Origin of the sequence: Segatella copri, assembly GCF_009494835.1 — a bacterium.
Taxonomy (GTDB): Bacteria; Bacteroidota; Bacteroidia; order Bacteroidales; family Bacteroidaceae; genus Prevotella; species Prevotella copri_F.
Genome location: NZ_VZBE01000060.1, coordinates 1 through 57,671 on the forward strand (window position 1 = coordinate 1; position 57,671 = coordinate 57,671).

Consider the following 57,671-nt stretch of genomic DNA (forward strand, 5'->3'; position numbering starts at 1 on the left):
TAGGGCTTGTTAGGGACTTGCACCCATTAGAATAAGCTCATGCCGAGCATACCATATAAAAGCCTTGAGAATCAACTGATTCTCAAGGCTTTTTCTTTATTTATCCTACTGGAATAATCTTATATCTTACTGGAATAAAAAAATATCTCTCGGAGATATTTTTTTATCTTTCGGAGATATTCTTCTATCTTTCGGAGAAAATAATTTATCCTACAGTATCTCTATTCTTATCTAACCAGTTTTCTAATTTTCCTAAAACTAAACGATGTGCTCATGAGTACAATGATAACGCCAATCAGCCAGTAAAACCAATCACGATAACTGATCATGAAAACCAGGAACAACATTAAAAGCAGAATCAGAAGTTGAAAGATACAGAATCTGAAACCAAGAGCGGATAAACGATAACCATAAACGGCTCTGCTGAAAATCAAGACGGCAATGGTCTCTATGGCATAAGCCACAGCAATGCCTCCCCCTACTCCTCTCAATCCATCTAACTGATAACCAGCTATTTCACAGATTATCAGCAAGATAACACAAAAACTTTCCTGAATGAGAAAAAGTCTGGAATCTCCCCTTGACAGCGGGAGATATTCTATTGGAAGATAAACCGCCTTGAACAACATGGCAACAGCAGCAAGCTGAGTCATCTGGAGCATCCCCATAAACTGGGCATTGTATAATATCGGAATAATGAGAGGCAGACCTAAAATGATAGCTGCAACGATAGGCCCCAGCAACAGGACATTCATCTCAAGCTGGCGGTTCACACAGAGATTGCGTTCTTTTACAGACTCCTCGTTTTTTCTGGAACCCGAAATGCCGGAGAGACGGGGATAAAAATCCTGATCCATGACCGAGAACACCATTCCCGCATAAACAAAGACAATCGTTATACCGGCATTGAAAAGTCCGACAACTTCCAGATCGCCTTGTTGGTTCAAAAAGGCACGAATCAGAAATTCGCATCCGCTATTCATCAAACCCGAAAGTACAAATGCCCCGCCAAGTCGCAAAAGTGGGAAACCTGCAACTAGCGTCATTTTTCGCATATTTACGCCCCACCGTACAACTCGTCGGGAATATCGAAAATTCAGAGCCCATTGCATAAATGCCAAAATGAACAGAACGGGCAGAATACCTCTCTCACCAAATATCCAATAAACCGGAACCGAAACCAAAAGCAGAAGAATAGCCAGAAAACTTGCCTGCATCGCCAACGCACGCAACTGTCCGGTAGCTTTCAGAATGGCAGTTTCACCTCCAGCCAGAATCGTGAAGAAAATGGTTGGTGCCAGGAGAATGAAATGTAGCGTATGATTGCCCCAGGAAAAAGTAAACCCATTGAGTAACGGCCCCAGAAGAACACAGACGATGGCTCCGAAAAATGCAGCAAGCAGACTATAGGTGCGGACAAGAAGAACCGCCCCGGCGATATCAGCCTTTTCGGACTGCGATTCATCTGCAGCATGTTCCTTTTCAGAAATAAATTTAACACCACTTGTAGGAATGCCGAAATTACACGCAGAACTGAGAACAGAAATCGTTGAGCTGAAAAGAGACAGCAGTCCCATTCCAGAAGGTCCGAGGAAGAGCGCCGTAAATTTATTGCGCAAAACTCCTACAAGAATTCCCAATCCTTGCACACTGCCAAACAATCCTGTATATTTCAGAATATGCGAATAACTGTTTTCCTTTTTATCACCCATAATCAAAAGAAACAAAAAAAAGGTTGGATTTCCCGAAAGAGAAATTCAACCTTTATACTTTAAAATCTCAAAAGAAGATTCTGTTGAAGATTAAGCCTCAGCTGGAGCCTCCTCTGCAGGAGCTTCCTCAGCAGCCTTAGCCTCTGCCTCAGCAGCAGCTGCAGCAGCCTTCTTATCAGCTACCTTCTTAGCGATTGCCTCGTTCATCTTCTTCTCAGCCTCGAGCTCCTTAGCAGCAGCTTCCTTCTTTGCCTTAGCATCGCCCTCGCGAACAGCAGAAATCTTAGCGTCCTTGCTATTCTTCCAAGCGTCGAAACGCTTCTGAGCCTCAGCATCGTCGAATGCGCCCTTCTTAACGCCACCCTTGAGGTGCTTCATCAAGTAAACGCCCTCGCCCTTGAGGATGTTGCGAACTGTGTCTGTTGGCTGTGCACCAGTCTCTACCCAGTAGAGTGCGCGCTCGAAATTCAAATCTACAGTAGCTGGATTGGTGTTAGGGTTGAAAGTACCAATCTTCTCAGTAAATTTACCATCACGTGGTGCTCTAACGTCAGCGATTACGATGCTGTAGAAAGCATAGCTCTTACGACCGCCGCGCTGCAATCTGATTTTTGTTGCCATTTTTAAATCTTAATTTTAATTTAATTTATAATGAGGTTTGAATTTTGTGCTGCCATCTCGTGACAGCGGGTGCAAAATTACTACTTTTATTTGAATTGAGCAAACTTTTATCGATATTCAAATGCTTTTTTAGCATTTTTTATCTGATTCGGTCTGCTGCTCTCAAGAGTTTGATGTCATCGTTCACACCTTTCATTGCCATCCATTCGAATATGATTGCTACCAAAGGAAGGCAAGCGGCAAACTGAAACTTCATCGTTCCTTCTGCTTCAGGAACAGGAATCAAGCCCATGAACATCACGATATAATCTACATACCATAAACCTGCAAAAAGCATGGCCAGAGAACAGAGTGATTTCTGAAGCTTCAGATTCTTGTACAAAAAGATGTTTACCAATGCTATGATGGCTGAAACGGCGAGCAAAAGGAACAGAGGAACGCAAGTAGTTGAAATCTGCATTCCTGCCTCCCCTACCACTCCGAGGTTATAAACCATAGTGTCTCCTCCCATCGTCTTAGCTGCGATGCTGGCGATAGGAAGGAAAAGACAGATAGCAATGGCGATGACAGCAAAGAGCAGAAATAATGTCTGTTTACGCTGTATCATATAGCTCTGGAATATTAAATTTCGCTCTCGTGAACCATTGGTGCAGATGTCTTGGTAGGATCGCGCCAATAAATATTGTTCTCAATAAACTCTTCTGTAGCGAGCAAAGTTGGCTTTGGCAACTTCTCGTAGTAGCGAGAGATTTCAATCTGTTCGCGGTTCTCAAAAACTTCCTCCAAAGAATCGTTATAAGAAGCAAACTCCTGAAGTTTCTTGCTCAACTCCTGCTTGATTTCGATAGAAATCTGATTAGCGCGCTTTGCAATGATAGCTACGCTCTCGTAGATATTATGGGTATCATCGCAGAGATCCATAATGTTGCGAGTTACTGTGTTTACTGGTGCCTTTGATTTTTTGAAATCCATAATTATAGTACTATTATTATTATATTGTTTTTACCTTATTATATATATGCTTTTTTTTAATTGGCATTATTGCCAAGCTGGTCGAGAGCAGTCTCCGGATGCTCTTTCTCGTACTGCTTGCACTTCTCGATATACTTCTCGGCAAGTGCGCGGTCCTTTGAATCAGGATATTCGTTGATAAAGCCATAACACTCATCCTCAGCATCCTGATAGCGCTCCAGCTGCTTTTTCTCGACACTCATCTTTGCCAGTTCGTATTTACCTTTCATGATGAGCGATGCAAACTCCTCACGTCGGTTGCTGTAAGGATAATCCTTAAGCGCATTCTGTGCAGTTACGATACAAGCCTCATAATTGTTGCCTCCGCTGGTACAGTTGCCGAAATAGGTGCCCATATCAAAATACAGCTTGGCACTCTTATACTCCTTCTCAACCAAGAGGTCCTGAAGAGCAAAAAGGCGGTTTGTAGCCTGCTGCTTGAGTCGGGCATCCGGATAAAGATCCAGAAACTCCTGGAAGGCTGCGATGGCTGTAATCGTGGTACTCTGGTCAAGACGAGGCTCTGGAGCATTCTGATACAGACTCTCTCCCACAAAGTACTTTGCATTTTCAGCAAACTTACCTTTAGGATAAGAAGAGTAATACTTCTTGAAATACTCTGCAGCAGTCTCATAATCCTTCATACCATACTCGGCCATAGCCAGCATGTACAAACATTCCTCACCCTCGGTAGAACCTTTCTTCATCGTTACCAGTTCCTGCAAAAGAGGAATGGCACGGGAATACTTGCCCTGGGCATAGCTCTGCTTGGCGTACTCATACTTATAAGTATAATCGCCTGATTTCAATACCTGGTTATATTCGTGGGCACAGCTCGACAAGAGCAATGCAACACACGATGCAATAAGAGTCAATTTTTTCATAATTCTCATTTTGAACTGCAAAGTTACTCATAATTTACTTATTATCAAAAGAAAAGATACATTTTTTCGTAAAAAATTAATCTTTATAACGATTAATGGCGTTTTTTTTGTAATTTTGCACCTTGAAACAGAACTTTTGAGAAGAAATCAGGAAGAAAATGGATTTTAAGATTACATCGAAATATAAGCCGACTGGCGACCAGCCGCAAGCCATCAGGCAACTCACAGAGGGGGTGCTTGAAGGAGACCCTGCACAGGTGTTGTTGGGTGTAACCGGCTCGGGTAAAACCTTTACGGTGGCAAACGTGATTGCCAACGTGGGGAAGCCTACGCTCATCTTGAGCCACAACAAGACTCTTGCCGCCCAACTGTATCAGGAGATGAAGGGTTTCTTCCCTGAGAACGCTGTAGAATATTATGTTTCATACTACGACTATTATCAGCCGGAAGCTTATCTGCCAACGACTGATACATATATAGAAAAAGACCTCGCCATCAATGATGAAATAGACAAGTTGCGACTCGGTGCTGTTTCTGCCCTTCTCTCGGGCAGAAAGGATGTCATCGTTGTCTCATCCGTATCGTGCATCTATGGTATGGGCGGACCTGTGGCGATGCAGGAGAACATCATCAAGATTCATCGCGGGCAGCGACTCGACAGAAATGAATTTCTGAGGAAACTCGTTGATGCACTTTACGTTAGAAATGACATAGAACTGCAACGTGGCAACTTTCGCGTGAAAGGCGAAACGGTTGACATCTTTATGGCTTACAGCGATCATGTTTTGCGCGTAACATGGTGGGACGATGAGATTGACAGTATCGAAGAAGTGGATTCGCTCACTTATCACCGCCTTGCCTCGTTCGAAGATTACGAGATTTATCCAGCCAACCTTTTCGTAACAACAAAAGAACAGCAGGAAAGTGCTATTCGCAGAATTCAGGACGACCTGGTTAAACAGGTAGAATTCTTCAAGAGTATTGGAGATGGAATCAAGGCACAGCGCATCAAGGAACGCGTAGAATATGATATGGAAATGATCAAGGAATTGGGCCACTGTTCGGGCATCGAGAACTATTCCCGCTATTTTGATGGCAGACACGAAGGCGAACGCCCATATTGCCTGCTCGATTTCTTCCCTAAAGATTTCCTGCTTGTGGTTGACGAGAGCCATGTGAGCATCCCGCAGATTGGCGCCATGTATGGAGGCGACCGGGCACGAAAGAAGAACCTGGTAGAATATGGTTTCCGCTTGCCTGCAGCCTTCGATAACCGTCCGCTGAAATTCGAGGAATTTCACGATCTCATTCCGCAGGCCATCTACGTAAGTGCAACTCCGGCAGACTATGAATTGAGAGAAGCCGAAGGCGTGGTTGTAGAACAGTTGATTCGTCCTACAGGACTCCTGGACCCGGAAATCGAAGTCCGTCCAAGTGAGAATCAGATAGATGATCTTCTGGACGAAATATTAACAAGAACACACCGCAACGAGCGAGTTCTGATTACGACTCTTACAAAGCGCATGGCAGAAGAACTCACTGAGTTCCTGCTCAATCACAACGTAAAGGCTGCCTATATCCACAGTGATGTGGCAACCTTAGACCGAGTAAAGATCATGAACGATCTCCGTGCAGGAGTATACGATGTACTGGTGGGTGTCAACCTGTTACGAGAAGGACTCGACTTGCCGGAAGTTTCGCTCGTAGCTATTCTCGATGCAGACAAGGAAGGTTTCCTGCGCAGTCACCGTTCTCTGACCCAGACGGCAGGCCGTGCAGCCCGAAATGTGAACGGCAAGGTAATCATGTATGCAGACAACATCACAGACAGCATGCAGAAAACGATAGATGAAACTGCCCGCCGCCGAAGCATCCAGTTGAAATACAATGCCGACCATGGCATTACTCCAAAACAGATTGTGAAGGCAATAACCTCAGCTCTGCCTACTAGCAAGGAAGAAGGAGCAAAGATTGTTCCGATGGGAGCCGAGGGTTCCAAGCCTCGCGTTTACGTGGAACCGGAAAGTGCAGCCTTCGTTGCCGACCCTATTGTTCGCAGTATGAGCAAGGAAGAATTGGAGAAGAGCATTGCCAATACTACGGCATTGATGAAACAAGCTGCCAAAGATCTCGACTTCATGCAAGCTGCCCAATATCGCGATGAAATCATCCGATTGCAGAAGGAATTGGAAGAAAAGGGATAAATTCAAAAGAAATAACCATCAAAAAGAGGGTGTATCATAAATTAATGATTCACCCTCTTTTTGTTGGAATATTACTGATATGTTATCCTAGCTTATAACACACCCTCTTTTTATTTACCCAGCAGTTATTCATCTGTCAGTTATCTGCTATTCAAACGACAGCTTTTTCAGACGGGAACGTAACTGCTCAGCCTCGCTCTTTCTGATAGAAAGTTTAATACTGCAAGTATTATCGAAAGTCTGATCCAGGATACGCGGATTCATATCTTTGACTATCCTCATCACATCATTCATCATCGGATAAGTAAAATCATAGGTTACTATTTCCTCTATCTGTTGCGTAACCTCCTCACAATGAGCCAAAGCATCAATGGCAGCTTCACGATAAGCAACAATGAGTCCGCTGGTTCCCAATTTCACTCCTCCGAAATATCGGATGACGACAATTAAAATATCCGTCAATTCTGATTTCGTGATTTGACCGAGGATTGGTTTTCCTGCCGTAGAAGAAGGTTCGCCATCATCATTGGCACGGAACTCTGTCCGTTCAGGACCTAGCATATATGCATAACAACAATGTCGGGCATCGTAATATTTCTTACGGTACCCGGCAACAATTTCCTTCACCTCGTCAACAGTTGTAACATGGTGAGCAAAGGCGAGAAACTTACTCCTTTTCTCGGTGTAATATCCCTCGCCTATCGTATCTGATATTGTCTTAAATTCGTCTATCATTAATCCAACTTGTGAATAATCAAACCGCTACGCAACTTAGGTTCAAACCAAGTTGCCTTAGGTGGCATAATCTTACCACTGTCAGCGATATCCATAATCTGCTGCATAGAAACCGGATGCAAAGCAAGTGCCATCTTCATCTCACCGCTATCCACACGACGTTTCAACTCACCGAGACCGCGAAGACCGCCCACAAAATCGATGCGCTTATCAGAACGCAAATCCTTGATACCTAGAATTTCATCAAGAATCAGGCGAGATGAAATATCCACATCAAGCACGCCGATTGGATCAGCATCATCATAGGTTCCCGGCTTGGCAAACAAACCGTACCATTTACCGTCCAGATAGAGGAGGAAAGAATGGAGAGCAGCTGGTTTCAGAATATCCAAGCCAAACTGGCTGATAGCATCATCAATAGCCATCTTTTCATAGCAAGGTATGCCCTCTTCATCACCAGATACATTCACATTGATTGCATTAATATCTATCACTTCGAAGTTCTTTGTCAAAGCATCGAGGAACTGATCAGAAGTCAGGCCATTCAAATCCTTCACAACTCGGTTATAATCGAGAATGGTAAGCTGACTTGCCTGGAAACAAACTGCCATAAAGTAGTTATATTCCTCCTTACCTGTATGATTAGGATTCTGCTTAGCTTTTTCTGCACCTACCAGAGCTGCTGCAGCAGAACGGTGATGGCCGTCAGCAATATAAAGGCTAGGCATCTTGGCAAATTCCGCTGTAATTGTGGCAATATCCTGATCATCGCTTACAACCCAGAACTGATGACGGAAACCATCAATTGGAGCAATGAAATCATATTCCGGTGTTGTTGCTGCATAACGCATCAGAAGTCCGTTAAGCACCTCATTATCAGGATAAGCGAAGAATACTGGTTCGATATTGGCATTGCATACACGAACATGCTTCATACGGTCTTCTTCCTTATCGCGGCGTGTTAACTCATGTTTCTTGATGACACCCGTCATATAGTCGTTTACATACGCACCTACAACAAGACCATACTGAGTCTTACCATTCATAGTCTGTGCATAGATATAATACTGTTCCTTATCATCCTGTTTTAACCAGCCATTCTCCTGGAACTTTCTGAAGTTCTCTGCAGCGCTTTCATACACTCGTGGATCGTACTCAGAAGTACCAGGTTCGAAATTGATTTCAGGTTTAATAATATGATAAAGGCTCTTCTCGTTATCGCCTGCCTCGGCACGTGCTTCCTCAGAATTGAGAACATCGTAAGGACGAGACTCAACTTGCTCAACGAGATTTTTAGGAGGTCTTACTCCCTTAAAAGGTTTTACTATTGCCATAATATTTCGTTTAAATTGACTAGTTTAATAAAAACATGAAAAGCCCATCAAGAGTGCTTCTGTGAAAAAGCACCCTTCATGAGCTATATGTATGGGGAGAATAATTACTTATTTACCTGGAATTTAGTGCATCCATCCTTAAAGAACGCATTAATCTGCTTAGCTGCAGCAATACCGGCATTGATATTTGCTTCTGCAGTCTGTGCACCCATTTTCTTAGGAGTTGAGAAGTATCGACCCTCGAACTTGGCAAAGTCTGCATCAGCATCAGGCTTGATATCAGTGATGAACTTCAAGTCCTCACGCTCAGCAAGAAGTTTCAGGAGCTCAGGCTCATTGATAACCTCCTTACGCGCTGTATTGATGAGGATGGCGCCCTTAGGCAACTGGTTTACAGTCTTGTAGTCGATGCTCTTGATAGTCTCTGGAGTAGCAGGGATATGAAGAGAAACGATATCACAAGTCTGGAACAACTCATCCTGTGACTTTACAGCATGCACACCGGCAGCCTCGATAACATCAGCTGGGCAGAATGCATCGTAAGCAGCTACTTCCATACCAAATCCCTTGGCGATGCGAGCCACATTTCGACCTACATTACCAAAAGCAAGAATACCCAGTTTCTTACCCTTCAACTCGCTGCCAGCCTTGCCGTTGTAGAAATTACGTACAGTAAAGACCAACAAGCCGAATACCAACTCAGCTACTGCGTTAGAGTTCTGACCAGGAGTATTCTCAGCCACTACATTATGAGCAGTAGCAGCAGCAAGGTCGATGTTATCATAACCCGCACCGGCACGAACGATAATCTTCAGGTTCTTTGCTGCATCGAGCACCTCAGCATCAGCCTTGTCAGAGCGGATAATCATCGCGTCCACATCCTTCACTGCATCGAGAAGCTGAGCCTTCTCTGTATATTTTTCGAGCAGCACCAATTCGTTGCCTGCTCCCTCTATTTCTTTCTTAATGCCTTCCACAGCAGCCGCTGCGAATGGCTTTTCTGTTGCAACTAATACTTTCATACAAATTCAAAAATTAATGTTGTGCTTCAAAATCCTGCATGGCCTTGACGAGTGCCTGAACACCCTCCATGGTCTGTGCATTGTAGCAACTGGCACGGAAACCACCCACTGAGCGGTGACCCTTGATACCTACCATGCCACGCTCTGTAGCGAAGTCGAGGAATGGCTTCTCCAACTCCTTGTACTCATCGTTCATCACGAAGCAGATGTTCATCAATGAACGGGAAGTCTCTTCCACTGTACCCTTGAAGAGTTTGTTGCGGTCGATTTCAGCATAAAGAACTTCAGCACGTTCGTGAGCACGCTTATCAGCTGCCTCAACACCACCATTAGCCTTCAACCAGCGGAGATTCTCCATCAAGGTATAGATAGGAACAACAGGAGGAGTATTGAACATACTGCCCTTCTCAACGTGAGTACGATAATCGAGCATTGTAGGAAGCTCGCGAGGAGCCTTGCCGAGCATATCATCCTTTACGATGATAACGGTAACACCTGCCATAGAAAGATTCTTCTGAGCACCTGCATAGATGGCAGTATACTTAGAAACATCTACTGGACGGCTCATGATATCTGAAGACATATCAGAAATCAATGGTACGTTTACATCTGGATCAACACGGAGTTCAGTACCATATATAGTATTATTGCTTGTCAAATGCAAGTAATCACAATCGGCTGGTACAGTGTTAGGAACCTGTGGATAGAAAGTGAAATTGGCGTCGGACGATGATGCGATCTCCACGACCTCACCAAAATGCTTTGCCTCTTTCATTGCCTTCTTAGCCCAAGTGCCAGAATTAATGTAGGCAGCCTTCTTGATGAGGAAGTTTGCTGGAATCTGCATAAACTGCAATGACGCACCACCACCAAGGAAGATTACGGAATAACCCTCAGGAATGTCAAGAAGCTCCTTGAATAAGGAGACTGCCTCATCAACTACTGGCTGGAAATCCTTAGCACGGTGGCTGATTTCCATCAATGAAAGACCTGAACCATTAAAATCCAAAATCTGCTTTGCTGTGTTCTCAATCACTTCGCGTGGAAGCATTGATGGACCTGCGTTAAAATTGTACTTCTTCATCTTTGTATAATTATTTAAGTTTTATACGATATAATCCTGTTAGCAGGAAAAATTAGTGCACAATACACCCATATAGGATACATAGTAAACCTTTGGATTGTATTTACGACTGCGAAATTACACTTTTTATTTGAAACTACCAAACTTTTCTGCACATTTTTAGCGTTTTGCGCAGATTTCTTTCATTTTGTTAGTCATTTTAGTATAATAACTGCATATTTATGTCTATTTTTACATTTATTATACATTAGCAAGCAACAGAGAAAAGATAATAGCAGTTTGTCAACTACCTTACCTCTTCCACTATCGTTTTGACGCCTTTTATCTTTTCGCCCTTTACATTATTCAGTACGCTGCGCAACTTCGTTCGGGAAATGGCAGCATAAGCATAACGGTCATTAACATCAATCTTTCCGATTTCAGCCGACTGCAGCCCACCCTTCTTGCAAAGGAAGCCTAAGATGTCACCCTTGCTGATTTTATCCTTTTTGCCTTTACCTATATATATAGTAGCCATCTTAGGTTTGGCTGGCGCAGGAAGCTGATCAGCAACAGGCATCTCATAATTCTCAATCTCTGCATCCACATATTCCGGAATATGCTCTTCAGGACCTAACAGGAAGAAAGCCTTTCCCTGGGCTTCCCATCTTGCCGTACGTCCTACACGATGGATATAACCATCTTCGCTCTCCGGCATGTGATAATGGATGATATTATCTATATCAGGAATATCAAGTCCGCGCGAAGCCAGATCCGTACTCACCAGGATATTAGCACTACCGTTGCTGAAACGATAGAGAGAAGCCTCTCGCTCCTTCTGTTCCAATCCACCATGGAAGAAAGATGTAGAAAAACCTTGTTCTACCAGATATTTGTTGGTACGCTCTACACTATCACGGTAATTGAGGAATACAATGGTACTCTGATCGCCTAAACTGCGTAGCAAAAGTGACAGACTCTCCAGTTTATCCTTTACCGGACTATCCACCTTATATATATGTACACGGTCAGGAACCTGATCTTCATCCACACGGTAATCTATCTTTTCTACCCTACCCATGTGTACGAAATGAGGAATTTCCTCTGCTTCGGTAGCAGAAAGCAGAAAGTGACGACGCAAGCCAGGCAATGACTTGATCAGTCGGCTCATTTCGTCTTGGAAGCCCATCTCCAGACACTTGTCAAACTCATCAATAATCAGGTATTTGATGTGATATGGAGAAAGATTTCCCTTATCCAGATGATCATTGAGACGACCTGGAGTTCCAAATACAATCTGAGGACGAACCTGTTTCATCACGCGATGCTCATCCATCGTAGCACGACCACCATAGCAAGCCATCGCACGCAAACCGCTGCCCATATTCTTCAATACGTTAGCCGACTGCAAAGCGAGTTCTCTACCAGGAGTTACCACCACCGCCTGTGCCTCGTCATCAGTAGCATCTATAAGTTGGGTAAGAGGCAAAAGATAAGCCAGTGTCTTGCCACTACCAGTTGGCGAAAGTATCACCACATCCTTGTTCCCGTGCAAGATTGCCTGCATGGAATCCTGCTGCATATCATTGAGCTCAATGCCCAGTTTATCTAAAATTCTGTCTATCATAAATTTCTAATAATCAATTTCTAAAGAGAAGTATTCTTTAATTAAAGAGAAGTTTTCTTTTCAAGAGAAGCTTTCATAAATCCCTCATCATGAGGCATTATTTCTTTTTCTGATTGAGCAGTTTGTCTATCTCATCAAACTCCTTACCCATGTTCAGGTTCAGATAGATGGTATATAGCGGCAAAGCCCACTGGTCCTGCATATCAGGCGCCATCGTTCTGTACTTCTGCAGATAAGGCATCGCACTCTTGTAAAGTCCGTCTATCTCCTGATGAGTTTTGCGGGATTGCTGCGAATTCTTATCCATTTCAACCGCCTGATTGAAATAAGCCAAACCTATATTATAATAAGCACCAGCCAAAGAATCGTTCACGGCAAGTGCCTTTTTGCTCACTTCGATGCATTGCTTGAAATCACCCATATTCAGGAGAATGGTTCCCTTGGTAAAGAGATAGATATCATTGTCGGGAGCTATCGCCAGCGCCTTATCTGCCACGGCGAGCGCAGAATCGAGCAGGTTTTCCTGCGAATAGAACTCTACCAGACGCGGGAAGAAGAACGGGAATTTCGGATCCCGCTCAAAACCTTCCTTCAAGGTCGAGAGATAGCGCGCAGTATCCTTCTCCAGTTTATAAGTCTCTGCCAGATACTGTAACATATAGTTATAATGAGCCGTATCTTTCAGCGCCTCATAAGAATGATGAAGCGTAGCTTTGGTATCTTTCATCTTATATCCGGCATATACAGCCCAATAAGCTGCCGAAGAAAGATATTTGTCTTTCTGGGCATACTTATAAGATTGGAACATCGGTGCAGTACTGCACTCTATGTACTGGTCAAAGAACTGATAAGCCTCCTTGTATTTCTGCTTCCTGATAAACCAGGTTCCTCCGTTATAGAGGTTCGGACGTATCCTGTTCAAATATTCAGAATGAGACTTGCGGAAATCATACTCACATTTTCCTTTCTTGTTAGGAATCATCTCAACGGAATCAAGTCCTTGGGCTATAACGAAGAGCTGTCGGGTTGCATTGAAGAGTTGGGCTGTATCATACGCCTGTTTGAGGTAGAGTTTCTCATTACCCTGTTCATACTGCTTCTTCACAGCATCGAAGAGAATATTCCAAATTTTCTTGTTATTCCGGTTGGCAGAATCCGTCAGGAGTTTGCGCATACTGGATTCGGCTTTCGCCAAATCCTTGCCCGCCTTTACCAGATCTTTGGCTGCAGAAATCTCCTTCTTCTGTGCCTGCAGCCCTAATGGCGCCAACAGAAGAAAAGCTATCTGTAAAAACCATAAGTTTCTGAATATCTGTATTTTCATATTAATCTCCTAAATTAAAACTTTCATTTGTTTCCATACTCATAATAATACCAGTAGGTATTTCCATAAGTATCCCGAAGAGCATTCTGCTTTTCTGTCTCATTAGCATATTTGTGATCCATCTGCTGGAAATCCTCAAAGTCTGTATCCATCACATTATCGTGATAAACGATACTTGGATTACTGCGGCGATGCGTATAAAGAACCAACGCTTCCTTATAATGAACAGGCAGTTTGCCCGAAGTTACTTTGTAATGTTTCTGCACCTCTGCTACGAACTTGTCTAGTTGCTTGTCCAGCAAGAGTGCACAAAGCTGATAGTCAACAGGCAGACGATACTTGAGATGATGTTTAACCATCCATGCCGAAGGTTTCTGCATCCATTTTGGCGCCTTCCACATCATAGCCTTCACGGTTACGCTATCCGGCATCATCGCCTTACTTCCACCTACCAGCGGATAAGTAAAGAGACGGCTGCCCAGCTCGCCTGTTTCGTTGAGACAGGCTATACGGAGCATCGTCAGCGAAGAATCTGTTTTCAGAGATTTTTCACCTACTTCCAAAGCTTTTTCATACTGTTTTTCTTTCATCAGATGTTCCATGCGCATACGTTCATGAAACAGCCGATCATTGCTAGCAACAAAGTTGACAAGCAATATTATCACCAGCATCTGGAGCAGATTCACCCACATATAGCGGGAGAACCAGCCGTTACTGTGAGGCTCTGTTTCTATCGGCTCCAACTGGCGGGCTATCCATATTAATCCGCCCCATAGAATCAGACAGAGTGGCAGGATAATCCACCACGCCCCCAGCGAATGATAACGGTCGATATCAACGGGGATATCGGTAATCATCGTCAGGATGAGGAACGAAGGGAAATAAGTAAGCCCGTGGAAACGGCGTTTCACACGGGTTACCGCGTACACTCCCACTTGCAGCAGATAGAGTACGAGCGTGATAAGCAGTGGAGCCAGCGTGTAACTGTAGTTGGTCAAACCGCCTGAGAAAACATGCTGAGCCACTGCCAGTACGTCTGCCTGGTAAAATGCCAGGTAGACGTAGGTAAATGTGATAAAGATGATAGCACAGGCGATTTGCATCTTCGCAGTACTACTCCTTTTATTTTTCATAAATCAATCTATTAATTTTTCTTCAGCACCAAAGCTGTACGAGCTGGCAGATAAAGTTTCAGCCACTCCTTACGGTCTTTCACATAAAGTGGATCGTAATTAGTCAGATGCGTCATCGTGTCATCATTCAAGCCATTACCGCCGAAATCCTTGCTGTCAGAATCAAGCACTACGCTGTAGGAACCGGTTGGAACCAGGAAGCCATAGTCGGTGAAAGAGCGGGTTGGCGAGAAGTTAAACACGAAGAGCAGATCGCCACGCATAAAGGCGAGAACCTGATCGCCATCATTATGCCAGATTTCTACAACTGGTGTCTTGTTAAAATTCTTTTCGCTTGTAATCGTCTTGAGCATTTCTCGGTCGAAATCTCCAAGATAGTGGTAGCAGAGTTCATGATTATCTACCAGATTCCACTGTCTGCGAGCATATTTATGGCTCCAGCCATTACCCTCGCGAGGGAAATCGATCCACTCTGGGTGACCGAACTCATTACCCATGAAGTTGAGATAACCGCCATTGATTGTAGAGGCGGTAACCAGACGGATCATCTTATGCAGAGCAATACCACGATGAGCCATTTCGTTTTCATCGCCCTTCTTGAAATGCCAGTACATATCGGCATCAATCAGACGGAAGATGATGGTTTTATCGCCCACCAATGCCTGGTCATGACTCTCACAGTAAGAGATGGTTTTCTCATCCGAACGGCGGTTCTTTACCTCCCAGAAGATGCTGGATGGTTTCCAGTCTTCATCCTTCAGTTCCTTGATGGTCTTGATCCAATAATCTGGAATATTCATCGCCATGCGATAATCGAAACCATAACCGCCATCCTCAAACTTGGCTGCCAGTCCCGGCATTCCGCTCACCTCTTCGGCAATCGTAATGGCATGCTTGTTAACCTCATGAATCAGACAGTTGGCAAGGGTAAGATAGCAGATGGCATTATCATCCTCATGACCATTGAAATAATCTCCGTAGTTGCAGAATGCCTCACCCAAGCCATGACTGTAATAGAGCATGGATGTTACACCATCAAAACGGAATCCGTCGAAATGGAACTCATTGAGCCAATACTTGCAGTTGCTCAACAGAAAGTGGATGACTTCATCCTTTCCATAGTCGAAGCAGAGACTGTCCCAAGCCGGATGCTCATGACGGTCGCCAGGATAGAAATACTGGTTAGGATCGCCAGCGAGATTACCCAGTCCTTCCACCTCGTTCTTTACGGCATGAGAGTGAACGATGTCCATGATGACGGCAATACCATTCTGGTGAGCTGTATCAATGAGATCCTTCAACTCTTCAGGAGTTCCGAAGCGGCTACTTGCAGCAAAGAAACTGCTTACATGATAGCCGAAGGAGCCATAATACGGATGCTCCTGGATAGCCATAATCTGAATGCAGTTGTAACCATCCTTGATGATACGTGGCAACACATTCTCCTTAAATTCTGTATAAGTGCCAACCTTCTCAGCATCCTGTGCCATACCGATATGGCATTCATAGATGAGCAGAGGCGCCACATTTGGTCTGAAGGTTTTCTTCTTCCATTTATATGGTTCCGGATTCCAAACCTGAGCAGAGAAAATCTTGGTCTGGTCGTCCTGTACTACGCGCTGTGCCCATGCAGGAATACGCTCGCCTTCACCACCTTCCCAATGAACTTTCATCTTGAAGAGATCGCCATGTTTCATCGCTTTCTCCGGAAGTTTGAGTTCCCAGTTGCCGGTATTCTTTATTCTTTTGGCACGATACTTTTCAGTTTCCTGCCAGTTGTTGAAGTCACCTATCAGATAGATATCTGTTGCATTAGGTGCCCACTCACGGAACACCCATCCACGGGCAGTCTTATGCAGTCCGAAATACTCGTATCCATTGGCAAAATCGCTCAATGTCTGTTTGCCGTTATTAGTCAGCTGACCGAGTTTCCAGAGTGCATGGTCGTGTCGGCCCTTGATGGCATTCTCATAGTCTGCCAGATATGGGTCGTTCTTCACGAGTCCGATATGCTTTACCACAGCCTTCGCTGCTTTTTTTGCAACTGGTTTCTTTGCAGTTGCCTTTTTAGTTGCAGCCTTCTGGGCTGTAGTTTTCTTTTCTGTTGCCATATATCATGATTTTAGATGGTTACTCTATATTATTCTTTAATTTTATCTTGAAGATTTTTTCTTCTTTAATTTTTAATCTTGAAGATAGCCTTGTGGATATCACCGTTACCGATGCATGGCTGATGACCGTCTTGTGGCCAGAAAATGGCAAACTGACCTGGCTTGCAGGTAACGAGCGTCTGCGCTTTCACACCAGGATACTTGGTCAAATCCTTTGCCTCGTTATATTCCACTTCAGGAAGATCAGCAAGAGGAGTATAGCCATAAGTCTCCTCGTTGTCAAGAGGAATCTGAATATCAATCATCTTGCGATGTGTTTCAAGAACAGCATCTTCCTCGCTTTTTCCGTGAGCTGTCGTTATGTTAACAAAGAGGTTACCCTCCTTGATAAAATGCTTACCTTCCTCCAATTTAGAGAGGTCATTTTCCTTGATAAACTTCACTACATCAGCGAAGAGCGGATTGAGAGAAACGTATTCCTCCAGATTGTCTAAAGTATCTACTACCATAATTCTAGTTTAAGCTTTGAGATTTGAACATTTACTTTTAACTTTGAGATTTGAAAACAGAACATTGAACATTCAATATTCAACATTATAATATGTTCTTTTTCTCATTATTTAAAATATAAAGGTCCTCTATCTCGTTATTTATAATTTCTTTGTATTTTTCTAATTTTCTGAAGAGATTAGTCTTCAAATCGTTTGCCGTTTTCGTAGGCTCCCTTGGCTGTAACCTGTCCGTTGCGATCTTTTTCTACAAATCTTCCGTCACGCACATCGTTACGGTAGGTTCCTTCGAAACGCTTACCGTTTTTATCTTCTTCTATGCAAGGTCCCTGGCGCTTACCTTTGTGATAGGCACCCTTGAATCTTCTGCCATCAGCATAATGAATCACGACATTACCATCAACCAGACCATTCTTGAACTCACCTTCAAACACGTCGCCGTTCTTCTTGGTCAGTTTGCCCCTGCCGTTCTGCAGATCATCCCTCCAGTCGCCTACATAGATATCGCCATTCTTCCAGATGAAGGTACCCTGACCGGTACGCAGGCCATCCTTAAACTGTCCGTTATACTTGGCGCCCTTTGCAGAGCGGAAGATGCCTATACCCGTGCGTTCTCCCTGCACATAATCGCCTTCATAAATGTCGCCATTATGAAATTTATAGATACCCTTTCCGTCCTGGATATCATCCTTCCAGTCGCCGATATACACATCGCCATCAGCATATTTGAAAGTACCTTTTCCTGAGCGCTGGTTGTCTAGCCACTGACCGTCATAAGTAGTTCCGTCTCCCCAGTTGAAGAAGCCGTTTCCATTCTTCATATCGTTCATCCACTGGCCTTTATACTGTGCGCCATTGGCATAAGTATAAACGCCGCGTCCCTGACGCTTGTCCTTATACCAGTCGCCGTCATATTTATCACCATTATAATAGAACATGACGCCATGACCATGCTGGTAATCACGAAACCAGAGGCCTACATATTTGTTGTTGTTCTGGAAATAGTAGGTGCCTTTACCATGCTGCTGGTCCTGCATCCACTGTCCCTCATACTTTTCGCCATCACTGAAGGTATAAACGCCATAACCTTCGCGTTTACCTTTCATATAAGAGCCTTCGTAGGTATCCCCATTCTTATAGATGGTAGTACCTTTTCCCTGCGGCTTTCCGCTCACCATTTCGCCTTTAAACTGACCTCCGTCACGGGTGATGCAAGAGCCTAGCGAAATCTTCTGGGCTGTGGCATCAACCGATGCCATAGCCAAAGCCAAGGCAAGGAAAAAACACTTGCTCCGACAGGACAATTTGGTATGTTGTTTCTTATTGTATTTCATATTCTACAGTTATAGTCTGACTTATCAATCTCCAAAATTACGGTTTTTTCCTCAAATAGCCAAATAGATTAAACAAATTTAAGGTAAAATCATGAAAATAGATTTTTATCTGAAAAAATCTGCAGCTTGATACAATAAACAAACACAATTTTCGTTTTTACGAAAATCGAGAATAAAATCACTAAAACAGTAAAATTATGATTTTAAATTGCGCCATCATAGATGAAGATCCGGAAGCTTTGCAACTCCTGGAACAGTATATAGAGAAAACTCCGACCCTGCATTTGATCGGAGCCTACAAAAGTGCGATAGATGCTGTAGACGGCATCCATCACAACCATCTCGACATACTTTTTCTCGCCATCCACATGCAGCAGATCAGCGGTCTGGAATTTGCAAAGGTTGTACCCAAGAACGTGAAGATTGTCTTCACCACCGCATTCAAGGAGTATGCCATCGAAGCCTACAAAGTGAATGCATTCGACTATTTGCTCAAGCCCATCACATACGATGACTTTATGGGATCATGCCAGAAAGTCTTCGAAAGCTACATGCAGGACGATAACTACAACCCAATCAAGCGCGACGGTTTTCTGGTGGTAAAACGAGATTACAAATGCGTAAGAATCCCGATAGATGATATTCTGTTTGTTGACTGCGACAAAGACTACATCCGTTTCCATCTTGAGGGCAGGCCTAACATCAGAACCCTGGGCAACCTCAAACAGTTGGAAGAAAGGCTGCCAAGAGAGAAATTCAAGCGTGTACACCGTTCGTTCCTTGCCAACATGACAAAGTTTGATACGGTAGACCAGCAGCACATTACCTATGGCGACCAGAGCATTCCGATATCAGAAACCTACTTTGAATTTATCAAGAAATATCTGGAAGACCATTCTCTATGATGGTCTTCCAGATAGTTTTATCCTACCTTTCTTATAATATCTGCAAGGGTGATGATACTAGGATAGAAGCTCCATGTGCCAGCAGAAAATCGTGATCTCTGAATCCCCAAAGAACAGAGATACAAGGCATTCCGCTGTTCTTTGCCGTCATCACATCCACGTCGCTGTCGCCGATATATACCGCCCTTTCTCTATCCGCATGCAGCTGGCGCAAGGCTTCGTTTACGGTATCTGGAGCCGGTTTTTTCTTGATATTTTCCCGCTCTCCTATCGCCACATCTACCAGGTCGCCGAAGAAATGGCGGCAGATTTCCTGGGTAGCTGCATAAAACTTGTTGCTTACCACCGCAATGTTCTTTCCCCTATTCTTCAGTTCCTCCAGCATCTCCATCACGTCCGGATAAGGTTTCGTATTATCCATATTGTGCACCATATAATGCTGGCGGAAATCCTGCAGGGTTTTCTCAAACTTCTCATTCTCCAATCCTCCCGGCACGGCACGTTCCATCAGTTTCTTCACCCCGTTTCCTACAAACATGCGTACCTCCTCCAGCGTACGTTCAGGCATCCCGTTCAGTTTCAGCGCATAATTGCAGCTTGCAGCCAGGTCGTGGAGAGAAGAAATCAGGGTTCCGTCAAGATCGAATATATAGGTATCGAAATTGAACTGGGCATGAACCGGAACCCTCTTGATGCGGAACTCACCGCCGTGTAGCACATAAACATCCTGATGGTATACACGGATTTCACCCTGAGGAGTTCCCTGTCCACCAGCCTGTTCATTACCCGAAATGCCAAAGATTCTGTTATCCCCAAATTCCCATCTCTTCAGTTTCTGGTTCTGTGCATCAATCACCACATATTTATATTCTATCGGCTCATCGATAGCCTGCACATTCACAGATATTTCCCAGTCCTTGCCATGATTGTTCTGCATCTTCAGGAAATGAGCCGGATTCCATTTGCCCAGCGTAGGATGATTTCCCAACAGAGCTACAGCCTCGCCCTCATAGAGTTTCGGGGCATGAATCTTGAAGATGATAGTACGGTCGAAGAGAGGCAGACGCGCTGGCTTGACATCAGTAAACTTTACCTGCTGCAATACGAAGGCATTTTTTCCCACGTAAGGATTATCCTCCTCCAGCCAATAGTCCTGAAAATAGAAATTCTTACTCTCATCAAAAACATATTGGCGGGCAGAAGCGAGCGATTCCCTACGCAGCACCTTTCCCTCGGCATCTTTCACGCAGTAGCAGTAAGCCACAGCTACGAAAGGGTGATGGCGGTTCTGCCTTGACGCCATTTCCACCTCCCAGTGATACCCGTCCCGGGTGGTCATCGGCAAGTCCATCGTATCTTGATAGCCGTCAGCGGCGGCAAAAGTTAATTCTACATGCAGGGCATGACCCCACTTGGCAGCATACGCTATCGAAAACTTCATTTTCATAATCCTTTTATAATAATGTGCCCGAAAGCACCGATACACATGTTGATTCTCAATGTCAAGTGCAAAGGTAACAAAAAAGCAGACACAACGGATAAAGAAAGATGACAATTAACCTATTTTAAATTCCTATACTTTGCTATTTCCTATTTTTACTGTACTTTTGCACCCGAAAAATAACAAACAAGAAGAATATGAAAAAGAAAAAATCATTTTCTAAGCTCTATCTGTATGGTGCTATAGGCTGCATCGCAGTCATCGCCATCGTGGGCTACATCTACTGTTTCTCTTCCTTCTCGAAGAGCAGCAACACCGAGTATGTTTACATCGACAGCGATGATAACATCGACTCTGTATACAACAAGCTCCGCCCATTTGCCAAGAGCATTCCGTTCCAGGCATTCAAGACCCTGACTCTCCATTCCGGCTATGCCGATCATATCCGCACCGGCAGATACGCCATTGCTCCGGGCGATGGTGCCCTCAAGACATGGCGCCACATGAAGAACGGTTTGCAGGAACCGGTTAGCCTTACCATCCCTTCGGTCCGCACGCTCGACAAACTCTCTGATGAGATTGGCAAGAAGATGATGTTTGGCAGCAACGACCTCTACCATGCCCTGCGCGACGAGAGCGTCTGTCAGAAATACGGTTACGATACTGCCACCATCGCCTGCATGTTCGTACCTAACACCTACGATCTCTACTGGAACATCTCGGTAGATAAATTTCTGGAGCGCATGAAGAAAGAAAGCGACAAGTTCTGGAACTTTGAGCGTACCGAAAAGGCAAAGGCTATGAAGCTGACACCGGTTGAGATCATCACCCTTGCCAGCATCGTGGACGAAGAAACAGCCAACAACGGCGAGAAACCGATGATAGCCGGCATGTATTACAACCGTCTGATGCTTCGCAATGCCGAATATCCAGAGGGAATGCCATTGCAGGCCGATCCTACCATTAAATATGCCTGGCAGCGATTCGACCTCAAGCGCATCTACAACAACCTCCTGTCTATCAAGAGCCCGTATAATACCTACAAGAACCCAGGTTTGCCACCGGGGCCTATCCGTATTCCGAGCGTAGCAGGTATCGATGCCGTCCTCAACCATGTGCATCACGATTACCTTTACATGTGTGCCAAGGAGGATTTCAGCGGCACTCATAATTTTGCCCGCACTTACGATGAGCACCTGCAGAATGCAGCCAAATATTCTAAGGCACTCAACGAAAGAGGTATCAAGTAAGATAAGGAAACAAGAAAGGTAAAAATGAGTCAGAAAACTTGCAAAACGTTAGTGATTTTACAAGTTTTCTGACTTTTTATTTGGTAGTCTAACAAAATAGTTGTAAATTTGCAGCCGAAAACTTACCAATTTAAAATAAGGAATAAATACATGAACAGAACGATTATTACAGTAGTGGGCAAGGATACCGTTGGTATCATCGCCAAGGTATGTACCTATTTGGCAGAGAACAGTATCAACATCTTGGATATCTCTCAGACCATCGTACAGGAGTATTTCAACATGATGATGATCGTAGACATGGGCAAGATGCAGAAAACTTTCGAGGAAGTAGCCGATGAACTCACCAATGTTGGTAAGGCTATGGGCGTGCAGATCAAATGCCAGCGCGAGGAAATTTTCAATATGATGCACAGAATTTAAAAAGCAAACAATATGATCAATATATCTGAGGTTATCGAAACCAATAAGATGATAGAGCAGGAGAATTTCGATGTGCGTACCATCACCATGGGTATCAACCTTTTGGATTGCGCATCTACCAATCTCGATGAGCTCTGTCAGAACATTCATAATAAGATTACACGTCTGGCAAAGAACCTGGTGAAGACCGGCGAAGAAATCTCCAAGGAGTTTGGTGTGCCTATCGTCAACAAGCGTATCTCCATCACTCCTATCTCGCTGGTAGGCGGTTCTGCCTGCAAGACTACCGACGATTACGTGAAGATTGCCAAGACCCTCGACCAGTGTGCCAAGGAGCTCGGTGTCAACTTCCTGGGCGGCTATTCTGCCATCGTAAGCAAGGGTATGAGCAAGAGCGATGAGCTCCTTATCCGTTCTATCCCTCAGGCGATGGCACAGACCGATTTTGTCTGCAGTTCTGTCAATGTGGGTTCTACCAAGACCGGTATCAACATGGATGCAGTCCGCCTGATGGGCGAAATCGTAAAGGATACAGCCGAGGCAACCAAGGACAGAGGTTCTCTGGGTTGCGCCAAGCTCGTTGTTCTCTGCAATGCGCCAGACGACAATCCGTTCATGGCTGGTGCCTTCCATGGTGTTTCTGAGGCAGATGCGGTAGTGAGTGTCGGTGTCAGCGGTCCTGGCGTTGTAAAGTATGCATTGGAGAAGGTAAAGGGCGAAAGCTTCGAGGTTCTTTGCGAAACCATCAAGCGCACCGCCTTCAAGATTACCCGTGTAGGTCAGTTGGTAGCCAAGGAGGCTTCACGACGTCTGAACGTACCTTTCGGCATCATCGACCTTTCATTGGCTCCTACCCCAGCTATCGGTGATAGTGTAGCCGATATTCTCGAGCTCATCGGTCTTGAGCATGCCGGTGCTCCTGGTACCACAGCAGCTCTTGCACTCCTGAACGACCAGGTTAAGAAGGGCGGTATCATGGCTTCTTCTTATGTAGGTGGTTTGAGCGGTGCCTTCATCCCTGTCAGCGAAGACCAGGGTATGATCAACGCTGTAGAGGCTGGTGCGCTGACCATCGAGAAGCTTGAGGCGATGACTTGTGTCTGCTCAGTAGGTTTGGATATGATTGCCATCCCTGGCGATACTCCAGCCACCACCATTTCCGGTGTCATTGCCGACGAGGCTGCCATCGGTATGGTTAACCAAAAGACTACTGCCGTACGTATCATCCCAGTTGTGGGCATGAAAGTAGGCGACAATGTAGATTTTGGCGGTTTGCTCGGTCATGCTCCAATCATGCCTGTAAACCCATTCAGTTGCGAGGCATTCGTAAACCGTGCCGGTCGTATTCCGGCTCCAATCCACAGTTTCAAGAATTAAACTGTTTTGATTCAAAATACCAATCCCCCATCCTGCTTTCTCAAGCGGGCTGGGGGATTTTTTCATTGTATAATCACTTATCTATCTTCTAAAGCGGTTCATCATGGCAAAACATAGGTGGATAGATACTCAGAAACATCAACTACAGATATTTAAATTCAATCCTTAAATAAGACGGAAGCTCCCCCAAAAGTCAAAAGAATCGGGAAAAAGAAAAATAAAGGGTGAGACTTCTCCCACCCTTTATCTGATATTATAAAAAAAGTTTGTCTAAAGTAAATTACAAACGTTTAAAGTTTTTTCAGCTCTTCTTTCCATGCAGAATAAGCCTCGAGATAAGCAGAACGGTTAGCCTCATCAGGATCTATGACTGCAAGTTTCTTCAATGAAGCAAAAGCCTCATTATGATCCTTATAGATACCGGCACCAATACCAGCACCCTTAGCAGCACCTGCACTACCATCTGTCTCATAAAGTTCGATAGTAGCACCACTCACACCCGCCAAGGTATCTCGGAACAACGGACTGAGGAACATATTAGCCTTACCTGCATGAATATTCTTAATATCCATACCCATCTGCTGCATGATTTCCATTCCATAGCAGAAACTGAAGACGATACCCTCTTGTGCTGCACGAACAATATGAGCACGATTATGCTTATTAAAGCTGATGCCACGAATAGAACAACCAACTTCCTTATTCTCTAATACACGCTCAGCTCCATTACCAAATGGGATAATCTTAACACCATCACTACCTATTGGCACAGAAGCAGCAAGATCATTCATATCCGCATAGCTTACATCTGGAGTGATATTTCGATGAACCCACGCATTCAAGATACCAGTTCCATTGATACACAACAATACACCAAGACGGTCAAGGTCTGTAGTATAATTAGCATGAGCAAAAGTATTGACACGGCTCTTTGGATCATAGTTAACATCACCCAATACACCATATACAACTCCTGATGTACCTGCAGTACTTGCAATTTCACCCGGATTGAACACATTCAGACTCACAGCATTATTTGGCTGGTCACCCGCACGATAAGATATTGGTGTACCTTCTTTCAGACCAAGTTCTTCAGCTGCCGCTTTACTTACTACACTCTGTACAGAGAAAGTAGGAACAATATCAGCCAGAATGCTTTCATCGAAGCCAAAGTAATCAAGCAGGAATTTAGCAGGCTTTTTCTGGTTGAAGTCCCACATCATACCTTCAGAAAGACCACTGATAGTAGTCTTAACTTCACCTGAAAGTTTCATTGCCAGATAATCACCAGGAAGCATAATCTTATCAATCTTATCAAACAGTTCCGGTTCATTATCCTTTACCCAAGCAAGTTTAGATGCAGTAAAGTTTCCAGGAGAATTGAGCAGATTACGCAAGCAGAAGTCCTCACCTAAATCATGAAAAGCCTTCTCGCCATAAGGTACGGCACGAGAGTCGCACCAGATGATACTAGGACGCAAAACTTGCTGATTCTTATCAACACAAACCAAGCCATGCATCTGGTACGAGATACCAATTGCAAGGATATCTTCACCCTTGGCACCAGATTCTGCCATGATTTTCTTAAGCGCCAACTTAGCATTATCCCACCACATCTGAGGATCCTGCTCTGCCCAACCAGTCTTTACAGCCATAATGGGTGCTTCATGATCCGGATAGAATGCAGAAGCTACGATTTCTCCATTGTCAACATCAGTAAGCGAAGCCTTTACAGAACTTGAGCCTACGTCAAAACCTAATAAATATCTACTAGCCATAGTTTATTCGTTTATATGTTTATTGTTTAACTTTTATCAGTTATTATAAAGTCTATATATATTATACGAACATACTACAACATTCCCCTCATAAAAAAAATAATTTAGAACATATTCTCATCAAAAAGACTTTGAGGAGCACTATCGTCAGCCTTGTCCTCCCCTTCATTACTATTTTCTAATACAGAAGAAGAAAAATTAAGCATCAGTTGCTGTACGGCCTTTGAATCAAAATTAACATGATATACACCATACCCCTTACCTTTTTCTATAAGCGATTGTGGGTCTTTAGCGCATCTGGTGAGATATTGTGTAACATAGCTATGAACATCCTTGTAATTCAGAGGTGTAAAAATCGAATTACAGGAATTATATACATGACGAGCTATTTTTTCTACTTTCAACCCTTTTGCACCCGCAGCCAAAAGAACATTGAATATCTCCTGATCAAGTTTCATATAATAATCATAACATTCGTCCTCTTTCAAGAGAGAAGACAGAAAAAGAAAAAACCGCGGTTACTCACTTACAAGCAACCGCGGCTCTTTGAAAAATAAACCTTATTTAAGCGAGAGCAACCTTGTTGTCCTCATCCTTAATCTTACCCTCTTTGAAGAGCCAACCGATACCAAGGATTACATCCTCTGTACTGATCTTAGCAGCCTTAGCAATTTCTGCTACTGTGAGAGCCTTTTCTGAAGCTGCCAATGCCTGATATACATCACCAGCTCTAAAACCTGCGTTCTCTGCGTTCAAGTAAAGAACGTCCTTCTTTGCTGCAGGAGCCTTCTTTGCTACTGGAGCCTTCTTTGCTGCTGGCTTCTTTGCAGCAGTCTTAGTTGTCGCTTTCTTTTCTACCATGTTTTAAGAATTTTATGATTCTATTGAGCCTCATTTCGTCAGCTCAACCTTAATATCTGCTGCAAATTTATAACTTTTATTTCGAAATAGTGTTAGAAAAATAGAAAAAACTACTACTTATAAACAAAAGTGCTGCATTTCTTGATTTACGTCAAGAAGCGCAGCACTTTATTTACTAAAAATCAATTACTTATTATAAATCATTGAATTTTTCTCAAGGCATTTTACGCATACTCTTTTATGGAGTGAATACCTTCGTTTCTCTATTTTTATTCAGCCTTCAAATCAAGTTTGATTTCCAATTCATCCAACTGCTTAGGGTCAAGTTCAGAAGGAGCATCGAGCATAACATCTCGACCTGAGTTGTTCTTTGGGAAAGCAATACAATCACGAATACTGTCGAGACCAGCCAAAATACTGACCAAACGGTCCAAACCGAAAGCAAGACCTGCGTGAGGTGGTGCGCCATACTTGAAAGCGTTCATCAAGAATCCGAACTGGGCCTCAGCACGCTCTGGAGTAAAGCCGAGAACCTCGAACATCTTCTCCTGCAACTGAGTATCATGGATACGGAGAGAACCTCCACCTACTTCGATACCATTGCAAACAAAGTCGTAAGCCTTGGCACGAACCTGCTCAGGATGTTCATCGAGCAATGGGATATCATCCGGATTTGGCATAGTGAATGGATGGTGCGTAGCCATCAGGCGCTGCTCCTCATCGCTCCACTCAAAGAGAGGGAAGTCGATAATCCAAAGACACTTGAATACATTCTTATCACGAAGACCAAGACGGTCACCCATTTCCAAACGCAAAGAGCAAAGCTGAATGCGTGTCTTGTTAGCATTATCACCGCTCAAAATCAAAACAAGGTCACCATCCTTGGCTCCCATTACGGTCTTGATTTCAGCAAGTTCCTCTGGAGAATAGAACTTATCTATGCTACTCTTTACGGTACCATCAGCATTATACTTGATATATACCAATCCTTTGGCACCGACCTGAGGACGCTTAACAAAATCAGTCAATTCGTTCAACTGCTTACGGCTATAATCAGCACAACCTGGAACACAGATACCGCCAATATACTTAGCCTCATCGAATACAGAGAAATTACCCTTACCTGTGAAAGCATCTTTCAACTCAACAAATTCCATACCGAAGCGCAAGTCTGGCTTATCACTACCGAAACGGCGCATAGCATCGTGCCAGGTCATCTGCTCCAATTTAGGAAGTTCTACACCACGAATCTCCTTAAACAAATGGCGAGCCATTTCCTCGAAAAGGTTGATGACATCATCCTGATCAACAAAACTCATTTCACAGTCAATCTGTGTAAACTCTGGCTGACGGTCAGCACGAAGATCCTCATCACGGAAGCACTTGGCAATCTGGAAATAGCGGTCGAAGCCAGCAACCATCAAGAGCTGCTTTAAAGTCTGAGGACTCTGTGGAAGAGCGTAGAACTGACCTGGATTCATACGGGAAGGAACAACAAAGTCGCGGGCTCCCTCTGGTGTACTACCAATAAGAATTGGAGTTTCAACCTCCATGAAGTTCTGTGCATCGAGGAAGTTACGAATCAAGATGCACATACGATGACGCAACTCCAGATTTTTGCGCACTACAGGACGACGCAAATCAAGATAACGATACTTCATACGGATATCATCACCACCATCAGTATTATCTTCGATAGTGAAAGGAGGGGTCAGACTCTGAGAGAGGACATTGAGTTCCTTCACCAGGATTTCGATGTCACCAGTATCCATTTTAGGATTCTTGCTCTGTCGTTCACTTACTACACCCTTTATTTGAATGCAGAATTCACGACCTAGCTTGTTAGCTGCATCACACAAGTCTTTGTTATCAGCCTCATTGAAGACCAACTGTGTGATACCATAACGGTCGCGCAAATCGACGAATGTCATACCACCCATCTTTCTTGAGCGCTGTACCCAACCGGCAAGTGTCACTTCCTTGCCGGCATCAGAGAGACGTAACTCTCCACACGTATTACTTCTGTACATACCTTATTATATTATATTATTATTTTCCAAAGTGCAAAAGTACAACAAATAACGGAAAGGACAAAATAAAATCGCGAAAATATTATTAAAAATATCTTCGCGACCCTATTAATGTGACCAAAAGTCACATAAATACATATTAAATAGTTTTATCTCTACTTTTTTAGAGATTTATTTCTTCATCCGTCTGAATGCCTGCCGATGGAACCGTTCCTCTGCCTTGATGACACTGAACACCTTATTTGGTGGCAAGATGGTCATAAATCTAGAATGATACTCTTGCTGCAACTGTTTCAGCTGAATATCCAACTCATCCTGTCTTCTGATAGCTTCGGCACATGCCTCATTATCATTCGGATTCACATGACGGAATCGGCGCATTTCATCGAATATCATACGCATTTTCTTACCCATCTGTCTATATACCGGGAAGAATTTAGCAGCTTCTCTCGGCGTAAGACAGGCATTAGTCGTAATAAACTGTTCTAGTTCTGCCTGAAACCTTTTAGGATCAAATCCGTTATGATGTTTTCTACCCTGAGGCTGTGAAGCAAGTGAAACCAGACTAATCATCAGCATAGCTAAAAGCGCAAGAAACCTATGTTGCATTATCTTTCTCATACCTTATCTTTTTTTAATCTTTATCTGTAGACAAAAAGAAATACCAACCATTAATTTTCTGCAATCAGCGATGCATAGATAGTTTCATTATCCATCATCGTATAATCGGCCATCTCATTAAAAGTAGCATCTTCATTATTATTCACAGCAGCTTTCTGAACCATATGGTCCACATGTGCCATAGCAGGCTTACTGCTTCCCATATATTTCAGCGCCAATACCGAACCACCTCCCATCACAGCCAAAACAGCAACAGCCGCCGCAATCTTTCGAATCGGCATACGCTGCCATAAGTTAGGCTGCATGTGAATGATGCGGGGTTCCTGCTCCGGCAAATTTTCCATCACCCTATCCGTCAGCTGGTCGAAATAACCAGCCGGCACCTGGAAATGGTTTTTCTTACCAAAACGGCTATTCAATATATTGTCTTCTTTTAACATATTCCTCATTCCTTTCTTTTATACTTTATTAAATAGACGAAAACTAACCGAAAAGGTTTAATCCTTACGATTGAAAAAATCGGTTATTTTTTTCACAGCAAGATGATAGGATGCCTTCAAAGCTCCTTCACTTGTTGACAGCACCTTACTCATCTCTGAATATTTCATATTATCATAATATTTTAGAGTGAAAACTGTGCGCTGAACATCGGGCAGTAGGGCTACAGCCTCTTGCAGTTCTGCCTGAATCTGGTCACCATCAAAATAGTCATCGGCAAGAAGACGTGAAGCCAAGCCCGGCTCGTCTTCGGTACTGACATTTACCATCTGCTTCTTGCGTCTCAAGAAATCAAGCGCTTCGTTAATTGCTATACGGTAAAGCCATGTTGAGAGCGAAGACTTTCCCTGAAACGAATCCAGATTGGTCCAAGCCTTAACAAAGGCATTCTGCAACACATCATCAGCATCATCATGATCTAAAACAATATGGCGAACCTTCCAATACAACGGCTCGCTATACTGACTTACCAGTACAGCAAAGCCTTCGCGTTGGGTCTTAGGATCCCTAATCATCGCCAAGAGTTCTTTATCGTTTATCATTGCTTTTACAAATGTGTTGTTTATAGATATTTTCTCAACATATCGAATATTACCGCATCAAATCCATACACATCAGAATAATCAGCTATTCTGCCTCCTGCTAACGGATAGAGTGTATAATAGGTTATGAAGAGAGGAACTTGAGGATTAACCTTTACGTTATTCACAACAAGTTTTTTATTGGCAAGCGAATCTGCTGTCATCGAATAGTATATCTTTTCCTTCAGTTTCTCGTTTTTGTCAGCCAATAGGAAGACAGCGAAATCGTACGGTTTTTCTATTCTGATACATCCATGCGATACTCCTCTATCCTCTTGTCCAAACACGCCCTTACTGTTAGTATCATGCAGGAAGACCGAGAAATTATTATCAAAACGGAAGATGATTCTTCCCAGAGCATTCCCCTTTCCGCCCCGCTGAGCGATGCCATAAGCACCAGAAATAAGCATAGATCGAGTTACTCTGTTTAAGTCAACCTCCTTACCTGTTGCTACTTCCCTTACATAGTAGTTACGCGCGCGAAAGTAGCCATGATTCCCCACCCGGTGTATCATATCATGGAGAACGATACTACGGGGAACAAACCATTGAGGATTCAACTCCATACGTTTGATATGACTGTTCAATATCGGGGTTTTGGTTTTACTGGCTCCACATCCTATGCGCATCGAGAGCGTATCCTGATGATCAATAGCCATCAGATGGAACGATGGTATATTGACAACCACATATTTTTCGTGTTGCCAGGGATTATCATACTGTCTCCAGCGGCAACGTTCCATGTTGCAGAGAATTTTGATTCTCATCGCCTTGCCCAGTCCTCCAGCCTTCAATTTCTCCAGCAGTTGATAATAGAAAGGATTCTTAGGCTGTACTTCTTTCAGGAAGGAAGCCACCGAGTCGCATCTAACCATTTGCATAGCCTTCTGATAGAACGCATCATCTGCATGAGCCATTTTTACATCAAACAGACCTCTGAACCTAACGGGTCTCTTGCTACTATCATAAGGATTGGGAGCAAGAGTATCTAAACGATTGAAAACAAAACTAGGATTCATAAATCCAAAATTCTGCCCCATCGTATATCTGAAGTAAGCTTTGGTCAAGCGATACTCCAGTCGGGCTATCACTTGATTAATCTGATTATCAGCTGAATCTAGATTTAAATCTCGTAACCTGTCAATATCTCGGGCAATAGCATCCACATAGAACCGACGTTTATCAAATCCCATATCCGCTACAGTACGCAGGCAAGTCACCAGGGAGTCAGCCTGACTATTTACCCCATGACGTGTAATCCAAAGCAGATTACCTTCATTCTGATAATAGCGACGGGTATGCAAATCAGCAGCATGTCGGTCTTTATCATTTCGCATGATACTATCCAACAGATTTCTTATAACCTTTGAATTAATAGCATAAGCCGAAGAACGAGAGTTTTTGAACTCATCTAACGATAACTGAAAATTGCTGTTTGGTACTTTGTCGTGGCAAGAACAAAACATCAAACAGCAAAAAATGATAAGTAACGAAGTATGAAAGAGCTTCACTTTCTGATTAAAGTTAAACGGCATTCTAAGGCCTCTATAGTACTATTAATGCTTTACGCAAATTTTGCGCGTAAAGGTATTCCCCACCTTTACAATATAGATACCATCAGCCAATGGCAAGTTTACGCGCTTGTCATTACCTTCTATGCGGAAGGTCTTGATAGTAACACCTGCCACATTATATATTCTAACCACTTGCCCGCTAGCGCCTGTGATATGCATCACGCCCCCAGCATAGTTCAAGTTGATATCTGCCACATCAAGGTCTGCCCATTCTATGTTTCCCTCGTTGGCCATAGCATCCGAAGGAACAGAAAGTGCTAACATTGCAATTGTTAATATTGAAAGTAAAGTCCGTTTCATATATTTTCAAGTTTCGTTAAACCAATAGTTCTTTCTGCAAAGATATATAAAAAAAAAGAAACTTACCGTCTTCCCGACGATAAGTTTCCCAAAAATTAGCTTTTTTAACCTTTCAGAGGAAAAAAGAAGCCAATTCATATTATTTTCTAAAACAACTAACACTTTACATGATGCCATCAGCGCGAAGTTTCTGCTGCCATTTCCAAGCAGAAGCCAACACATCTTCAAGCTTAGCCTCAGCCTTCCAGCCGAGTACCTTGTTCGCCTTGGTGCAATCACCCCAAATTTTCTCAATATCGCCCTCTCTTCGTGGACCATACTTCCAATTCAGTTTCACACCTGTAGCTTTTTCAAAAGTCTCAACAATTTCGAGAGTTGAGTTTCCATTACCTGTACCGATATTGAAATATTCGATAGGCTCAGTCTCCTTATCAAGAACACGTGCCATAGCAGCAACATGTGCCTTAGCCAAGTCTACAACATAAATATAGTCGCGGATACAGGTTCCATCAGGAGTATCATAATCATTACCAAAGATAGTGAGTTCCTTGCGGATACCCATAGCAGTCTGAGTAACGTATGGAATCAGATTGTTTGGCACACCATTTGGCAACTCACCAATCTCAGCAGAAGGATGTGCACCTATAGGATTGAAATATCTCAATACAATGCTCTTGATGGCTGCACCACTATGGATATAATCAGCTATGATCTGCTCATTAATCTCCTTAGTATTGCCATAAGGTGAAGTAGCCTTCTGATGAGGAGCCTCTTCTGTTACAGGCAAATTCTCAGGCTTCGGCTGACCATAAACGGTACAAGAAGAAGAGAAGATGATACCCTTTACCTGATACTTTGGCATAAGTTCCAGGAGATTGATGAGCGATACGATATTGTTGCGATAATACAACAATGGTTTCTGTACGCTCTCGCCTACTGCCTTGCTTGCAGCAAAGTGAATGATACCCTTAATATCAGGATATTTCTGGAATACTGCCTCGGTAGCAGCCTTGTCGCGCAAGTCAACCTGTTCAAAAGCAGGGCGGATACCAGTAATCTTTTCGATACCATCGAGTACTTCAATCTTTGAGTTTGAGAGATCATCTACAATAACAACATTGTAGCCTGCCTGCTGCAACTCTACTGTAGTATGGCTACCTATGAAGCCTGTACCACCTGTAACAAGAATAGTTTGTTTCATAATCAAATCTAGTTAGTTTGAAGAATTATTATATTTCTTCTGCAAAAGTACTGCAAAAATCTGAAAAAACAGAAAGATTTTTCAAAAATATACTTTTTTCCTTTGTTTTATCTATTATTTATACTATCTTTGCAAAAGATAAATAGTAAAAAGGCTCTAAGAAAATGGAAAAAAACATGAAACATTATAATATAGAACAAGACATGAGATATTTGCAGTTGCTCTCTCAGTCGTTCCCTACTATAGCAGAGGCGAGCACTGAGATTATCAACCTGCAAGCTATCCTCAACCTGCCAAAGGGTACCGAGCATTTCCTTGCCGACATCCATGGAGAGTATGAGGCCTTCCTGCATGTACTGAAAAATGCATCAGGAAATATCAAGCGTAAGGTGAACGAACTCTTTGGCAATACCCTTCGCGAACAGGAGAAGCGAGAACTCTGCTCTCTTATTTACTATCCTGAGCAGAAACTGGAACTCGTCAAGCAGAACGAACCCGACATCAACGACTGGTATCACATCACCCTGCACCAGTTGGTGGCTGTATGCCGTGATGTTTCCAGCAAATATACCCGAAGTAAGGTGCGCAAATCGCTGCCATGCGATTTCTCGTATATTATCCAGGAGCTTTTGCACGAGCACACCGAAGATCATGACAAGACAGCCTATGTCAATGTTATTGTTGATACGATTATCAGCACAGGAAGAGCCGATGATTTCATCATCGCTATAGCCAACGTCATCCAACGCCTGGCTATCGACCAGCTCCATATTCTGGGCGATATCTACGATAGAGGTCCAGGAGCCCACATCATCTTGGACAAGATGCGCCGCTACCACAGTTGGGATATCCAGTGGGGTAATCACGATGTACTATGGATGGGAGCAGCTGCCGGCAATAATGCCTGCATCTGTAATGTGATCCGTCTCTCCCTGCGATACGCCAACCTCTCGACATTGGAAGAAGGCTATGGCATCAACCTCGTACCACTCGCTACTTTTGCGATGGAAACCTACAAGGAGGATGATTGCAAAGAATTTCTGCCTAAGCTCAGCGGAGGTGCAGCAGCAATGGATGAAAAGACTCAGCGGCTCACCTCTCAGATGCACAAGGCTATAGCTGTCATCCAGTTTAAATTAGAGAGCCAGCTTTTCAAGAAGCATCCGGAATGGAAGATGAAAGACCGTTGTCTTTTTGACCATATCGATTACAGGAAAGGCAAGGTAGAGATTGACGGAAAAGAGTATGACATGACCTCATGCCACTTCCCTACCATCGATCCGGACAATCCAGACAAACTATCTGAAGAAGAGGAAATTCTGATTCAGAAACTGCATCATTCGTTTATGGTCTGCGAGAAGCTGCACAAGCATATCAAGGTTATGCTGCAACATGGTTGCATGTACGCTATCTTCAACAACAACCTGCTTTTCCATGCTTCCTGTCCGCTCAACGAAGATGGTTCATTAAAAGAGGTAGAAATATATCCTGGCAAGAAATTCAGCGGCAGAGCCCTGATGCATCATACGGGCATGCAGATACGCACAGCTTTCCAATCAGATTCTGATCCGAATGAAAAGGAATATGCCATCGATTATTTCATCTACCTATGGTGCGGTCCTGACAGTCCGCTCTTCGACAAGAGTAAGATGGCCACCTTCGAGCGCTATTTCATTACCGATAAGGAGACTCATAAAGAAGAGAAGGGATACTACTTCCTATTGCGCGATAACGAACAGGTTATCGACCATATTATGGATGAGTTTGGGGTAACCGGTCCTAACCGCCATATCATCAATGGGCACGTGCCCGTTCGCACAACCAAGGGCGAGAACCCTATCAAGGCAAACGGCAAGCTGATGGTTATCGATGGAGGTTTCTCTAAAGCCTACCACAACGAGACTGGCATTGCCGGCTACACCTTAGTATATCACTCCCGCGGATTCCAGCTGGTCCAGCACGAGCCATTTACGAGTATGGAAGATGCCATCAAGCAAGGTACCGACATCAAGAGTACCACACAGATTGTAGAAATGTCGAACCGCCGAATGCTGGTAGCCGACACAGATATAGGTTGCGAACTCCGTAAGCAGATAGAAGACCTGAAGGAGCTTCTCTATGCTTACCGACATGGTTTCATCAAGGAATCAGAAAGGAAGAAGTAAGAAACCGAGCATACTACAAAAAAAGCCCCCGGTGCTACATGCATCGAGGGCTTTTTTTCAGAATTTTCTGAACCGCAATCTCAGGGTTTTACTCTTCAGTTGCATCTTGGCTCCGGTCATTACCTCCTTGGCAAAATGCTCATTCAGATGATTGATGCCACAGCTACGCAAAGAATCATTCATTTCTGTTAAAAGTACATCGCCTCCATAATCTTCATGCCATTTATTACGATAAACAGATGTAATCAGCAAACTGTCGGAGGTTTGCTCAAAACGGAGATAAAATCCTCTACCACCCTCGAAGCGATCATAATCAGCAACCTGAATCAACTTATACTGGCAGCCCCAGAACACGCGTTTATCTGCAAAGTTACAAGTACCCCCTGTAGCTAAAGTATCTACCTGCTCCAGATGCCAAAAACCATCCAAATCACCATTCTGGCTTGTTTCTACCTCACATGAGCTTAGAGTGAGCATCATAACAGCAAGGGAAAACACCCCTATTATCTTTTTCATATTTTCTATCTTATCGATTATTATTTCTTTTCGTCAGCAAACCTCTTTTGCTGATGGTTATCTGCATACCGGCATTATGCCCCAGCATCTTTTCGCTACCGAAATCCATCGCATAGCCTGCCTTCAACTGCCACTGATGCGGGAAATCGTAATGACCCTCTACCAGAAAACTTACATTATGATGCTTTTTTGTAAACGGGTTGCTATATGTACCCCAACCTTTCTGATAGGTGCCTAATATACGATAGCCCAACCGCTGTGTAGGCTGACCATCAAAACCCAGATGATAAGCTATGAAACGGTTGTTTCTGATATCAATATATCCGTCGTTATTATAAATAGGCGAACGGTAGAGTGGATTTCCTATCACCTGGCCCCAATGCTGCCATCCAGGATAGATGCTGTGGTTATAATAATCATCAGTACCCGCTATATGGTCAGCGATACCCGATGTACGGTCATGATTGTACGGACCACTCTGATATTTGGTATAGAGATACTCCAGCACCACATTTTTCAGCCAGCGCGAATACTTCAGATTCAGTTCGAAGCCCAGCATGATATCCTTCAGCGAATACATGAAGAAACGGCGTTTTACTTTCTTATTCCAGTCTGCGCCCTCACCATATCCATTATAGTCGAGGAGAAACATCTGGCTGTGATCTTCGAAATAATGATCGGCATAGATGGCAGCTTTCCAACTGTCAGTGTCATAATTGATACGCATCAGCCAGCTGCCCAACTGGTTGCCGGCAACATTGGCATAAGCCCCTTCACCTGCATCAGAGCCCGTTGCCGACAGCGCATGCCAGAAGCCTTTCAGATTTTTCTCGGTAGGAATCTGTACCATACTGTCACCTATTGGACGATATGCATTGCCACCAAACTGAGCAACCATTTCCAAGCCCATTTCTATGCTGAGCGGACAGAAAGCATTCTCGTTTCCGATACGCAAGAAACCAGCTTTGCTGTGATAGAGCATGTGGTCACAATATTTAGTCTGCCGTTTCGTAAAATCATGCTGCCAGCCATCATCCGTTGTCATACCATAAGCCAGATGACCTTTCAGTTGCAGCCAGCCTCTACCAAACGGAAGCGTCCAATATTCAGGAAGCGCCAGACGAACCTGAGGTATCGGACGGGCATTGATACCCAGACATTGGCTACCACTGGAGAGCGCCTGGTTTTTCAGCTCCATCGGATATTCCTTGGCACCTGCAGTCAGCACACCATAAAGCCAGCGGGCCTCCACATAAGCCTGCTGCACCACTACATGGCTGGTATAGTTTACCGGTACTGCCACATCTACTCCATATCCTACAGCCCAGCGGCGAGCAGAATCTGCAGAAAGCGGACGAACCAGACTACCTCTGAGATAGCCGTTATTCTTCTCTAAAGAACTTAATCCATGTTTGTTTGCGTTAAGCCACAGAGGCGTTTTACCTTTCGAAAACGACCCTTGCATCTCAACACCATATTGTATATCTGCCCGAAGATCTAGCTTCTCCGTGCCATCCTCCTCTTGCCACATATACTGTGCCATAGATGGGGCTGCCATACTGCAAAGGGCAAAACATACACCTACCTTTATCTTATTCATAATTAAATCTATACTTTCAAGATAAAAACGTAATTATCTCTATTATATTGTATATATTCAGAAAAATAAAAAAAGAGCAACACTTGCCTCTCATTTTTTGAGAACAAGCATTGCTCTTTTAATTGAATTATCGTTTTATCCGAAGTTATCATACATGATGCTCTCAGGATCTACTCCGAGAGAATCCAGATAATCGGTTACGGTCTTGATCAGCATTGGAGGTCCGCAGAGATAGTACTCGCAATCCTCTGGTGCCTCATGATCCTTCAAGTAGGTATCACGGATGCAGTTAACAGCAAATCCCTCGTAGTACTTCACGCCCTGAGCATCTGCCACTGGGTCCTTGCGGTCGAGTGAAAGATGGAAGTGGAAGTTAGGGAATTCCTTCTCAAGCTCCCAGAAGTCCTCAAGGAAGAATGCCTCACCCAATGCACGAGCTCCGTAGAAGAAGTGAAGCTCACGGTCGGTGGTGTGCAAAGTCTTGGTCATGTGCATAATCTGCGCACGCAATGGAGCCATACCGGCACCACCACCAATCCAGATCATCTCCTTGCCTGATGTGAAGTTAGGATGGAAGTCGCCGTAAGGACCACTCATCATTACCTTGTCGCCAGGCTTCAGAGAGAAGATGTAAGAAGAAGCGATACCTGTTGGTACGTTCTGGAAACCTACCTGTGGACGTGGCAAGAATGGAGTTGTGGCGATACGTACGGTCAGGGTGATGATGTCACCCTCGTCAGGATAGTTCGCCATAGAGTAAGCACGAACGGTAGGCTCTGGGTTGTGAGCCTTCAAGGAAAGAATGTTGAACTTCTTCCATGCTCCGATGTACTCCTCGCCAATGAGATCCTTGTCGAAGTCCTTGTCATAATCGATGCAGTCGTATGCAGGAATCTTGATCTGAGCGTAAGAACCCGGAACGAAGTCCATGTGCTCGCCTGGAGGCAATGCCACCTTGAACTCCTTGATAAATGATGAAACGTTCTTGTTGGAGATAACCTCGCACTCCCACTCTTTCACGCCCATCACACTCTCAGGCACCTTGATCTTCAGGTCGCCCTTCACCTTGCACTGGCATCCCAGACGCCAGTGGTCCTTAATCTGCTTGCGGGTGAAGTGAGGCTTCTCGGAATCGAGAATCTCGCCGCCGCCCTCGAGCACCTGAACCTTACACTGGCCACAGCTTGCCTTACCACCGCAGGCAGAAGGCAGGAAGATGCCGTTCTCATTCAGCGTAGTCATCAAACTGCTGCCCTGAGGCACGTTGATGGTCTTGTCGCCATTGATTTCGATATTTACATTTCCGCTAGGGCTCAGATACTTCTTAGCCACGAGCAGGATGATAACCAGCAGGAGAATCACCACGAGGAAAACTCCGATACTAGCCAATATAAATGATGTATTACCCATATCTATTTTCCTCCTTTTTTAGATTTTCAAGCCTGAGAAGCAAAGCATAGCCATTGCCATGAGGCCTACTGTGATAAATGTGATGCCGAGTCCCTGCAATGGCTTTGGCACGTCGCAATACTGCATCTTCTCGCGGATGGCTCCCATCAGAACGATGGCGAGAGTCCAACCCAATCCGGAACCTACGGCATAAACGATGCTATCCCATACAGAGGTGATAGCCTGAGTATTGGTAGGCTCCATCAGGATGCGCTGCTGCATGAAGAGCGATGCACCCATGATGGCACAGTTTACGGCAATCAATGGCAGGAAGATACCCAGCGCTGCATAGAGCGATGGTGAGAACTTCTCTACAATCATCTCTACCAGCTGCACGATACCGGCGATGACGGCGATGAAGAGGATGAAACTCAGGTAAGTGAGGTCAACACCCAGGATTCCATCGGCGCTGAGCACCTTGGTCTGCAACAGGTAATCTACAGGCACGGTGATGAGCAACACGAAGGTTACTGCCAAGCCCAAGCCCAAAGAGGTCTTCACGTTCTTGGATACTGCCAAGTATGAACACATACCCAGGAAGTAGGCGAAGATCATGTTGTCGACGAAAATCGAACGGAAAAACAAACTTATTGCGTGCTCCATCTTACTTCTCCTCCTTATAAATATAGGCACGATGTACCCAAATTACACATCCAACGAGAATCAATGCCATGGCTGGCATGGTCATCATACCGTTGTTAACATATCCAAAGTCGTAAGCTCCCTCTGGAATCAGCTGGAAACCGAGCAAAGAGCCGCGGCCCAGGAACTCACGAACAGCACCCACAATCACGAGAATGAGGGCGTAACCCAAACCATTACCTACACCATCGAGGAATGAAGGCCAAGGCTTGTTCATCATGGCGAACGCCTCCAAACGACCCATCAGGATACAGTTGGTGATGATCAGACCTACGTACACAGAGAGCTGTACGCTCACGTCGTAGGCGAAAGCCTTCAGCACCTGGCTCACGATGGTAACCAGGGCAGCAACTACCACCAGCTGGACGATGATACGGATGCGCTGAGGAATGGTGTTGCGGATGATGGAAATAATCACGTTAGAGAATGCCGTGATGATAGTAACGGCAAGTCCCATCACAATGGCTGGCTTCAGCTGGGAAGTAACAGCCAGGGCACTACAGATACCAAGCACCTGGACGAGGATAGGGTTGTCGCCGTTCAGTGGCTTGATGAATGCCTCCTTATTTTGTTTACTAAATAATGCCATAATTTCACTTAATTATTTAATGAATTTAGCAAGACCTTCCTTGAGCATGGCATCCACACCGTTGGATGTCAATGTAGCACCGGTAACGGCATCCACATTGTTAGGGTCGCTGGCAGGAGCGTCTTTCTCAACGCCCAGAGCGATGCCCTCTACTCCATCCTTGTGAATCTTCTTGCCCTGGAACTTCTGCTGCCACTTCAAGTTGTCCTTGATTTCAGCACCGAGTCCGGCTGTCTCGCCTTCGTGGTTGAAATATACGCCATAGATGGTGTTGTTGTCAGCATCCACGGCGATGAAGCCTGAAATGCCGCCCCAGAGACCTCTACCCTTTACAGAGTAAACGGTCTTCTTCTGACCATCAATCTCGCACTCGTAATACTTCATGCCGTCCTTCTCCTTCTCGTCCTTCACCACCTCTTTATATTTGGCAGCCGCAGTAGCGTTGTCAAGGTCGCGCAGGTTCAGAGAGTTCAGAATCTGCTTCTGAGTATCAAGAGCCACGTTGGCATCCTGTGTTGCCTTCAGCGAAGAAGACACGAACGCGAGCAGGAATGCCACGATTACCACGATGATAACCGAATAGATAATAGTATAGCTATTTGAATTTGTCTTCATATCTACATTCCTCCTACATTATTTAATAGCACGTTTAGCACGGCGAGAGATGTTGCTCTGAACTACACAGTAGTCGATGAGTGGAGCAAACATGTTGCCGAAGAAGATAGCGAGCATCATACCCTCTGGATAACCTGGGTTCATCACGCGTACGATAACGGCGATGGCACCGATGAAGAATCCGTAGAAGTACTTACCTTTCTCTGTACGGGCAGAGGTTACAGGGTCGGTAGCCATGAACACGGCACCGAAGCAGAAACCGCCGAGAACGATGTGCTCATACCAGGCGATAGGTGTCATGCCGAGAGCCTGGAAGATAAGCGCCATCACGATGCCGCCTGCGAATACGCTGCCCATGGTCTTCCATGATGCGATGCCTGTCCAGAGAAGGATGATGGCACCGATGGCGATGGCGATGACTGAAGTCTCACCGATACAGCCAGGAATGAAACCGATGATAGAATCGCAGAGACTAGCTGAAGGCATGCTGCCCTGAGCCAGCTGACCGAGAGGAGTAGCAGCTGTGAAGCCATCAGGCAGGGTGTTACCCAGACCGAAGATAGCATCCTTAGCCACCCAGACCTTATCACCACTCATAGCCAGTGGATATGAGAAGAAGAGGAACATACGGGCACCCACAGCCACATTGAAGATGTTCATACCGGTACCACCGAAGATTTCCTTGCAGAAGATGACTGCGAAGGCGCACGCCAGGGCGAGCATCCACAGCGGTGTAGAGATAGGAATGATCAATGGGATGATGATACCACTGACGAGGTAACCCTCCTGGATTTCCTCGTGCTTCCACTGAGCCCAGGCAAACTCGATGCCGAGACCCACGATGTAGCTTACCAGCAACTTAGGGAGGACAGCCAGGAATCCGAAACCGAAGACCTCGATGAAGCTGGCAGCATCCAGTGTACCTGCAGCCTTGAAATTCTGGTATCCCACATTATACATACCGAAGAGCAAAGCAGGAATCAGGGCGATTACCACAAAGCTCATGATGCGCTTCGAGTCGATGGAATCGTGGATGCTGGCTCCGCTCTTCGCTGTCGTATTAGGCACGTACAGGAAGCTCTCAAAACCGTCAAACACGCTCTCGAAGGCATGCAGCTTACCTCCCTTCTGGAAGTTAGGCTTTATCTTATTGAGATAATTTCTTAATGCACTCATTATTTAAATAATTAATAGTACTAAAACTAAGCGTTCTCCTTGCGCAGGGTATTCAAGCCCTCGCGTACAATCTTCTGCAATTCGAGCTTAGATGAATCCACGAACTCAGCCACAGCAAAATCTTCAGGACTTACCTCGTAGATACCGAGCTGCTCCTGCTTGTCGATATCGCCGGTGATGATTGCCTTGATGAGATACTCACCATAGATATCCATCGGGAGCACCTTGTCATACTCGCCGCTCATGATCATGTGGCGCTCGCCACCCTTCACGCGGGCATCGAGATTATACTCCTTCTTCTTGCCGAAGAGCCAGGAGAGATAGGAACGCGATGTAGAGAACTGATCGGTACGTGGAAGAATCCAACCCAGCATCTCGTCGTTGTCATCACCCTCTGGGATGGCTGTAATCTCTGATGTATGACCACCTACGAAATCTTCTATGGTTGTCTTTACACCGGTAAGAGGATTACCATTGATAAGTCGCACATGGTCAGTAGCTTTCAGCTGATTGGCTACAAAACTGCTTAAAGGTGTACCTACCAATACTTCAGCATAGCCAGGAGTCTTGATTTCACTACCAGCCACAGCTACAGTCTTGTGCAGATCAACCTTACCTGTCAGGAAGAGTCTTCCGAAGAAGATAACCGATGCTGGATCTACTGTCCAAACCACCTCGCCCTTGTTTACCGGGTCGATGTTGTTCACCTGTACGCCTACATTACCTGCCGGGCAAGGACCGTCGAATACATTGAGTTCTACGTTCTTAGCCTCGCCGAGCGCATTGCTGTGCTGGTCAACGCCAACACCAAGATAAGTTTTCGCAATCTTGCTCAAGGCTGTCAAACCCGTCAGGAAAGCCTCTTCGTTGCCTTCGAGTTCTACCTCAAAGTCGGCTGCGAGCGGCATGTCGCGGAGGGCGGAAACGAAAATTGCCTTAGGCTTGGTGTCGGGAGTTGTGGACACAGCATAAGGCAACTGGTTGATGTATCCGAAGAGACCAGCCTCAAGCAGCGCCTGCTTGACAGCCTCACCGTCTAACGCATCAACGTTTTTCTTACCAAAATCCGTAGAGGTCTGTACTGCGTCGGCCTTCACCTTCACGCAGAGCACCTTTCGGCGCTCACCTCTCTCAATGGCGGTTACTTCTCCGCTCACTGGCGAGGCAAACTTCACCTCCGGGCAAGCCTTGTTCACAAACAAGGCATCTCCGGCATTGACATGATCGCCCTCGCGTACCACTACCTTAGGAGTCACACCCACGAAAGCCGCAGGAACCAGCGCATACTCGCCAGCCTGAGCCACCTGGAGCGTTACATCCTTGGAAGCCTTACCCGTAAGGTTAATGTCCAAGCCTTTACGTAACTTAATTACATTTGCCATAACTACATTAAAAAATATTAAATATAAATTTACTAATCACTTCAAGATATATGCGTCAGCGCCCTCATCAAGACGCTATACTGGCCATCTGCCATAAAACATATATTTTATCTACTTCTATGCTGAAACTTCTAACGTGCTGCAAAAATAGTGAAAAAAAGTGATATAAAAAAGAAAAATTGTGTGAATTATTCGATTTTATGCCGATTTTTCAGTAATTTTGTCGCAAAATTCAAATTAGTAACATTTTTGTAAACTAGAGAAAGCAACTCTGAAACATTTAAAACATATCATCAATAGCATTATATGGACGCTGGCTGCTGTCTATTTCTTGCTTGTCGTACTGTTGCACGTGCCACCAGTACAGGCCTTCATCGGCTCTGAAGTAGCCGGTGCGCTGGCTCAGAAATTCGGCACTCAGGTAAGTATCGGAAAGGTGAACCTGGGCTTCTTCAACCGCATTATCATAGATGATGTCATGATGCTCGACCAGAAGGGCGACAGCATGATCTGTGCTTCGCGCGTATCGGCAAAGCTCGATTTCCTGCCTTTGAAGGATGGCAAGATTTCGGTTTCATCTGCCCAGCTCTTCGGACTGAACGCCAACATCTACAAGCAGGATGCCAAGAGTCCGATGAACATCCAGTTCGTGCTCGATTCGCTGGCTTCGAAAGATACCACCCGCCATACTCCGCTCGACCTGCACATCGGAAGCCTGATTATCCGTCATGGTGCCGTTGCCTACAACCAGCGCGATATTGCACCTAAGCCGGGCGTCTTTTCGCCGCAGCATCTAGGCATCACCGACCTCTCTGCTCACATTATTCTGGGCCATCTCACCGACAAGGATATCCATCTGGCTGTCAAGAAGATAGCGCTGAAAGATAAATCAGGACTTCAACTCAGAAATCTGAGATTCAAACTCGATGCCGACCAGCAGCAAGCCCTGCTCAGAGACTTCAGCATCGAGCTCCCTCATTCGCAATTGCAGTTTGATGACCTGCGCGCTACCTACCGCATCGAGAACAAGCATCTCGTGAAGCCTACCCTCCAGTTTCAGGGCGGCATCAAACCATCCGTCATCACGCTTGCCGATATTGCCTGCTTCGTGCCTGAACTCCGCAAGTTCAAGGATGCTCTGCAGCTTCATTTCCAGTTTTCGGGCACCAGTACATCTGCCCGCATCCATAACCTCGAATTCAAGACACAGAGCGGCAGTCTGCTGCTCAGGGCTAACGGCCGTGTAAGCGATTGGGACCGCCTTCTGCGTTGGAAGGCAAACATAGCTGCCCTCAGAGTATCAGGCGATGGCATCGATGAGGTTTCCCGAAATCTGGGCAAACGCATCAGCATCCCGAAGGAAGTGCTGCGCCTGGGCGACATATATTATATAGGTGAAGTATATGGTGCTGGCAAGAAGGCAGGCACCCGCGGACAACTGAAGACCGGCGTGGGCGAAGTAGCCATCAAGGCCGAAAAGGCTGGCTCCGAACTCAAGGCTAGCATCAACACCCAGGGCATCAACCTGGGCCGAATCCTCGACAACGGGCAGTTCGGCATCCTGGCAGCATCGCTTTCGGCTCACGGCAACAAGCAGCATTTCTATGCCAAGGGCAGCATTCCGCGCTTCGATTTCAACAAGTACAGCTACCGCAACATTCAGATAGACGGCAGCTATAACCGGGGATTGCTCGAGGGACTCGCATCCATCGCCGACCCAAACGCCAACATCCAGGTAGAAGGCTCCTACTCCATCCCCCGCAAGCAGTATGCCGCAACAGCCCATGTACAGCATCTGCTGCCAACCATCCTGGGACTGAAGGTAGCCGACAAGACCTACAGTCTCGATGACATCACCGTAAGCGCCAAGAACCAGGGCAAGGACAGCTATTTCGACCTCGAAGCCCCGTTCGCCAGCATCCATGTTAACGGAGAGTACGATTACGCTACCCTCACCAAGAGCTTCACCAACCTGGTAGCCAGCAAACTGCCTACCCTTCCGGGCATCGGCAAGGTAGACAGGAGTGCGAAGAACCATTTCACCTTCCAGGCAGAAATCACCTCTACCGAGATACTGCAGCGCATGCTGGGCATTCCGCTGAAGATAGAGCAGCCCGTCTTTGCCGATGGATTCATGAACGATGCCGAGAAAACCGTCAACATCTATGCCAGCGTGCCTGACTTCAGCTATGACGCAAAAGACTATCATGGAGCCAAAGTGCGACTGCATACCATCAACGATTCGCTCAAGATAGATGCGCAGATCAGGCAGGGCAAATGGGGAGATAACGGACCGGGCATCCACGTAAAGGCAGCCGCTGCCGACAACCAGCTCTTCGCCAAGCTCTTCTACAACAACCATTCGGCTAAGCTCCCTATCCAGGGCATCATCGATACGAGGGCGCAGTTCTTCAAGAACGAAAATCATGTTTCTACCGCCCACGTAACCATACACCCGTCTGAAATCAGAATCGACGGCACGCCGTGGGAGGTTCATCCTGCCGACATCATCTACAGCAAGAACCGCCTGCTGGTAGACCATTTCGCCGTGAGCCACGACCAGCAGCACGTCATCGTTTCCGGTCTTGCTACACCCGAGAAGACCGATTCTATCGTAGCCGACCTGAAGGATGTAGATGTGGCATACGTGCTGAACCTCGTCAATTTCCATTCGGTAGATTTCACCGGCAAGGCTTCGGGCAAGGCTATCATCAAGAGCCTCTTCAACGACCCTGATGCCTACGCCCAGCTAGACGTGAAGGAGTTTACCTTCGAAAACGGACCGCTCGGTGTGCTCCATGCTGGTGTCAACTTCAACAAGGAGCTCGAACAGATTGATATTCATGCAGTTGCCGACGATGGTCCGGAGCACCAGACGCTCATCAACGGATACGTCTCGCCTAAGCGCAACTATATCGACCTGGGTATTGATGCCCAGGGCACCAGCATGAAATTCCTCGAGAATTTCTGCGGCAGTTTCATGAACCAGGTAGAAGCCTGGGGCGATGGCCATCTCAATGTGGTGGGCGATTTGAAAAACATCAATCTCGTGGGCGATATTACCGCTCACGGCAAGGTGCACCTCAAGCAGCTCAACACCGATTATACCTTCGATGCGCTCCGTGCCCACGCTATCCCAGATGATATCCTCATTGAGAATGATACCATCTTCGACCGCAACCGCAACATAGCCATCCTGAGCGGAGGCATCCACCACAAGCACCTCACCAGGCTGAGCTACGACCTCGATATCAAGGCGCACAACTTCCTGGGCTTCGATACCCGCGAGTTTGGCGACAACACCTTCTATGGCACCATCTATGCCACGGGCGAGGTAGGCATCCACGGCAAGAGCGGCGAAACCGTCATCGATATCAACGCCGAGCCCGAACCGGGCAGCATCTTTGTATATAATGTGGCAAGTCCGGACGCCATCAGCGACAAGAGCTTTATCCACTGGCACGAGATTGTGCCGGATATCATGGACAGCCTGAACGGGGCTCCAACCACGAAACAGAGAGAGGATGACATCGATTTCGAATCGGATATGCGCATCAACTTCCTCGTAAACACCAACCAGAACCTCACGCTCAAGCTGATTATGGACGAGCAGTCGGGCGATTACATCACCCTGAACGGAGATGGCGTAATTCGCGCCAACTACTTCAACAAGGGCTCGTTCGACATGTTTGGCAACTATGTGGTAGACCACGGCACCTACAAGCTCACCATCCAGAATCTCATCAAGAAGGAGTTCGAGTTTATGCCGGGCGGCACCATCGCCTTCGGTGGCAACCCATACAACGCCCCACTCAATCTGCGGGCTAAATATACCGTAAACGGAGTGCCGCTGAGCGACCTGCGCATAGGCCGTTCGTTCTCGGGCAACAACATCCGCGTAGACTGCCTGATGGACATCACCGGCACGCCTCAATCGCCTAAGGTAGATTTCTCGATGGACCTGCCTACGGTTAACAGCGATGCGAAGCAGATGATCTACTCTATCATCAATTCGCAGGAAGAGATGAACCAGCAGGTGCTCTATCTCTTGGGCATCGGCCGGTTCTACGCCCAGACCAACAACAACCAGGTGAGCGAGGACGGTGAACAGCAGAGTCAGACTTCGCTGGCGATGCAGAGCCTGCTGAGCGGCACCATCTCGCAGCAGCTGAACACCGTACTTTCCAACGTGGTGAAGAGCAACAACTGGAATTTCGGTGCCAACATATCTACGGGCGATGAAGGTTTCAACAATGCCGAGTATGAGGGCATTCTGAGTGGCAAGCTGCTCAACAACCGGTTACTCTTCAATGGCCAGTTCGGTTATCGCGACAATCCGAATGCCACGCAGAGTTTCATCGGTGATTTTGACCTCCGCTACCTCATCTTCCCTAACGGCAACCTCGCCATACGCATGTACAATCAGACCAATGACCGCTATTTTACGCGCAACAGTCTGAACACGCAGGGTCTCGGCCTCATCATGAAGAAAGACTTCAACGGCCTCCGCGATTTCTTCGGCATCAAAAAGAAGAAGAAGAAAAAGAAATAAAAGACAAAAAGAGGGTGTGTCATAACCAGATGACTCACCCTCTTTTTTATTTTCAGATAGCAGTCGCCTAATATGAGTTCAGTTAAGATTGTGTACGAACTCGTACGCTTTTCCAAAATCAGAAAATAGAATATAGAAATTCCGATAATGTTAGAGATTGTTGAATGTTGAGTGGTCTATATGCCACGATGAAAAGGTGGCGTATAGACCCTTGATTATATGGTGATATTCGTAATCTACATCTCCGCTTTCTGTTTTTTATGAGTTGTTCTGATTCATGATGATATCTAAAGGCAGCTGGGTAGCCTTGGCAACCTGTTCGGCTGAAAGTCCCATTGCCAGCATATTCTTAGCTATTAAGCAAATTCCCCCATCCTGCTTTTGATGGCAGGATGGGGGAATTCTTATCTGTTACCTCTAAGATAATATCTTATTTCAATTTTTCTATCTGTTCCTGGGTAAGACCGGAATACTTCATAATCAGATTGATGTCAACGCCATCAGCAAGCATGTTCCTGGCAATATCAAGGCTTCGCTGGTTCATACCTTCAGCTCTACCCTTTTCCAAGCCATCCTTCATTCCCTTTTCCATACCTTCAGCTATACCTTCACGCTTGGCGGTGTCTACGGAATTCTTGATGTCGCGATATGCCATCTTGCTGGTCTCGTACTCCCTCATTTCCTGCGGAGTAAACTTGGCTATCTCGGCTTCCTCGAAGAGGCGGTCGAAGACCTTGTCGCACAACTCTTTAGGACGCTGGGTAAGTTTATAGAGGTTCTTCAGAGCATAGAGCCACTTTTCGTAGAGCGTATCCAGTTCTTCCAGGGTCTTGTCAAACTTGGCAATCTCTACATAGATATATTCGAGTTTGTCGTAAAATACTTTGTGGGTAGCTGTATCGCACAACTGCACATGATGGCGGATTTTCTCCTTGTCGAATGCATCCTCGTTCATGCTGAAGTTGAGCAGGGCAACGGTATAGACATGATTGAGTTTGAAATCCCATTCATTCCCCTTAGGTGCCTGTTCACGGATAGGGAAGGTTGAGTAGAAAAGGGCGCGATCCTTGAAATACGTCTGGTAGGCATTCTGCATTTCTACGATGAACTTCTCGCCGTTTTCGCCCTCGCAATATACATCAAAGATGGCTCTGCGGTCGGTATAGACATCTCCCACATGCTCCGGGTTCAGATACGATACGTCCTTCACAACCTGTTTGCCATTAAACAAGCTGTTGAGGAAGCAAATGAGCAAATCCTTGTTCATTGCTGTTCCAAAAATTCGCTTGAAACCGAAGTCGGTCAGCAAGCTGATGTATCTTTCTTCTACCTGTTTCATACGCATTATGTTTTTATTTGTACTGCAAAGATTATGCCAGCGAGTGCAATGAAAGCTTGCTTTCTGATTGCCGAGCGCCGCACAATCTTCTGCAAAGATACGCTGAATATTTGTAACTTCCAAATTTTTAGGGCTGTTTTTTTCATTGAGGAGTGGAAAGTCTTTTTACTTATCCCTTCAGCTCCCTTCACCACCCTTCACCCTTAACTCTCTGACCCACAAAATATTAAACAAAAAGGTGAAGGGTGAAGGTTTGAAAACTCTTTTATATATATACGCGTGAAGGGTAAGGGTAAAAACCGAAAAAAAGACCCTAGGGTCAAAAATCGCAAAATCCATAAAATAAAGAATATAATATAGAGTTTAAAATATACCCTTCACCCTTCACCTCGTCATTTTTCCGCTTTTTCTTCCGACAGGCAATACAAAACCAAACATCATCTTCAAAATACCCCCAAAAAGGGGCGCAAAAATGCTTCGTCAAAAAGTTTAACCTAGGTTATTCTTTGTGAAAAGCGAGTCCTATAGGACTCGCCGCCTAAGTAAAACATTTTGTATACCTTCGCAACATGAAAAAAAACGATAAAACCAGATACTGGTATTACTGCGATGAAGTGGACAAGAGAACGGCAGAGGACATCAAGCACCGGCTGCCCTGCATCACACACCCAGCGTGCAGCTCAAGGGAAACTCCAAGAAACTGACTGACTTCAGGAAGGAAACCTATTGGCTGATGCCGATACGCCGCCCGAGGATCTCCCATTTTAGGAAATTCTGCTTCGGAGATATTTTTTTATCTTTCGGAGATATTTCCGTATCTTTCGGAGAGATTTTATTCTACCAGGCAGAAGAAAGAAGCAACTGACAAAAACAGACTAAAAAGAACAAATTATGATAGGAGACAGAAGTTACGGGAAGGCAGAGCTCGCCATGCTCTACTTTTCCACCGCTACCCCCAGGGTAGCGCTCAACCGGCTGGTGAGATGGATCAACCGGTGTCCCGAGCTCAAGCAGAGCCTCTGTTCGGGCTACGCCGGCAAGTTTTCCCACTTCTACACCCGGCAACAAGTAGCAGAAATCATCGAATTTCTGGATGAACCATAAAAAAAAACACCCTGGAAGGGAATGCATACAACACACTATGCATATCCCTTCCAGGGTGAATTTAATAAAACTACAATCACAGCAATAAAACTATTAATTTTACGTTCTTTTCAAAGAAAGGGGTTGTGCAATAGTGGCTTAAAGGCTAAAAGCACTACCTTTGAATGCTGTTAAATATGGTAATGTTCAAAGTCACAATTTGTGATTTTGGAAAAATGAATATAAATATGACAGATAAAATAGAAAAAAGGAGGCAACCTTTGCTGTGCCGTACAATGGCGAGGACAACAACGACTATGTGGACGGCGAGGTGGTGCAGCACATTGAGTATGTTCCTTTCGGTGAGGTTTTCGTTGAGGAGCGCAACAACATTTGGAATACGCCTTATCTTTTCAATGCGAAGGAATTATAGTTATAGAAAAAAAAGAGCAAGAAAATAACAAAAGTCAGAATAAAAATGAATAATGTATGGTACATTTATTGTGGGGGTGTGTACTTCTTATTAGTTGTACATTTATTCTCTTTCTCCTAAAAAAAAGTAGAAATAGAAAAGTATTTTGGTATATTTGCCATGTATGGATTTTGTGTGGTATAACATTGGGGATATTGAACATTGTGTTTCAGAAATATGATGCCTATACTTCAATATACTTAGGTATTATCTGCTCTTGCTACACCTATTATGATAACAAACAGAATCCAGTTTCAAAGAGAACTAATGCCTATATATCATCACTTCAAGGATACGTAGCAGGTATCGGTTTTCTCTTATATGGTTTATTAAGTTTGTAGAACATAATGTTATGCCTATTCCAAATGGCATATTGTGTAAAATTGGGGCTGATTTCACTTTAGGGAGTCAGCCCTTTTTGTTTTTGACAGTATTAAAAAATCAACACAAAGTTTATGCAAAAAAACAAGTAAAGACTTGGGCGGAAAAGCATATTTTACTTGAACATGGGTGTCGCCAAATAGTCCCTGCTTGGTGAGACAATGGAAAAACATTGATAGACATATTATTGTGCGTTTTCTGATTAATACTACAATTCTATGCAATAAATTCAATATCCAGTCGTTCTTTATTTATAACATAAAAGCAAAACAATATGAACTATATTTGTCTTTGGGGAATATTAGCGTCTATAACAGGAATTGCAATAATGTTTTCTGTTATTAAGCACAAAAAGTCGGTAAGTGCCATAAAAAATGGCACTTACTTGATTTTTTCAATTTTGATGATATGCTTAGGAATAACAACCATCTTATTTAAAAGATATGATAGTATTTGTGCAATATCCTTTGGTATTACATTCCTAAATATCACATACAAAGACAGGCGTAATTACCCACCGAGTTTTACAATAAGCTATATTGATTATCTTAAAGGATATTTTGTTGGTTTGGGGTCTATAATGTATGGTTTGTTTAGAATTTTTGAATAAATAATCAAAAGTGTAATATGTTGTGACTTATAAAAAACGTGAGTAGCAAAAACGCTATCAACGTTTTTTATAAGTCGCATATTTTTTACTTTTTCAACACATAATATTTTGCAGTCTCACCCTTTGGCTCATTACCAACAGAGTCTGTTAATACAATAAAGTTTGCATCCTTCACCTTGTATTCAATCTGTACAGGTCGAAATAGTTCATCATTTCTCGCGCTGTGCGAATCGGCAAGCCTCGATGAGTTTTTGCTTCAGCTTGCCACGGCCAGCCATCACTGTTTCATTTTGCTTCAACACGCTGCTAGGCCAGCCATCCTCGAAGCAGGTCACACTGAGATACTCCGAGGTCTGGGCATCTTGGTCAACTGCCTTTTCTATCTCCTTCTTAAACGCGTCGTCCAAGTCCTTGATGTCGCCATCATGATCCTTGCCGTCCTCGGTCTTCTTGCCCTTCAGTCCTTCCGTGATGGCACCCATCAGTCCGCCCATCACCTCCTTCACGGTCTCCTTTGGTATCACGCTGACCACCTCGCAGGAGATTGTGTAGTTGCCACTCTTCTCTAGGCTGGCATTGATATAAGTGTCGTTGGCGTAGCTATCCTTGGTGGCATCCTCGTGCTCGTGATGCTCGCCCACGGCATATTGGCTTCCGTGGTAGGCGAAGAGCAGTTTCAGCTCCTCCAGGTAGTCCTCCACAAGCTCGTCGGTGTTAGCCTGGTTGCCTATCTTCATGAAGTCAAGACCTATCGCCTTCTTCATTGCCTGCATGATGGGCATGGAGGCGATGTCCTTCATGCTCGCCTTGAAGAGAGCCTTTGCCTGCTTCTTGATTTGCGAGAGATTGGTAATCTTGGTGATGCGACCGTATTCATCGGTCTCAAAGTTGATGGTGCTGCCTATCACGCTCTTGGCGGTGCGCTCCGCTATCATGGCCATCATCTTGTCCCGGAAGTTGTCGCCCACCGAATCGGCCTTTACGTCCAGGAAGGTGTAGCTCATCTTATAGCCCTTGCTGGTGGAATCGTTTACCACAAGGCGCACCTGGGTGGATACGCCGAGCGTCTTCACCGTGTCCTTGCCGTCCACCTTCCACTCATTCTCATATATCCAGTATTCGCAGGTGTCACCCTTGCAGAAGTAGGCCACCACATTCACCACCGAGTCTTCGCCAGCTGTGTCCACTTCCAACGTGTCGGAGTTGTTCGATAGCCATTGACTATCAGTGATTTTCTTGGCAATCGATACCGTGTCCTCTACCTTAGGTGACATTTCTCCGCCCTTCACGATGCCGTGGTTGGCGAGCAGTCCGCAAGCTATCATGCAGCTCATCACTATCAACGAGATTTTCTTCATAAGTTTATTTTTTATGTTGTTTATTCTTCAAGTTTTTATTTCTCGCTGCAAATTTACGATTTTTTTTCAAAAAATTACGCTAAAATCTGCTGAATAGCTTAGAATGAGCGATTTATGAGTGTTTCACCTCAATGGAGGTAATGATTTAGCAACGGTTTTAATTTCTGCAATCTGCATACGTTTGCTTACCTAACAACTCTTATTAACTGCAAAATTACAACAATAACACGAAACCGCAAGGGATTTTTGCAACTTTTACAGTTAAATTTCTGTAATTATATAATGTGGCATAATCGTAATCACAGAAAAAAATGTATTTTTGTAGGCAAGAATCATATAAAAACAAGACCCGATAGCTTGACGAATCAGAGGCTACCGGGAATCAACGCTACAAAGATAGTGTTTTTTCTTGTTACAACCAAGTAAATGGACGATTTTTTATGGAATATTTAGAATTTGAGCGAATCTTATCTGCCAAACGAATGCAGAGATATAAGGATGCTGCGAATGGTGACACTCGCAAGGCTATGGCTTTGTATCGCTACAACTTACGTTTGTCGCAGGAGATGTTTACGATAGTTAGCTGCTTTGAAGTGGCATTGCGTAATGCGATTGATAGTCTTTTGGTGCCGACCTTGGGAGAGAATTGGCTGAAAGATTCTGTTCAAGACAATGGAATATTCTCCAATGGACGCATGAACGAGACAAGGAAAATCATAGAAAAGGCATACAACCGATTTAATAGACAAGGCATATACTCTCATTCCAAACTGATTGCAGAAATGGAATTTGGTGTTTGGAAATATATGTATTCCTCACTACAATATCGTGTGACAGGACAATGTCTGCTAAGGGCATTCCCTAACAAACCTCGTTCGTCAGCTGCGATTCAATACAACAACACATACATATTCAACGAACTTGACAAGGTGAATAGTTTGAGAAACAGAATTGCGCACCATGAACCCATCTGTTTCAGACTTCATGCATCGGAAATAGACACAAGTTATATCGTCAATGAATACCAGAAAATTCAGACTTTATTCTCTTGGATGGGAATAGATTCTCGTTCAATGTTGTATGGGCTCGACCATGTGCAGAGTGTCTGTTCCAAAATCAATGCCTTAAAGTAAGGTACATTTATATTCTTTAACAAAATTTCGTGCAGTCATCAAGCAGTTGGTGTATCTATACCAAAATAGATAGTACGAAACAATTCGCTCATGGCTTCAAATATAACAACATTAGTAGAAAAAGCAAAACAAGGTGACGCTGACGCTTTCAGCACATTATACCAAATGTATTATCCTAAGATGAAAGGGATATGCATCAATATTCTTAGAGAGGACAAGGCTGTCGTTGACGACCTTGTCCAAGATGCTTTTATACTTGCGCTTGTTTCATTAAAAGACTTGAAGAATACTCATAGGTTTAGTCAATGGCTTACAAGTATCACTACTAACCTTGTATTGAAATATCAGGAGAAAGGTAAGAGATACGATTTCATTTCCTTGTCTGAAATAGAGGATGAATTTAGTTCCGTATTGGAAGATGACAACACTTCCAGGCAATCAATTTCGTATGAGGAAATAATGTCAGCTATAGACAGTTTGCCTGAAGGGTATAAGAAAATATTCAATATGTCTGTTTTGGATGGCTTGTCCCATCAAGAAATCAGCGAATTACTTGATATTGCTCCACATAGTTCTTCCTCACAATTGTCAAGGGCAAAGGCTATGCTGCGAAACATATTGTCTCCAAGAGCTATGCTTATCATCGTATTGGCGTTGATAGTCATCCCAGTATATAGATATTTTACAGCAAAGAAGAAACTCGTTTCTGAAAATGATGTGAATATAGTTCGAACTCGAAAGTCTAATGAAGACATTACGCCTATACAAAAGAAGCCTAATGTTTCTGTTAGTAGAACGCAAAACGCTGTTTTGTGCTCTAATCATCGAAGTGTTCAACAGGGAAAGAACATTGTAATAACTGTTGGTGATTCGATTAAGACAGGTCAAAATGTAATACTCGAAATATCCGACTCTTTGCAGGAGAACCAATATGTTTTGGCTGATAACAAGCGAGATAGTATCATCAAAAAAGATTCTGTCTATACACCTATTCCAAACGAGGAAAGATGGATTGCGGATGATACAAGGACCCACAAGAAAAGTAAATGGCAATTACTCGCAGCTGGTTCTTTGGGTACTACTCTTGCGCAAAATGTTTATAAGATTATAACAAGTAGCAATAACAATATTGGAAGTTCGCAACCTTCTGGACCAGACCAACCAACGACACCCGACCAACCATCAGAAAAGAGTTTTACGACTTGGGAAGAATATGCAGAATATCTTCATCGCTTAACTCCAACTGACCCAACGGCGGAAAATGTTGCCATGATGGATATTGCCGATAACAATAAGGGAAAAATAGAAGAGTATGAACATCATGACAAACCAATAACTTTAGGATTGGCAGTGAATAAGAACATAGGAAAGCATTGGAGTTTAGAAACTGGGCTTCAATACTCTTACTTGAAGTCATACTTCACTCTTGGTACTGGCAATTACCGTGTTGACAAGGAACAAAAGTTGCATTACATAGGTATCCCTATCAAGCTCTCGTACCAATTCATGGCGTACAAGAGACTGTCGGCTTACGGTTCTGCAGGAGCAAGCATTCAGATACCATTGTCTGGAAAGACTTATGCTGATTATGTAATAGGAGGAAAGTCTGGCTATACAACGGATTGGAAGACAATACCTTCTATACAGTGGACTGTAAACACTAACATCGGAATACAATATCAATTTGCACCAAAGTTGACATTGTTTGTTGAGCCAACGCTGAATTGGTACATTCCGAATGGAAGCGAAGTCAAGAACACTTGGACAGAACGTCCATTTACATTGACTGTGCCTTTCGGTATTAGGCTCTCTTGGTAAGAAAGTATCATTTTGCATGCAGTCTTTATGGATGATCTGTATCTATATATACAGAAAAGTCAAAAAATAAGATACATGCAAAAAAGACATACAGATAGAAAGATGTATTTCTGTGACTTGGAGATAACATCTAAGGAGTTTTACATCAACTACTTGTCAGATTTTACGGAACTGACACCAAAGAGTAGAATTTTGGAGGTAGGCTGTGGTGAAGGAGGAAACTTAGTTCCCTTTGCACAGTTGGGCTGCAGAGTGACAGGTATAGATATTGCCGAATGCAGAATTAAAGATGCCAAAGCATACTTTTCTGAAATCAGCAATCATGCCACATTTGTATGCAGTGATTTCATGCAATATCCTGTTCCATGTAATGAAGAGGATAAATATGACGTAATACTATTACATGATGTGATAGAACACGTTCCGACAAAAGAGCCATTTCTTGCACACCTAAGAAAGTTTATGAAACCAAAAGGCGTACTGTTTGTCGGATTCCCCGCATGGCAAATGCCTTTTGGAGGACATCAACAGATTTGCAGAAGCAAACTTTGTTCACATCTGCCATTCATTCACTTGCTGCCGAACCCTTTATACAAGTTGTTGCTAAAAACATGCAATGAAGAGAACGGAACTAAGAATGAACTTATGAGCATAAAAGAATGCCGAACAAGCATTGAGTTGTTCGAAAGTCTTATACACAAATGTGGGTTCGTTGTAGCTGACCAAAAACTTTGGTTCATCAACCCTCATTACAAACAGAAGTTCCACCTTACCCCAAGGCTCTTGCCACATTGGGTATGGAGAGTGAAGTATATCAGAAATTTCTTCACCACTTCATGTTGGTATGTATTAGGCTTAGGCAATAAATAGAAGTTATGCTCGTTAGACAAATATAAAATTATGGAACAATGAAGAATATATACTTAACTCTATTAGGAGCATTCTTTACCATGCTCCCTTGTAAGTCACAAACGTTGTCTGATGGCAAGGTTTGGAATTTTGTGCAAAGAATGTATGAGCATGAAGACATCGAAAGAGCGTACACAGTTACTGTTTGTGGAGATACTATAGCCAACGGACTATTGTGCAAAAAACTTGTAAAGGTTTACCAAGACACTCCCAATATACAAACAGCCTATGCTGTATTTGAAAAGGATTCTAAAGTATATGGCGTATATGGCGAACAAACCAAATTACTTCTGGATTTCAACTTGGCTGTTGGAGATAAAGCCAATGAAGTTGGTACTGTCATTTCGGTTGACTACATAGCTATTGACAATGTGCAACATAAACGAATTACTATTGACTATGGTACTTACAATTACCA

The 57,671-nt window shown here is 44.4% G+C and carries 50 protein-coding genes and 1 pseudogene (1 of these 51 running past the window's edge); 14 read left to right on the forward strand and 37 right to left on the reverse strand.

All coding sequences use genetic code 11. From position 1 onward, the window contains the following. Window positions 1–227: 227 nt before the first annotated feature. From F7D47_RS09245 to F7D47_RS09265, 5 genes are all read right to left on the reverse strand, one after another. Window positions 228–1,712 (reverse strand): hypothetical protein, encoded by a 1,485-nt coding sequence (locus F7D47_RS09245; RefSeq protein ID WP_153086744.1) that lies wholly within the window; start codon window positions 1,710–1,712, stop codon window positions 228–230. A 90-nt stretch (window positions 1,713–1,802) separates the two neighbouring features. Further along, entirely contained in the window at window positions 1,803–2,333 is a 531-nt protein-coding gene (locus F7D47_RS09250) for a 30S ribosomal protein S16 (RefSeq protein WP_022121818.1), read from the reverse strand. A 139-nt stretch (window positions 2,334–2,472) separates the two neighbouring features. Then, complete coding sequence (locus F7D47_RS09255) at window positions 2,473–2,940, reverse strand: DUF4293 domain-containing protein (RefSeq protein WP_006849032.1); 468 nt, start codon at window positions 2,938–2,940, stop codon at window positions 2,473–2,475. A gap of 14 nt (window positions 2,941–2,954) precedes the next feature. Then, window positions 2,955–3,305 carry a DNA-directed RNA polymerase subunit omega gene (locus F7D47_RS09260; protein WP_006849031.1) on the reverse strand — a complete coding sequence of 117 codons (351 nt, stop codon included), beginning with the start codon at window positions 3,303–3,305 and terminating at the stop codon, window positions 2,955–2,957. Between the two features lie 56 nt (window positions 3,306–3,361). Further along, window positions 3,362–4,228 (reverse strand): outer membrane protein assembly factor BamD, encoded by an 867-nt coding sequence (locus F7D47_RS09265; RefSeq protein WP_117693762.1) that lies wholly within the window; start codon window positions 4,226–4,228, stop codon window positions 3,362–3,364. A gap of 158 nt (window positions 4,229–4,386) precedes the next feature. Here F7D47_RS09265 and uvrB point away from each other — a divergent pair, with 158 nt between their 5' ends. Further along, a complete protein-coding gene (gene uvrB, locus F7D47_RS09270; RefSeq protein ID WP_117693657.1) occupies window positions 4,387–6,432 on the forward strand; it encodes an excinuclease ABC subunit UvrB in 2,046 nt (681 codons plus the stop codon). Window positions 6,433–6,579: 147 nt separating this feature from the next. Here uvrB and F7D47_RS09275 read toward each other — a convergent pair whose 3' ends face one another. The 10 genes from F7D47_RS09275 to F7D47_RS09320 form a co-directional block, all read right to left on the reverse strand. Beyond that, entirely contained in the window at window positions 6,580–7,167 is a 588-nt protein-coding gene (locus tag F7D47_RS09275) for an IMPACT family protein (protein ID WP_006849028.1), read from the reverse strand. Then, a complete protein-coding gene (locus tag F7D47_RS09280) occupies window positions 7,167–8,501 on the reverse strand; it encodes a DUF1015 domain-containing protein (RefSeq protein WP_153086745.1) in 1,335 nt (444 codons plus the stop codon). Before F7D47_RS09280 ends, F7D47_RS09275 begins: the two co-directional genes overlap by 1 nt. Before the next feature lie 104 nt (window positions 8,502–8,605). Further along, window positions 8,606–9,523 (reverse strand): NAD(P)-dependent oxidoreductase, encoded by a 918-nt coding sequence (locus F7D47_RS09285; RefSeq protein ID WP_153084412.1) that lies wholly within the window; start codon window positions 9,521–9,523, stop codon window positions 8,606–8,608. Between the two features lie 13 nt (window positions 9,524–9,536). Then, the gene (gene serC / locus F7D47_RS09290) at window positions 9,537–10,607 is read right to left on the reverse strand and encodes a 3-phosphoserine/phosphohydroxythreonine transaminase (protein ID WP_022121823.1); all 1,071 of its coding nucleotides are present in this window, start codon (window positions 10,605–10,607) and stop codon (window positions 9,537–9,539) included. A 286-nt stretch (window positions 10,608–10,893) separates the two neighbouring features. Next, the gene (locus tag F7D47_RS09295) at window positions 10,894–12,213 is read right to left on the reverse strand and encodes a DEAD/DEAH box helicase (RefSeq protein ID WP_022121824.1); all 1,320 of its coding nucleotides are present in this window, start codon (window positions 12,211–12,213) and stop codon (window positions 10,894–10,896) included. A 97-nt stretch (window positions 12,214–12,310) separates the two neighbouring features. After that, window positions 12,311–13,537: a tetratricopeptide repeat protein gene (locus F7D47_RS09300; RefSeq protein WP_022121825.1), complete on the reverse strand. Its 1,227-nt coding sequence runs from the start codon at window positions 13,535–13,537 to the stop codon at window positions 12,311–12,313. A 23-nt stretch (window positions 13,538–13,560) separates the two neighbouring features. After that, entirely contained in the window at window positions 13,561–14,670 is a 1,110-nt protein-coding gene (locus F7D47_RS09305; RefSeq protein ID WP_117727972.1) for a DUF6057 family protein, read from the reverse strand. Window positions 14,671–14,681: 11 nt separating this feature from the next. Next, a complete protein-coding gene (locus F7D47_RS09310) occupies window positions 14,682–16,781 on the reverse strand; it encodes an alpha amylase C-terminal domain-containing protein (RefSeq protein ID WP_153086746.1) in 2,100 nt (699 codons plus the stop codon). Window positions 16,782–16,846: 65 nt separating this feature from the next. Then, entirely contained in the window at window positions 16,847–17,290 is a 444-nt protein-coding gene (locus F7D47_RS09315; protein WP_153086747.1) for a YhcH/YjgK/YiaL family protein, read from the reverse strand. Window positions 17,291–17,469: 179 nt separating this feature from the next. After that, entirely contained in the window at window positions 17,470–18,549 is a 1,080-nt protein-coding gene (locus F7D47_RS09320) for a phosphatidylinositol-4-phosphate 5-kinase (RefSeq protein ID WP_153086771.1), read from the reverse strand. Window positions 18,550–18,821: 272 nt separating this feature from the next. On the opposite strand from F7D47_RS09320, the gene F7D47_RS09325 reads away from it, so the two are divergent. Next, window positions 18,822–19,529 (forward strand): LytR/AlgR family response regulator transcription factor, encoded by a 708-nt coding sequence (locus F7D47_RS09325; protein WP_022121830.1) that lies wholly within the window; start codon window positions 18,822–18,824, stop codon window positions 19,527–19,529. A 31-nt stretch (window positions 19,530–19,560) separates the two neighbouring features. Here F7D47_RS09325 and F7D47_RS09330 read toward each other — a convergent pair whose 3' ends face one another. Further along, window positions 19,561–20,223: an HAD family hydrolase gene (locus F7D47_RS09330; RefSeq protein WP_228113366.1), complete on the reverse strand. Its 663-nt coding sequence runs from the start codon at window positions 20,221–20,223 to the stop codon at window positions 19,561–19,563. 99 nt (window positions 20,224–20,322) lie between these two features. Continuing rightward, window positions 20,323–20,976, reverse strand: a pseudogene (locus tag F7D47_RS14950) (carbohydrate-binding module family 20 domain-containing protein); the annotation flags it as partial. Window positions 20,977–21,167: 191 nt separating this feature from the next. Here F7D47_RS14950 and mltG point away from each other — a divergent pair. From mltG to F7D47_RS09345, 3 genes are all read left to right on the forward strand, one after another. Continuing rightward, the gene (gene mltG, locus F7D47_RS09335; protein WP_022121832.1) at window positions 21,168–22,220 is read left to right on the forward strand and encodes an endolytic transglycosylase MltG; all 1,053 of its coding nucleotides are present in this window, start codon (window positions 21,168–21,170) and stop codon (window positions 22,218–22,220) included. A gap of 150 nt (window positions 22,221–22,370) precedes the next feature. Beyond that, entirely contained in the window at window positions 22,371–22,643 is a 273-nt protein-coding gene (locus F7D47_RS09340; protein WP_006849014.1) for an ACT domain-containing protein, read from the forward strand. Window positions 22,644–22,655: 12 nt separating this feature from the next. Next, window positions 22,656–24,020, forward strand: a complete 1,365-nt coding sequence (locus F7D47_RS09345; RefSeq protein ID WP_022121833.1) for a PFL family protein — start codon at window positions 22,656–22,658, stop codon at window positions 24,018–24,020. A gap of 290 nt (window positions 24,021–24,310) precedes the next feature. On the opposite strand, the gene F7D47_RS09350 is transcribed toward F7D47_RS09345, so the two are convergent. From F7D47_RS09350 to galE, 10 genes are all read right to left on the reverse strand, one after another. Next, on the reverse strand, window positions 24,311–25,798 hold the full coding sequence (locus tag F7D47_RS09350) for a xylulokinase (protein ID WP_117693624.1): 1,488 nt from the start codon (window positions 25,796–25,798) through the stop codon (window positions 24,311–24,313). A 104-nt stretch (window positions 25,799–25,902) separates the two neighbouring features. Continuing rightward, window positions 25,903–26,256: a hypothetical protein gene (locus F7D47_RS09355; protein WP_118152594.1), complete on the reverse strand. Its 354-nt coding sequence runs from the start codon at window positions 26,254–26,256 to the stop codon at window positions 25,903–25,905. Between the two features lie 106 nt (window positions 26,257–26,362). After that, window positions 26,363–26,659 carry a winged helix-turn-helix domain-containing protein gene (locus tag F7D47_RS09360; RefSeq protein ID WP_022121836.1) on the reverse strand — a complete coding sequence of 99 codons (297 nt, stop codon included), beginning with the start codon at window positions 26,657–26,659 and terminating at the stop codon, window positions 26,363–26,365. 269 nt (window positions 26,660–26,928) lie between these two features. Further along, complete coding sequence (aspS, locus tag F7D47_RS09365) at window positions 26,929–28,689, reverse strand: aspartate--tRNA ligase (protein WP_153086748.1); 1,761 nt, start codon at window positions 28,687–28,689, stop codon at window positions 26,929–26,931. Between the two features lie 171 nt (window positions 28,690–28,860). Next, window positions 28,861–29,310, reverse strand: coding sequence for a hypothetical protein (locus F7D47_RS09370; protein ID WP_022121838.1), 450 nt, complete (start codon window positions 29,308–29,310; stop codon window positions 28,861–28,863). 50 nt (window positions 29,311–29,360) lie between these two features. After that, the gene (locus F7D47_RS09375) at window positions 29,361–29,750 is read right to left on the reverse strand and encodes a hypothetical protein (protein ID WP_153086749.1); all 390 of its coding nucleotides are present in this window, start codon (window positions 29,748–29,750) and stop codon (window positions 29,361–29,363) included. 57 nt (window positions 29,751–29,807) lie between these two features. Continuing rightward, window positions 29,808–30,350 (reverse strand): RNA polymerase sigma factor, encoded by a 543-nt coding sequence (locus F7D47_RS09380; RefSeq protein ID WP_118253362.1) that lies wholly within the window; start codon window positions 30,348–30,350, stop codon window positions 29,808–29,810. A 20-nt stretch (window positions 30,351–30,370) separates the two neighbouring features. Then, the gene (locus F7D47_RS09385) at window positions 30,371–31,726 is read right to left on the reverse strand and encodes a L,D-transpeptidase family protein (RefSeq protein ID WP_153086750.1); all 1,356 of its coding nucleotides are present in this window, start codon (window positions 31,724–31,726) and stop codon (window positions 30,371–30,373) included. Window positions 31,727–31,945: 219 nt separating this feature from the next. After that, a complete protein-coding gene (locus tag F7D47_RS09390; RefSeq protein ID WP_022121842.1) occupies window positions 31,946–32,227 on the reverse strand; it encodes a T9SS type A sorting domain-containing protein in 282 nt (93 codons plus the stop codon). Between the two features lie 199 nt (window positions 32,228–32,426). Continuing rightward, complete coding sequence (galE, locus tag F7D47_RS09395; protein ID WP_006849003.1) at window positions 32,427–33,464, reverse strand: UDP-glucose 4-epimerase GalE; 1,038 nt, start codon at window positions 33,462–33,464, stop codon at window positions 32,427–32,429. 176 nt (window positions 33,465–33,640) lie between these two features. Here galE and F7D47_RS09400 point away from each other — a divergent pair, with 176 nt between their 5' ends. Further along, complete coding sequence (locus F7D47_RS09400) at window positions 33,641–35,629, forward strand: fructose-1,6-bisphosphatase (protein ID WP_118080050.1); 1,989 nt, start codon at window positions 33,641–33,643, stop codon at window positions 35,627–35,629. Between the two features lie 57 nt (window positions 35,630–35,686). On the opposite strand, the gene F7D47_RS09405 is transcribed toward F7D47_RS09400, so the two are convergent. The 8 genes from F7D47_RS09405 to F7D47_RS09440 all read right to left on the reverse strand — a co-directional run bounded on the left by F7D47_RS09405 (window position 35,687) and on the right by F7D47_RS09440 (window position 43,598). Next, window positions 35,687–36,145: a lipocalin-like domain-containing protein gene (locus F7D47_RS09405; protein ID WP_153086751.1), complete on the reverse strand. Its 459-nt coding sequence runs from the start codon at window positions 36,143–36,145 to the stop codon at window positions 35,687–35,689. Between the two features lie 10 nt (window positions 36,146–36,155). Then, window positions 36,156–37,745 (reverse strand): capsule assembly Wzi family protein, encoded by a 1,590-nt coding sequence (locus F7D47_RS09410; RefSeq protein WP_153086752.1) that lies wholly within the window; start codon window positions 37,743–37,745, stop codon window positions 36,156–36,158. A 135-nt stretch (window positions 37,746–37,880) separates the two neighbouring features. Then, window positions 37,881–39,155, reverse strand: coding sequence for an NADH:ubiquinone reductase (Na(+)-transporting) subunit F (gene nqrF, locus F7D47_RS09415; RefSeq protein WP_022121847.1), 1,275 nt, complete (start codon window positions 39,153–39,155; stop codon window positions 37,881–37,883). Between the two features lie 18 nt (window positions 39,156–39,173). Beyond that, window positions 39,174–39,797 (reverse strand): NADH:ubiquinone reductase (Na(+)-transporting) subunit E, encoded by a 624-nt coding sequence (gene nqrE, locus F7D47_RS09420; protein ID WP_006848996.1) that lies wholly within the window; start codon window positions 39,795–39,797, stop codon window positions 39,174–39,176. 1 nt (window position 39,798) lies between these two features. Next, complete coding sequence (locus F7D47_RS09425) at window positions 39,799–40,425, reverse strand: NADH:ubiquinone reductase (Na(+)-transporting) subunit D (protein WP_117586729.1); 627 nt, start codon at window positions 40,423–40,425, stop codon at window positions 39,799–39,801. A gap of 12 nt (window positions 40,426–40,437) precedes the next feature. Beyond that, a complete protein-coding gene (locus F7D47_RS09430) occupies window positions 40,438–41,040 on the reverse strand; it encodes an FMN-binding protein (protein ID WP_022121849.1) in 603 nt (200 codons plus the stop codon). Between the two features lie 18 nt (window positions 41,041–41,058). Further along, window positions 41,059–42,216, reverse strand: coding sequence for an NADH:ubiquinone reductase (Na(+)-transporting) subunit B (locus F7D47_RS09435; RefSeq protein WP_117727986.1), 1,158 nt, complete (start codon window positions 42,214–42,216; stop codon window positions 41,059–41,061). A gap of 26 nt (window positions 42,217–42,242) precedes the next feature. Next, window positions 42,243–43,598 (reverse strand): Na(+)-translocating NADH-quinone reductase subunit A, encoded by a 1,356-nt coding sequence (locus F7D47_RS09440; protein WP_153086753.1) that lies wholly within the window; start codon window positions 43,596–43,598, stop codon window positions 42,243–42,245. Between the two features lie 352 nt (window positions 43,599–43,950). Here F7D47_RS09440 and F7D47_RS09445 point away from each other — a divergent pair, with 352 nt between their 5' ends. Then, the gene (locus tag F7D47_RS09445; RefSeq protein ID WP_228113365.1) at window positions 43,951–48,150 is read left to right on the forward strand and encodes a translocation/assembly module TamB domain-containing protein; all 4,200 of its coding nucleotides are present in this window, start codon (window positions 43,951–43,953) and stop codon (window positions 48,148–48,150) included. A 430-nt stretch (window positions 48,151–48,580) separates the two neighbouring features. On the opposite strand, the gene F7D47_RS09450 is transcribed toward F7D47_RS09445, so the two are convergent. Then, window positions 48,581–49,495, reverse strand: a complete 915-nt coding sequence (locus F7D47_RS09450) for an Rpn family recombination-promoting nuclease/putative transposase (RefSeq protein WP_153086754.1) — start codon at window positions 49,493–49,495, stop codon at window positions 48,581–48,583. 885 nt (window positions 49,496–50,380) lie between these two features. Between F7D47_RS09450 and F7D47_RS09455 the strand changes: the two genes are divergently transcribed. The 3 genes from F7D47_RS09455 to F7D47_RS09465 all read left to right on the forward strand — a co-directional run bounded on the left by F7D47_RS09455 (window position 50,381) and on the right by F7D47_RS09465 (window position 52,035). Then, window positions 50,381–50,593: a DUF4248 domain-containing protein gene (locus tag F7D47_RS09455; RefSeq protein WP_153086755.1), complete on the forward strand. Its 213-nt coding sequence runs from the start codon at window positions 50,381–50,383 to the stop codon at window positions 50,591–50,593. A gap of 265 nt (window positions 50,594–50,858) precedes the next feature. Beyond that, a complete protein-coding gene (locus tag F7D47_RS09460; RefSeq protein ID WP_153081600.1) occupies window positions 50,859–51,005 on the forward strand; it encodes a hypothetical protein in 147 nt (48 codons plus the stop codon). Window positions 51,006–51,699: 694 nt separating this feature from the next. Next, entirely contained in the window at window positions 51,700–52,035 is a 336-nt protein-coding gene (locus F7D47_RS09465; protein WP_153081601.1) for a hypothetical protein, read from the forward strand. A gap of 209 nt (window positions 52,036–52,244) precedes the next feature. Here F7D47_RS09465 and F7D47_RS09470 read toward each other — a convergent pair whose 3' ends face one another. Beyond that, the gene (locus F7D47_RS09470) at window positions 52,245–53,393 is read right to left on the reverse strand and encodes a hypothetical protein (RefSeq protein ID WP_153086756.1); all 1,149 of its coding nucleotides are present in this window, start codon (window positions 53,391–53,393) and stop codon (window positions 52,245–52,247) included. A 440-nt stretch (window positions 53,394–53,833) separates the two neighbouring features. Here F7D47_RS09470 and F7D47_RS09475 point away from each other — a divergent pair, with 440 nt between their 5' ends. The 4 genes from F7D47_RS09475 to F7D47_RS09490 form a co-directional block, all read left to right on the forward strand. Then, window positions 53,834–54,526, forward strand: a complete 693-nt coding sequence (locus F7D47_RS09475) for an Abi family protein (protein ID WP_153086757.1) — start codon at window positions 53,834–53,836, stop codon at window positions 54,524–54,526. A gap of 90 nt (window positions 54,527–54,616) precedes the next feature. Beyond that, window positions 54,617–56,344 (forward strand): sigma-70 family RNA polymerase sigma factor, encoded by a 1,728-nt coding sequence (locus tag F7D47_RS09480; protein WP_153086758.1) that lies wholly within the window; start codon window positions 54,617–54,619, stop codon window positions 56,342–56,344. Window positions 56,345–56,419: 75 nt separating this feature from the next. Beyond that, a complete protein-coding gene (locus F7D47_RS09485) occupies window positions 56,420–57,214 on the forward strand; it encodes a class I SAM-dependent methyltransferase (RefSeq protein ID WP_153086759.1) in 795 nt (264 codons plus the stop codon). A gap of 38 nt (window positions 57,215–57,252) precedes the next feature. Continuing rightward, window positions 57,253–57,671, forward strand: partial view of a hypothetical protein gene (locus F7D47_RS09490; RefSeq protein ID WP_153086760.1) — the 5' portion only. 271 nt of this gene lie beyond the right edge of the window; only the first 419 of its 690 coding nucleotides appear in the window; the start codon lies at window positions 57,253–57,255; the stop codon falls past the right edge of the window.

What these genes read in the sequence shown, in the direction of transcription:
- F7D47_RS09275 (WP_006849028.1), bottom strand. Translation starts at nt 7,167, where the DNA reads ATGATAGACGAATTTAAGACAATATCAGATACGATAGGCGAGGGATAT.
- uvrB (WP_117693657.1), top strand. Translation starts at nt 4,387, where the DNA reads ATGGATTTTAAGATTACATCGAAATATAAGCCGACTGGCGACCAGCCG.
- F7D47_RS09440 (WP_153086753.1), bottom strand. Translation starts at nt 43,598, where the DNA reads ATGGCAAATGTAATTAAGTTACGTAAAGGCTTGGACATTAACCTTACG.
- F7D47_RS09465 (WP_153081601.1), top strand. Translation starts at nt 51,700, where the DNA reads ATGAACTATATTTGTCTTTGGGGAATATTAGCGTCTATAACAGGAATT.
- F7D47_RS09370 (WP_022121838.1), bottom strand. Translation starts at nt 29,310, where the DNA reads ATGAGAAAGATAATGCAACATAGGTTTCTTGCGCTTTTAGCTATGCTG.
- F7D47_RS09260 (WP_006849031.1), bottom strand. Translation starts at nt 3,305, where the DNA reads ATGGATTTCAAAAAATCAAAGGCACCAGTAAACACAGTAACTCGCAAC.
- F7D47_RS09280 (WP_153086745.1), bottom strand. Translation starts at nt 8,501, where the DNA reads ATGGCAATAGTAAAACCTTTTAAGGGAGTAAGACCTCCTAAAAATCTC.
- F7D47_RS09295 (WP_022121824.1), bottom strand. Translation starts at nt 12,213, where the DNA reads ATGATAGACAGAATTTTAGATAAACTGGGCATTGAGCTCAATGATATG.
- F7D47_RS09350 (WP_117693624.1), bottom strand. Translation starts at nt 25,798, where the DNA reads ATGGCTAGTAGATATTTATTAGGTTTTGACGTAGGCTCAAGTTCTGTA.
- F7D47_RS09340 (WP_006849014.1), top strand. Translation starts at nt 22,371, where the DNA reads ATGAACAGAACGATTATTACAGTAGTGGGCAAGGATACCGTTGGTATC.
- F7D47_RS09315 (WP_153086747.1), bottom strand. Translation starts at nt 17,290, where the DNA reads ATGGTAGTAGATACTTTAGACAATCTGGAGGAATACGTTTCTCTCAAT.
- F7D47_RS09285 (WP_153084412.1), bottom strand. Translation starts at nt 9,523, where the DNA reads ATGAAAGTATTAGTTGCAACAGAAAAGCCATTCGCAGCGGCTGCTGTG.
- F7D47_RS09325 (WP_022121830.1), top strand. Translation starts at nt 18,822, where the DNA reads ATGATTTTAAATTGCGCCATCATAGATGAAGATCCGGAAGCTTTGCAA.
- F7D47_RS09485 (WP_153086759.1), top strand. Translation starts at nt 56,420, where the DNA reads ATGCAAAAAAGACATACAGATAGAAAGATGTATTTCTGTGACTTGGAG.
- F7D47_RS09405 (WP_153086751.1), bottom strand. Translation starts at nt 36,145, where the DNA reads ATGAAAAAGATAATAGGGGTGTTTTCCCTTGCTGTTATGATGCTCACT.
- F7D47_RS09255 (WP_006849032.1), bottom strand. Translation starts at nt 2,940, where the DNA reads ATGATACAGCGTAAACAGACATTATTTCTGCTCTTTGCTGTCATCGCC.
- F7D47_RS09390 (WP_022121842.1), bottom strand. Translation starts at nt 32,227, where the DNA reads ATGTTAGCACTTTCTGTTCCTTCGGATGCTATGGCCAACGAGGGAAAC.
- F7D47_RS09245 (WP_153086744.1), bottom strand. Translation starts at nt 1,712, where the DNA reads ATGGGTGATAAAAAGGAAAACAGTTATTCGCATATTCTGAAATATACA.
- F7D47_RS09425 (WP_117586729.1), bottom strand. Translation starts at nt 40,425, where the DNA reads ATGGCATTATTTAGTAAACAAAATAAGGAGGCATTCATCAAGCCACTG.
- F7D47_RS09380 (WP_118253362.1), bottom strand. Translation starts at nt 30,350, where the DNA reads ATGATAAACGATAAAGAACTCTTGGCGATGATTAGGGATCCTAAGACC.
- F7D47_RS09470 (WP_153086756.1), bottom strand. Translation starts at nt 53,393, where the DNA reads ATGAAGAAAATCTCGTTGATAGTGATGAGCTGCATGATAGCTTGCGGA.
- F7D47_RS09475 (WP_153086757.1), top strand. Translation starts at nt 53,834, where the DNA reads ATGGAATATTTAGAATTTGAGCGAATCTTATCTGCCAAACGAATGCAG.
- F7D47_RS09430 (WP_022121849.1), bottom strand. Translation starts at nt 41,040, where the DNA reads ATGAAGACAAATTCAAATAGCTATACTATTATCTATTCGGTTATCATC.
- F7D47_RS09400 (WP_118080050.1), top strand. Translation starts at nt 33,641, where the DNA reads ATGAAACATTATAATATAGAACAAGACATGAGATATTTGCAGTTGCTC.
- F7D47_RS09450 (WP_153086754.1), bottom strand. Translation starts at nt 49,495, where the DNA reads ATGCGTATGAAACAGGTAGAAGAAAGATACATCAGCTTGCTGACCGAC.
- nqrF (WP_022121847.1), bottom strand. Translation starts at nt 39,155, where the DNA reads ATGGGTAATACATCATTTATATTGGCTAGTATCGGAGTTTTCCTCGTG.
- aspS (WP_153086748.1), bottom strand. Translation starts at nt 28,689, where the DNA reads ATGTACAGAAGTAATACGTGTGGAGAGTTACGTCTCTCTGATGCCGGC.
- F7D47_RS09310 (WP_153086746.1), bottom strand. Translation starts at nt 16,781, where the DNA reads ATGGCAACAGAAAAGAAAACTACAGCCCAGAAGGCTGCAACTAAAAAG.
- serC (WP_022121823.1), bottom strand. Translation starts at nt 10,607, where the DNA reads ATGAAGAAGTACAATTTTAACGCAGGTCCATCAATGCTTCCACGCGAA.
- F7D47_RS09480 (WP_153086758.1), top strand. Translation starts at nt 54,617, where the DNA reads ATGGCTTCAAATATAACAACATTAGTAGAAAAAGCAAAACAAGGTGAC.
- mltG (WP_022121832.1), top strand. Translation starts at nt 21,168, where the DNA reads ATGAAAAAGAAAAAATCATTTTCTAAGCTCTATCTGTATGGTGCTATA.
- F7D47_RS09385 (WP_153086750.1), bottom strand. Translation starts at nt 31,726, where the DNA reads ATGCGAAATGATAAAGACCGACATGCTGCTGATTTGCATACCCGTCGC.
- F7D47_RS09435 (WP_117727986.1), bottom strand. Translation starts at nt 42,216, where the DNA reads ATGAGTGCATTAAGAAATTATCTCAATAAGATAAAGCCTAACTTCCAG.
- F7D47_RS09320 (WP_153086771.1), bottom strand. Translation starts at nt 18,549, where the DNA reads ATGGCATCGGTTGATGCCACAGCCCAGAAGATTTCGCTAGGCTCTTGC.
- F7D47_RS09250 (WP_022121818.1), bottom strand. Translation starts at nt 2,333, where the DNA reads ATGGCAACAAAAATCAGATTGCAGCGCGGCGGTCGTAAGAGCTATGCT.
- F7D47_RS09355 (WP_118152594.1), bottom strand. Translation starts at nt 26,256, where the DNA reads ATGAAACTTGATCAGGAGATATTCAATGTTCTTTTGGCTGCGGGTGCA.
- nqrE (WP_006848996.1), bottom strand. Translation starts at nt 39,797, where the DNA reads ATGGAGCACGCAATAAGTTTGTTTTTCCGTTCGATTTTCGTCGACAAC.
- F7D47_RS09300 (WP_022121825.1), bottom strand. Translation starts at nt 13,537, where the DNA reads ATGAAAATACAGATATTCAGAAACTTATGGTTTTTACAGATAGCTTTT.
- galE (WP_006849003.1), bottom strand. Translation starts at nt 33,464, where the DNA reads ATGAAACAAACTATTCTTGTTACAGGTGGTACAGGCTTCATAGGTAGC.
- F7D47_RS09410 (WP_153086752.1), bottom strand. Translation starts at nt 37,745, where the DNA reads ATGAATAAGATAAAGGTAGGTGTATGTTTTGCCCTTTGCAGTATGGCA.
- F7D47_RS09360 (WP_022121836.1), bottom strand. Translation starts at nt 26,659, where the DNA reads ATGGTAGAAAAGAAAGCGACAACTAAGACTGCTGCAAAGAAGCCAGCA.
- F7D47_RS09455 (WP_153086755.1), top strand. Translation starts at nt 50,381, where the DNA reads ATGATAGGAGACAGAAGTTACGGGAAGGCAGAGCTCGCCATGCTCTAC.
- F7D47_RS09345 (WP_022121833.1), top strand. Translation starts at nt 22,656, where the DNA reads ATGATCAATATATCTGAGGTTATCGAAACCAATAAGATGATAGAGCAG.
- F7D47_RS09305 (WP_117727972.1), bottom strand. Translation starts at nt 14,670, where the DNA reads ATGAAAAATAAAAGGAGTAGTACTGCGAAGATGCAAATCGCCTGTGCT.
- F7D47_RS09375 (WP_153086749.1), bottom strand. Translation starts at nt 29,750, where the DNA reads ATGTTAAAAGAAGACAATATATTGAATAGCCGTTTTGGTAAGAAAAAC.
- F7D47_RS09265 (WP_117693762.1), bottom strand. Translation starts at nt 4,228, where the DNA reads ATGAAAAAATTGACTCTTATTGCATCGTGTGTTGCATTGCTCTTGTCG.